We start from the raw sequence: 57,086 nt of genomic DNA, 5'->3' as shown, positions 1-57,086 counted from the left end.
CACCTTCAAGTCCGGCAACCCCAACAGCACCGGGATCCAGTACAACGGCCCGGCCTCGGGCAACGCCCGGGCCGCCCTGGACTTCGCCTTCGCCCAGGTCGGCAAGCCGTACCAGTACGGAGGCACGGGTCCGGGCGGCTGGGACTGCTCCGGCCTCGTCCAGGCGTCCTGGCGCAGCGGCGGCGTCAGCCTCCCCCGGACGACCTGGGAGCAGTGGAGCTGGGGCGCGAGCCGCAAGGTCTCACTGAGCGAGCTCCAGGCCGGAGACCTCATCTTCAGCGAGGGCCTGGGCCACGTGAGCCTCTACGCCGGCAACGGCCGGATCGTCCACGCCCCGCAGACCGGAGACGTCGTCAAGGTCGTCCCCCTGTCGGCCTACGGCCGCCGCCTGGTCGGGGCCGTCCGCCCCTGACCGCCGGGCGTTTGGAGCGGCCGGCCGCTCCGGGCCTGGCGTACGGCCCTGCCTCAGGTCCGCCGGACGCCTCTCGCCGCGGTTATCGGGAGAGGCGTCCGCGTTCAGCGGGGCGTCGACGTCCTGCGCGGCCGCCCGGGACGGCGGCGCGCCTGCCGCGCCGGCCACTTCATGGACGCCGGCCGTCAGACCGGCCACCAGTCCTGGCGCCGATGCCAGAGTGCGGCGACAGCCGTCGCGCACAGGCGCAGGTCGACGTCGTCCCGGTCCCGCTTGACTGCTTGGGACGCGCCGCGATGCGGACCATCAAGAAAGAAGCGTCACTTTAGGTACTCATGGTGTCCCGCAAGGTAACTATCCGGGTGTGATCAACAAAAAACAGCTCGTGAGCGCCCTGAGCGCCGCATCGCCGATCCTCTTGTCCTCCAGCGCCAGCTCCAGGGCCGAGGCCGCCACCACCGCCCCGCCCGCCGAGCCGTGGAGCGACCGCTGGCCGCTGCCCGGCGGGACCGCGTGGGTGTACTACGGCGACAGGAATCCCGGCCTGACGCGGCCGGTGCTCCTGGCCGACGGCTTCGGGGCCGGGCCCAGCGACATCGACGAGCTCTACGACGGTCTGGAACGGCGCGCCTTCCCGCTGATCAGCGAGCTGCGCCGCCGCGGCCGCGACGTCGTCATCATCGGCTACGACGACCGCGGCGCCTCCATCCTCGACAACGCACAGACTGCCACCGCGGCGATCCACCGCGCCGTCGCCGAGCGGCTCGGCAGCACCCGGCTGCTGGCCGGCGGGTTCAGCATGGGCGGCCTGGTCACCCGCTATGCCCTCGCCCAGATGGAGTTGCAGCGCATCGACCACCAGGTCGGCGTGTATTTCTCCTGGGACACCCCGCACCGCGGCGCCTACGTGCCGATCTCGCTCCAGGCGTTCGCGCACTACATCAAGGCCTACGACTCCCGCTTCTCCGACCAGTTCAACAGCCCGGCCGCCCGCCAGCTGCTGGTCTGGCACCTGCCCGACTGGAACGGCGTGCCCGGCGTCGACCCGCTGCGCACCCAGTTCCTCCAGAAATTGGAGTCCGTCGGCGGCTGGCCGCGTATTCCGCGTCTGCTCGCCGTCGCCGACGGGACCGGAACCGGAGCGGGCAACGGCATCGAAGCCGGTGAGAGCGCGCTGCTCGGCACCGGTGACCTCATCGACGGCACCGAACTACGCACCCAGCCCCTCGAACCCGACACCCTCGTCGCCAAGCTCCGCGTCCTGACCCCCAACGTCGCCGAGGTCCAGGCCCCGGGCGTCCCGCCCGTCGGCGGCGCCCCCGGCGGCACCCTGCCGGGCTTCAAGATCCTCGCCGACGCACTCAACGCCATCGCCGAAACCACCGGTCTCGGCCTGGGCGTCGACAACCCGATCCCCGGGCACTGCTTCGTCCCGTCGATCAGCGCCGTCTCCATCCGTGACATCACCCAAGCCGACCTGTACACCGACATCGACGCGCTGCCCCCGGACAACAGCGACCTCGACGACTTCTTGTGCAATAGCACCAACAACGGCCACACCGAGATCACCGAAGAGGCCGCCACCTGGCTCCTCGACCGCCTGCCCGACTGAAGGCACACCCACTGCCACCATGACGGTCCCGCACCCCTGCCCGGGTGCGGCTGAACACCGGGGAGAACGACTGGTAGGCGGCAACACCGACAGCGGTCCTCCTTCCGCCCCGTGCGGGAGGGAGGACCGCGCAACACAGCCGATTCGCTTCAGGGAACAGCCCTTCCGTGAAGCAACCCGGCGGCATGCCGTCATCCACCCCCAGCTCGGCGTCCCTGCCCGCCGGGCAGGATCACGCAAATCACTTCACGAAAGGTGGTCAGGCTTCCCAAGGGGGACGACAGCCTCCCCGTGTGGACAGAGCGCCACCTCGATCTGGCCGTGCGCGGGGCCCGCTCGGCGGAGCTCACCGCCAAGATCTCCCGGCATCTGGAGCGCTTCGGCGCCTGGATCACCGCGCACGCCCCGGCCGGCCCATCGCCGAAGCCCTTGCTCTCGGCCCGCTCCCCGACCTGCTCCTTCAGGAGAGGGCGGCTCGTTTCCGCCGTATTCCGGCCGTACCCCGTCGGCGTAGGCCAGCCGACTTCCCCGGAGGCCCTGGTCTCGGAATCGGAGACGGTCCTGGCTTTCGGGAACACGCACCACGCCCGGGAGGAAGCCCGGTTCGGTACTTCCGAGAACAAGGTCGAGCTGCCAGCCGGCGGCTGGGGCCACGGCCGGGAGAAGGGCGTCACTACGGTTCCGGGGGCGAGCGGCCCTCCTGGATCGTGGAGGACGTCCGGAGTGGCGAGATCACCAGGAACGTCACCGGCCCCGGCGGGCGCCTGGCGGCGATCACCGCGGGGACCGGCCCGGCGCGCCTGCAGCTCGCTCCGCCGCGGGATCGAAGATCGCAATAAGTGTGACTAATGTTACAGAAAAGACGATCTTCACATGATGCTCAGGAGAATGTGACGAGAGTCATATCGGAATAATGGAACCGCCTATCACGCAGGGATTACGGAACTCCGGGCAGTGCTTATTGATCTACATTTCCTTTGCATTGCTTTGCTGAAATTTGGGGATCGGAGTACCTTCTGGCGTCGCGGTGGCACGCCATGTCACCGCGACGGATGCCTGCCCGGAAGCCGGCATTCCGCTAAAGAATCCAACTGGCCGCCGCTCCCCTGAGGGGTCGGACCCCACTCGCGGCGGCCTGCCGAATCCGTGCAGCCAGGAGGCATGGAACCGGGGACCCAAGGGCCCTCAAGGTATGGCCAGGGGTGAATCGGCATATGTCATGCCGTAGGGCGACTTCCCCGCCCGAATCCGTCAGCTAACCCGGTAGGCATCAGTGGAAGTCCCAAGGAGAAATCCTGTCTACCACCCTGCGTAACCCTCGTCTGTCGCGCCTTGCCCGCCTTTCCCTCGGCGGTGTCGCACTCACCCTGACCGCCTCCTCCGGAGCGGTCGCGCTGGGCTCCGCGGCGGCACAGGCGGAGACGGACAACGTGCATGCCATCCAGGTCAAAAGCACCGCGAAGGCCGCCAAGGCCGGGACGGGCAAGACCGGGAAGGCCGGCACGAGCAAGGTCGCACGACAGAAGGCGAAGGCGGCCAAGGCCGTCTCGGCGGCCACGAGGCAGATCGGCGATCCGTACCGGTGGGGAGCCTCCGGTCCCGGCGCGTTCGACTGCTCCGGGCTCGTCCAGTACGCGTGGCGCAAGGCCGGCGTCTCCCTCCCCCGGATCACGCACAGCCAGTACCGCGCCGTCAGGAAGAAGGTCTCGTGGCGCAGCCTGCGCCCCGGTGACCTGCTGTTCTTCTACGGCAAGGGCCACGTGGGCATGTATGTCGGCAAGGGCAAGATGGTCCACTCGCCGAGCAGCGGCAAGACGGTCCGGACCGTGCGGTTGAAGGGGTACTACAAGTCCTCCTTCGCCGGAGCGGTCCGCCCCGGCGGCTGACGGAGAGAATCGGCCCCGCCCATCCCCGGTGGATGGACGGGGCCGCTCCATGTCCGTCGAGTAGCATCGACTCATATGTCCGCCCCGAGAGGGCGCCGCGCCGTGCTGACCGGGATGCTGGCGCTGATGGGCGCCGGCCTGACCGCCGGAGCGGGACCGCCCCCGCAGCGGACGCGCGACCCCTGGCCCGGCTCCGCCACCGTGGTCCGCGGCGAGCACTCCGTCGTGATCGGTCACCACGTCCCCCCGGCCGACCTCCGCGACCTGGCGTCGCGGGCCGACCGCGCCGGCCGCGCCGTCGGGCGGATCTGGGGGCCGGTCCGGCCGGTGATCCTCTTTCCCGCCACCGACGCCGAGGCGGCGGCGCTCGCCGGCGCCGGGAGCACCGGCGGCCTGGCCGCGATGGCCACCGCCGACCGGGTGATCGTCCTGCCGTCGGGCTACGCGGAGCTCAGCGAGGTCGGCCGGGACGTGGTGATCGCCCACGAGCTCACGCACGTGGCCACCGGCGCGACCCGGGGCGGCCGGGTGCCGGCGTGGCTGTCGGAGGGGTTCGCCGACTACGTGGGATACCGCGACGCCGGGATCGGGGTCCGCGAGGCCGCCGCGGAGCTGGCCGAGGAGGTGCGCGCGGGCACCCTGCCCGCGCGGCTGCCGGAGGCCGCCGACTTCGCCCCCGGCGCGCCGCGGCTGGCGCAGTCCTACGAGGAGGCCTGGCTCGCCTGCCGCTACATCGCGGAGCGCTTCGGCGAGAAGGCGCTGGTGAGGCTCTACGGTAGCGATGTCGGCAGCGCACTGGGCCTGTCGCGGGCGGAGCTCACCGCCGCCTGGCGTGACCACCTCCGGAGGGAACTGGCATGACGCGGACCACGACGGACACGCCCTCCGGCCGCCGGCGCGCCCCGGCCGCGCCGGCCGCGACGGGCCGCCCGTGTCGCGGAGCGGCGCCGACGGAGACGGGCCGCCCGGTGCGCAGAGAGGTACCGGCCGCGACGGGCCGCCCGGTCCACGTAGCGGCGCCGGCCGCGGAGGACGCGACGGGCCGCCCGGCCCCGCGGGGAGGGCTGCGATGACGACGGTCGTGACGGAGGCGCGCCCGGGGGTCCGGGCGGCCGGGTGGGCGCTGGCCGCCCTCGGCGTGGCCACGCTGGCGATCGTGGCGCTGACCACGCCCTGGCGGGCCCTGCCCGCCGCGGCCCCGCCCGTCGCCCCGGACCCGGCCCGGGACTTCACCCCCGAGCAGATCGCCCGCTCCGAGGCCTTCGACGCCGTGCTCGGCGCGCCCGTCTACCTGTCGCTGGGCCTGACCCTGGTGGTGGCCGGGCTCCTGGTGGCCACCCCGCTGGGCGCGCGGCTGCTGGGCCGGCTGCGGGGGCCGTGGTGGCTGCGGGTGCTGCTCGGCGTCCTCGCGCTGTCGGCGGCGACGCAGATCCTGCGCTGGCCGCTGGGCATGTGGTCGGAGACCTACCTGCGCGAGTTCGGCCTGTCCACCCAGCACTGGCCGGACTGGACGGCCGACCGGCTCAAGAACATCGGCATCCAGGCCGGGCTGAGCGCGATCATGGTGCTCGCGGTGGTGGCGCTGGCGCGCCGCTACCGGCGCTGGTGGATCCCCGCGGCCGTCGGCGCGTTCGTGCTGACCGTGGCCGCCTCCTTCACCTACCCGGTGCTGATCGAGCCGGTCTTCAACGACTTCACGCCGATGCCCGCCGGCCAGCTCCGCGACGACCTGCTCGCCATGGCCGACCGTGACGGCGTGCCCGTCGAGGACGTCCTCGTCGCCGACGCCTCCCGGCGGACCACCGCGCTCAACGCCTACGTCTCCGGGTTCGGCGCGACCCGCAGGATCGTGGTCTACGACACGCTGCTGCGGGCCCCCGCGGACGAGGTCGAGCTGGTGGTCGCGCACGAGCTGGGCCACGCCAAGGCCGGTGACGTGCTGTACGGCACGCTCGTCGGCGGCCTGGGCGCGGCCTGCGGGGCGTGCCTGCTCTACCTGGTGACGTCCTGGGAGCCGGTACGGCGGCGCACCGGGATCGCCTCGGTGGCCGACCCGAGGGCGGCCGGCCTGCTCGTGGGGCTGCTGAGCCTGGCCACGGTCCTGTCCGGGCCGGCGCAGAACCTGGTCAGCAGGCACATCGAGGCCCGCGCCGACGCGCACGCGCTGGACCTGACCAGGGACCCGGCGGTGTTCGTGTCCATGCAGAAGCGGCTGTCGGTCACCAACATCTCGGACCTGTCGCCGGACGGCGTCGAATACGTGCTCTACGTCTCACATCCCACCGCGCCGCAGCGCATCGCCATGGCGCGTTCCTGGGCCCTGCTGAACGGCATGCAGGAGCCGTGAACCGTGCGCTGATCGTCACCAACGACTTCCCGCCCAGAGCCGGCGGCATCCAGTCGTTCGTGCACGGCCTGGCCGCCTGCCTCCCGCCGGACTCGGTGACCGTCTACGCCCCGCGCTGGCCCGGCTGCGAGGCGTTCGACGCGCGCCAGCCGTATCCGGTCGTGCGGCACCCCACCTCGCTGATGCTGCCCACGCGCGGGGTCGCCCGCCGGGCCGCGGAGCTGGTCGCCGAGTTCAAGTGCGACACCGTGGTGTTCGGGGCGGCGGCCCCGCTGGGCCTGCTGGCGCCCAGGATGCGCGCCGCCGGAGTGGACCGCGTCGTCATGGTCACCCACGGCCACGAGGCCTCCTGGGCCCAGGTCCCGCTCGCCCGCCGCCTGCTGGCCAGGATCGGCGGCCACGCCGACGTGGTCACCTACCTGGGCGACTACACCCGGCAGCGGCTGGCCCGGGTGATCCCCGACGGCAGGCTGGTACGGCTCGCGCCCGGCGTCGACACCGGGGTGTTCCGGCCGGACGCCGGCGGGGGACAGGTGCGCGCGGCACTGGGGCTGGGGGAGCGGCCGGTCGTGGTCTGTCTGTCGCGGCTGGTGCCGCGCAAGGGACAGGACGTCCTGCTGCGGGCCTGGCCCCAGGTGCTGCGGGCGGTGCCGGACGGCGTGCTGCTGCTCGTCGGCGGCGGGCCGTACCGCAGGACCCTGGAGCGGCTGGCCCGGCCGATGGGCGGCTCGGTCAGGATCACCGGGCCGGTGTCGGCGGCGTCGCTGCCCGCCCACCTCGCCGCCGGCGACGTGTTCGCCATGCCGTGCCGTACCCGGCTGGGCGGCATCGACGTGGAAGGGCTCGGCATCGTCTACCTGGAGGCCTCCGCCAGCGGGCTGCCGGTGGTGGCCGGCTCGTCGGGCGGGGCCCCCGACGCGGTGCTGCGGGGGGAGACCGGCCTGGTCGTGGACGGGACCTCCCCGGCGGAGGTGGCCGAGGCCCTCATCGGCCTGCTCGAAGATCCGGTGCGGGCCCGGGCGATGGGGGAGCGCGGCCGCGAGTGGGTCGCGCGCGAGTGGGACTGGGACCTCGTCGCCGCCCGCTTCGCCCGGCTGCTCGGATCGCCGCCCTCCTAGACGGGCCGGTCCGGGGCGGCCGGGCGGAGGCCGCTCAGGCGTCCGCCGCGCACGCCGGAGCGGACCGGCGGCGCGGCGTCAGCCGTACGGAGAGCGTCAGCCGTACAGGGGAGCGTCAGCCGTACGGGGAGAGCGTCAGTTGTACAGGGAGTCGATGTGCTTGGCGAAGTCGCGCATCACGATGTTGCGCTTGACCTTGAGGGTCGGGGTGAGGTGGCCGCTCTCCTCGCTGATGTCGCTGTCGAGCACCGCGAACCTCTTGATCTGCTCGGCCTTGGAGACCGATCGGTTGGCCCGGTCGACCGCCGTCTGCACCTCGGCCAGGATCGCCGGGTCGGCGCTGAGGTCGGCGAGGCCGGCCCCGGCCCTGCCGTTGGCCGCCTTCCACTGCTCCAGGGCCTCGGGGTCGAGGGTGATGATCGCCGCGACGTACGGGCGGTCGTCGCCGACCACCATCGCCTGGCTGATCAGCGGGTGGGCCCGGATGAGGTCCTCCATCGGCGCGGGGGCGACGTTCTTGCCCGCGGCGGTGACGAGGATCTCCTTCTTGCGGCCCGTGATGCGCAGGTATCCGTCCTTGTCGAGCTCGCCGACGTCGCCGGTGTGGAACCAGCCGTCGGCGTCGATCACCTCGGCGGTGGCCTTCTCGTCCTCCCAGTAGCCGCCGAAGATGTGACGGCCCTTCACCAGCACCTCACCGTCGTCGCCGATGCCGATCGTGACGCCGGGGAACGGCTTGCCGACAGTGCCGATCTTGTTGGCGCCCGGCATGTTGACCGCCGAGGGGGCGGAGGTCTCGGTCAGGCCCCAGCCCTCGAAGACCTCGATGCCCACGCCGCGGAAGAAGTGGGCCAGCCGCTCGCCCAGGGCCGAGCCGCCGGACACCGCGGCCGACAGCCTGCCTCCGGTGGCCGCGCGGAGCTTGCCGTACACCAGCTTGTCGAACAGGGCGTGTTTGACCTTGAGGCCGAGGCCGGGCCCGCCCGCCGACTGCGCCCGGCTCCAGGCGATGGCGGTGGCGGCGGCGGCGTGGAAGATCTTGCCCTTGCCGTCGCCCGCGGCCTTCTGCTCGGCGCCGTTGTAGACCTTCTCGAACACCCGGGGCACGCCCAGCAGGAACGTCGGCCGGAAGCCCTGCAGGTCGGGGGCGACGTTCTTCATGTTGGGGGTGTGCGCGAGCACTGTGCCCGTCTCGACCAGCACGACCTGGATCATGCGGGCGAAGACGTGCGCGAGCGGCAGGAACAGCAGCGCCGCCCGGCCGTCCACGGTGAACAGCTGGTCCAGCGGGCCCGCCGCCACGTTCCTGGCGGTGAACAGCAGGTTGTCGTGGGACAGGGCGCAGCCCTTGGGCCGGCCGGTGGTGCCCGAGGTGTAGACGATGGTGGCCAGGTCGGCGACGCCGCGGCCGGTCCTGCGCCCGGTCAGCGTCTCGTCGGAGACCTCGGCGCCGTCGGCGCCCAGCCCGTCGAGCGCGCCGTCGTCGATGCGCCACAGGTGCTTGAAGCCGGGCAGCTCGGTCAGCGCCTCGCGGAGGGTCTCCTCGTGTGACTCCAGCTCCACGAAGGCGGCCTCCGCCCCGCTGTTGGCGACGATCCACCTGACCTGGTCGGCGGAGGAGGTCTCGTAGATCGGCACGCTGACCGCGCCGGCGGCCCAGATCGCGTAGTCGATCACGGTCCACTCGTAGCGGGTGCGTGACATCAGGGCGATCCGGTCACCGGGCTCGATCCCGGCCGCGATCAGCCCCTTAGCGACCGCGGCGACCTGGTCGCGGAACTCCCCGGCGGTGACGGCGACCCAGGCGTCGCCGACCTTGCGGCGCAGGCAGACGGTGCCCGGCTCCCGCTCGGCGCGCTGGAACACCGTGTCGGTCAGGTTGGCGGAGGCGGGGACATCCACCAGTACGGGGACGCTGTACTCGCGCACGGGTCACTCCTGAAGACGCACGGATCGATGGGCTGCCTGGAAGTTATCGCGATAAGTTACGCGCGGGTAGATCCGTTACCCAGGCGTTGCCGGGGGCGATTTCACGGTATCAGCCTCGTCTTGCGGCCCCCCCGAGCTGACCTTCCGCCACCGATGTCGCATCTGAGTTGTTACTTATGTCCGTATTTAACGGTTGGTTAGGATGTCCGGCATGCGGGTTCATGTCGTCAGCGATGTGCACGGGAAGGCCGACGCCCTGGCGCGTGCGGGGGAGGGCGCCGACGCGCTCGTCTGCCTGGGCGACCTGATCCTGTTCATCGACTACGACGACCACTCCCAGGGCATCTTCCCCGAGCTGTTCGGGCGGGAGAAGGCCACCCGGTTCATCGCGCTGCGCACGGCCAAGCGGTTCGACGAGGCGCGGGCGATGTCGGCGGAGCTGTGGGCGTCGCTGGACGGCGACCCCCGCGACCACATCGAGCGCTCCGTCCGCCGGCAGTACCGCGAGATCTTCGCCGCCATGCCGACCCCGGCCTATCTCACCCACGGCAACGTGGACCTGCCGCGCTACTGGCCCGAATACCTCAGGGATGGCCACCACGTGCTCGACGGGCAGACCGTGGAGATCGGCGGGCTCCGCTTCGGTTTCGTCGGGGGCGGGCTGCGCACGCCGTACCGGACGCCGAACGAGATCGACGACGAGGAGTTCGCGCGCAAGGTCGAGGCCGTGGGAGAGGTGGACGTGCTGTGCTGCCACATCCCGCCGGCCGTCCCCGAGCTGCTCTACGACGTGGTCGCCCGGCGCTTCGAGCGGGGCAGCGAGGCCACGCTGGAGGCGATCAAGCGGACCCAGCCGCGTTACGCCCTGTTCGGCCACGTGCACCAGCCCCTGGCCGCCCGCACGCGCATCGGCAGGACCGAGTGCCTCAACGTCGGCCACTTCCGCGGCAGGGGAGTCCCTTTCGTGCTGGAGTGGTGAGCCAGACGTTCGCCTGGGAACGATGAACGAGTACGGTAACCCCATGGCTGATCGCACCACTTCGAGCATCATGATCGGCGCCGGCCGATCGCCCATCATGACGGTGATCGCCGACTTCGCCTCATACCCGGAGTGGGCGGGTCAGGTGAAGTCCGCGCGGGTCCTGTCCACCGACGAGGACGGACGCCCGGCGACGGTCCGGTTCGTCCTGGACGCCGGCGTGATCAGCGACGAATACACCCTGGCCTACACCTGGCACGGCGAGGACTCCGTCGGCTGGAACATCGCCGAGGCGGGGAAGATGGTCTCCGGGCTCACCGGGAGTTACCGCCTGACCGACGGGGGCAGTGGCACCGAGGTGACGTACGAACTCGCCGTGGACCTCAAGGTCCCGATGATCGGCATGATCAAGCGGAAGGCGGAGAAGGTCATCATCGACACCGCCCTGAAGGGGCTGAAGAAGCGCGTCGAGGCCTCGTGAGGGAGCCGGGCGGACGCTCCCGCCGGGCCGGGGCCGCGCCGGCCGGCGGGGAGGGCGTGTGAGCAGGGTCCTGCTGTTCACCGGCAAGGGCGGCGTCGGCAAGACGACCGCCGCGGCCGCCACCGCCACGCTCGCGGCCCGGTCGGGGCACAAGACGCTGGTGGTCTCCACCGACACCGCGCACTCGCTCGCCGACGCGCTCGGCGCGAGCGCCGGCGACGGGCCCACCGAGGTCTCGCCCGGCCTCTACCTGCACCAGGTCGACACCCAGCAGGCGCTGGAGCGTCAGTGGGGCGAGCTGCGCGACTACACCCGGGGCCTGTTCGCCGAGCTGGGCCTGGACGAGGTCACCGCCGAGGAGATCACGGTCCTGCCGGGCGCCGACGAGGTCATCGCCCTGCTGGAGCTGCGCGAGCAGGCCCGCAGTGGCCGCTGGGACGTCATCGTCGTCGACTGCGCGCCCACCGCCGAGACGCTCCGGCTGCTCGCCCTGCCCGAGGCCCTCGACTGGCACGTCAACCGGCTGCTGCCGGTCGGCCGGCGGCTGCTGCGCACCCTCTCCCCGCTGATCCGCCGGGTGGCGCAGGTCAGCGTGCCCGAGGACCACGTGGTCGGCGCGGGGGAGCGCCTCCACCGGGGCCTGCTGGAGGTCCGCGAGCTGCTCACCGGTCCCGACGCCAGCGTCCGGCTGGTGCTCACCCCCGAGGCCGTCGTGCTGGCCGAGGCCCGCCGTACGCTCACCTCCCTCAGCCTGTACGGCTACCGCGTCGACGCGGTGATCGCCAACCGGGTCTTCCCGGCCGAGGGCGCCGACCCGTGGCGGCGGCGGTGGGTGGAGGCCCAGGCCAGGCACCTGGCCGACGTCGAGCAGTCCTTCGCCCCGCTGCCCATCCACACCGTGCCCTACCTGGACGCCGAGCCCGTCGGCGCCGCCGCCCTCGCCCAGGTCGCCGAGGCCATGTACGGCCAGGGCGACCCCTTCGCCCCGCCCACCGTGGACCCGCCGCTGCGGATCACCCCCGAGGGCGAGCTGATCCTGGCCCTGCCGCTCGCCGAGAAGGGCGAGGTGGACCTGGCCCGCAAGGGCGACGAGCTGATCGTCGACGCGGGCCCCTACCGCCGGGTCCTGGCCCTGCCCGCCGCCCTGGCCCGCAGGCCCGTGCGAGAGGCCGTGCTCCGTGACGGCCTTCTCCGGGTACGGTTCCAGACGGGAGGGCCTGATGACTGAGAAGACCGAAAAGACCGACAAGCCCGGCAGCGACAGAGACCCGTTGGGCAGCGCGGCCGAAGAGGCGTTCAAGCTCTTCGACACGCTCCAGCAGAGAGCGGCCAGGGAGCTGCGCAAAAACCTGATCAAGGGCACGATGACCGGGTTCGGCAGCGCTTTCTCCAGCGGCACCGGCCGTGGCGGCGGCCGGGACGTATGGGAGGAGGCGGTCTCCGAGCATGACGAATACATCTGCCGGGCCTGCCCCGTCTGCCGGGCCATGGCCGCCCAGCGCGAGTCCGGCGGAGCGGTCGCCGACCACCTGATGCAGGCCGGCAGCGAGCTGTTCGCCGCGTTCAAGTCGGCCGTCGACGGACTCAACAAGCCCACGCCCGGGCAGCGGGCGCGGGAGCGCGGCAGGGAAGAGACCCCCGTGGAGCACATCGACCTGGGGTGAGCCCAGGGGGAGACCTGGGGCGGACCCAGGGGAAAAGGGTGGACAATGGCGCTGACCATCGGCGTTGACATCGGCGGGACCAAGGTCGCGGCGGGCGTCGTGGACGAGGACGGCCGGATCGTCGAGCATCTTCTGCGGCCCACCCCGGCCACCAACCCCGAAAAGGTCGCCGAGACGATCGCCGAGGCCGTCCGGGAGCTGTCCAAGGGCAGGGAGATCGAGGCCGTGGGTCTCGGCGCCGCCGGGTTCGTCGACGAGACCCGGTCCATCGTGCACTTCGCGCCCAACCTGGCCTGGCGCGAGGAGCCGCTGCAGAAGAAGGTCTCCGACCTCGTCGGCCTGCCCGTCGTGGTGGAGAACGACGCCAACGCGATGGCCTGGGGCGAGGCCAAGTTCGGCGCCGGGCGCGGTGAGAGCCACCTGGTCTGCGTGACCATCGGCACCGGCATCGGCGGCGGGATGATCTTCGACGGCTCGCTCTACCGGGGCCGCTGGGGCATGGGCGCCGAGCTCGGTCACATGCAGGTGGTCCCCGAGGGGCGCCTGTGCGGGTGCGGCAACCTCGGCTGCTGGGAGCAGTACGCCAGCGGCAACGCCCTGGTCGCCGAGGCCAAGGCGATCGCCGAGGCCGACCCGGCGCGCGCCGCCAGACTGCTGGAGATCGCCGGCGGCACTCCCGGGCACATCGAGGGCCAGGAGGTCACCGAGGCGGCCAGGCAGGGAGACCCGGCCGCGCTGGCCGCCTTCTCCACGATGGCCGACTGGCTGGCCCAGGGCCTGAACGATCTCGCCGCCATCCTCGACCCCGGGTGCTTCATCCTGGGCGGCGGCGTCTCGCGCGCCGCCGACCTCTGGATCGACCAGGTCCGCGAGGCCTACGCCCGCAACCTGACCGGCCGGGGGCACCGGCCCGTGGCCGACATCCGCCTGGCCGAGCTGGGCGCGTCGGCGGGCCTGGTCGGCGCGGCGGACCTCGCCCGGAGCCGCTGAGGCGCTGCTCCGGGCGCCGGAGGACGTCGAGGTGGGGTCATGCGCGCACCGGAGCACCGGGAGGCGTGGCGGATCCCGCCGGAGGCGTTGAGGCGGTGCTTCCGCGCGCCGGAAGCGGTGGAGGTGCTGCTTCCGCGCGCCGGAGGCGGTGAGGCGGTGCTTCCGCGCGCTGAAGGTGTTGAGGTGCTGGCCCCTGCGCCGGAGGCGGTGGAGGTGCCGCCCTCTGCGCCGGAGGCGGTGAGGCGGTGCTCTCACGCGCCGGAGGCTGGAGTCGTGGTGGGGGCCCTGGTACGCCGGGGTCCGCGCGGTTACGCTCACGGCAGGTTCATCGCGTTTCATGGCGTTTTGTCGGGTGAGGCAGCCGTGGTGCTCAGAGTCGCCAGCTACAACGTGCGCTCCATGAAAGACGACGTCGCCGCGCTGGGGCGGGTGATCACCGCGCTCCACGCCGACGTGCTCTGCGTGCAGGAGGCTCCCCGGTTCCTGTGCTGGCGCCGCCGGCGCAGGCGGCTGGCAGCCTCCGGTGGGCTCACCGTGGCGGCGGGCCGCCGTCCGGGCGGGGTGGCCGTGCTGGTCGGCCCGGGCGTGCGGCTGCTGCACGGCGAGGGGCACCTGCTGAAGCCCTTCTTCGGCCTGGAGCGGCGGGCGATCGCGATCGCCGTGGTGGAGGCCGGAGGACAGCGGGTGGCCGTCGGCTCCGTCCACCTCGACCTCCACGAGGGCGCCCGGCTGCACCACGCGGGGGAGGCGCTGGCCCTGCTGCGGGCCGCCGCCGACCGGTTCGGCGCGCTGCCGCTGCTCGCCGGGGACATCAACGAGCACTCCGAGGGTCCGGCCTGGCGGCATCTGGCCGGGCACCTGACCGACTGCTACCCGGTCTCGCCGCGCGGTGACGGCTTCACCTTCCCCGCCCGGGGGCCCAGACACCGCATCGACGCGATCTTCGCGGTGGCCGGGCTCCCGGTCCTCTCCTGCGGCGGGGCCGAGGCCGACCCGGCCGATCTGGCGGCGGCCACCGACCATCTGCCGGTGGTCGCCGAACTGGGCGGCCCGCTCCCCCGGGACGGCGAGCACCCGGAGCGCGTCCACGGCCGGAGCAGCGCGCGCGAGGAGGCGGAGCGCCCGGAGCCTCCCGGCGATCGGTAGGCAGGTCGGCACGGGGGCGAGCGTCCTGGCGGCCGTCGCGTGGGCGGGGGCGCCTGGGGTGTCCCGGGTGGCCGGCGGGCACGAGGACGCGGGGCGCCTGGAGCGTCTGGAGTGTCCCGGTGGGGTGGGGTCTGCGACCGTGCCGGCGTCCGGCCGGGTGCTCCGCCGGGACGGCAACCTGGGGGAGCGGCATACGCCGGCCGATCGTGGCCCTTACCATTTGAACATGACCCGTCGCCTTCCGCGGCGTGCGCTGGCGCTGTGCGTGGGAGGCCTGCTCCTGCTGTCCTCGCGCCTGCCCGCCGCCCACGCCGAGCCTGTCAGCCCGCCCGCGGTGGAGGCGTGGCAGACGCCGACCAGCGCGCGGCTGAGCAGCGACGGGTCGCTGTCGGACGTGGCCGGGGCCTCGGCCACCAGCGTCTGGGCGGTGGGCCAGCAGAGCGTCTGGGACATCTGGCAGAGCCGCGGCGCGATCACCCACTGGGACGGCGCGAGTTGGACCGAGGTCGGCATCCGCAACGACCCCACCGGGGCGGCGCTGCTGCGCTCGGTCGCGGCAGCCTCCCCGACCGAGCTGTGGGCCGTCGGCGAGGGCCACGACAGCCTCCCCTACCTGGCCAGGGGCGACGGGACGGGCTTCGACCGGGTCACCGTCGACAGCATGCGCGTGGGCGACTGGCTGGGCGGGGTGGCGGCCGCCCCGGACCGGATGGTCGCGGTCGGCCGCCGCGACAGGCAGCCGCTCGTCGTCAGCGGCGGCGGCAGCGGCAAATGGAAGATCACCCAGCTCAAGGGGAAGGGCACGCTGTACGGCGTGGCCCTGGCCGGCAAGAGCGAGGGGTGGGCGGTGGGCGACACCGGCGGCAGGCCGCTGATCACGAGGCTGTCCGGCGGGCGCTGGAAGCCCTACCAGATCCCGGACATCCCCGGCGGCTACCTGCGCGACATCCACCTCGACGGGTCGAAGCGGGCGCTGGCCGTCGGCGGCGTCTACGACGACTCCGGCAGGGCCCGTCCGCTGATCCTGTCCTGGAACGGCAAGAAGTGGTCCCAGGTGACCCCGCCCGACGGCGACGTGCGCCTGTACGGCGTGACGGGCGACGGCAAGGGCCACTTCTGGATCTCCGGAGTGGACCTGGAGCAGCCCGGCGAGGCGTTCCTGCTCCGCTACGACGGCCACACGGTCAGGGCGCTGCGCGGCGCCGCCACCGTCGCCCAGCGGACGGTCAGGCTCCAGTCGGTGACCTACCTGCCGGGCACCGGCACGGTGCTGACCGTGGGCCACGTGGTCGACGCCAGCGGCCGCTACACCGACGTGATCGAGCGGCTCGGCACGTCGGGGCGGGCCAAGCCGTAGCGTCAGATGACCGCGCCGTCGTCCCAGCCGGAGTCGTTGGGCGGGCCGTCGCCCATCCGCACCACCAGCGCCACGAAGCCGCCGATGAACGCCGCGACCGCGGTGAACAGCATCCAGCCCTGCAGGTTCCAGTTCAGGGCGGCGCTGAGCAGCAGGTAGGCCGGGCCACCGAAAAGGGCCAGCCAAGCGATCTTGGTGGTGGTGTCCGTCTTGGGCAGCGGGGGCGGCGGCGGGGGCACGTAGTGACCCTCGTCGTCGGGGTCCGTCTGCTCGGGGCCGGCGTCGGAGAAGTCCTCCTCGACCGGCGGGGGCCTGTCCTCGTCCGACTGCTTGACCACCCGTCGGGGAGGCTCGGAGGGCAGGTTCTCGCTGTCGGGCCACGGCTGGTCGGCCGAGTCGCGTACAGCGGTGTCGTTGAAGGACGCGACGATCTGACGCCAGACCTCGTCCTCATCGCTTTGAGGTGTCACTTAGCTGGGCTCGTTACTCATCGGCCGGCCACTTCCTCCTGGAAACCGCGCATCCCCCACCCGTGATCAGTCTCTCTGCAAGGGTACCGAGGTGTTCGCGTGGACGAACTCCAGGCTCCCGGTAAAGATCTGATCCGCGTCATTGTCGAGCGTCGCGACGTGGTAGCTGTCGTTGAGCTCCACCACATTAAGATTCCCCCCGCTCAGCCTCTCACGCAGAATACGCACACTGGTCGGTTTCACCACATGGTCCTGCGGGCTGTGGAAGACCAGCACCGGCTGGGTGACCTTGCCCAGCTCCGCCTGGGTCAGCGCCCACAGCCGGGGAAGGGTGGCCGCGGCCCTGACCGGTGTGCGTGTGTAGCCTAGCTCGGTCGCCCCCTCCTTCTTGATGTCGCCCGCCACGCCCGGCACCGACGGGACCACCAGCCGCAGCAGCGGCGCCAGTCTGAGCAGCGGCACGTCGTTGGCGACCGACGGGTTGACGATCACCAGTCCCCTGATCCCCGCCCCGTGGACCTGGGCCAGCCGCAGCGCCATGCACCCGCCCAGCGACAGGCCCATCACGAAGACCTCGGAGCAGCGGCCCCGCAGGTCCGCCAGGGTCCTGTCCAGCTCGGCGTACCAGTCTTCCCAGCGGGTGCGGCTCATCTCCTGCCAGGTGGTGCCGTGGCCGGGCAGCCGGGGCAGCGCCACGGTCAGGCCCGCCGCGGCCAGGTGTTCGCCCCACGGGCGCAGCGACTGGGGCGATCCGGTGAATCCATGGCAGAGCAGGACCCCGATCTGACCACCTTTATGGTGGTACGGCTCCGCGCCGGGCATGACTGGCATCGCAGCTCCTTGTAAGGTTCGCCCGATCGTCGCACGAGTGGGGCGTATTTTGCGAGAGGTCGATTTGAGTGGTTTCGCGGTGTAGTTGGTCGGCGCCGGAGGTGCGAAGATAACTTCAGGTCCCGCCTGTCAACCGAAGGAGCCTCACGTGTTCTACTGGGTGGTGAAGGCCATCCTCTGGCCCTTCCTCCATCTCGTCTTCCGCCCGTGGGCGGAGGGCGTGAAGAACGTGCCCAAGGAGGGTCCGGTAATCCTGGCGGGCAACCACCTGTCATTCGCCGACCATTTCTTCGGGGCACTCTTCCTGCCGCGCAAGGTGATCTCTCTCGGCAAGTCCGACTACTTCACCGGCCGTGGCCTCAAGGGCGTCCTCAGCCGGGCCTTCTTCAGCGGCGTGGGCACCGTCCCGATCGACCGCTCGGGCGGCAAGGCCAGCGAGGCGGCGCTCCGCACCGGCAAGCGCATCCTCAGCGAGGGCCAGGTGCTCGCCATCTACCCCGAGGGCACCCGCTCCCACGACGGCCGCCTCTACAAGGGCAAGACCGGGGTGGCCCGGCTGGCGCTGGAGGCGCGGGTGCCGGTCGTCCCGTGGGCGATGGTCAACACCTTCGAGATGATGCCCCCCGGCCGTCCCGTGCCCAAGCTGGGCATCCGCCCGGGGGTGAGGTTCGGCAAGCCGCTCGACTTCTCCCGCTACTACGGGATGGAGGAGGACCGCCTCGTCCTGCGCGCCGTCACCGACGAGATCATGTACGCGCTGATGGAGCTGTCCGGCCAGGAATACGTCGACAAATACGCCGCGAGCGCCAAGGTCGAGGCCGCCCGCGCCGCCAAGGAGGCCGGCAGGCGCCGCTGACGGTTCCAGGGCCCGTCCGGTTGGCGGTCCCCGGTCCCGTCGGGCCTGACCGGACGGAGGTCTCCGGATCCGCTCCCGCCGTAGAACAGGCCGGCCGTCCCGGCAATGCCGGGGGAGAGGAACCCGATCGGCGGCGTGCCCACGATGCCGCCCAGGCCGTGCGCGCCGCCCCACCTCCAGGGTGTCGTCGTAGCCGAGGACGAGCCCGTAGGCGGGCCGCGGGACGGTCACCAGACTGATCGAGCCGGAGCTCACGAAGAGCGTGCCGAAGACGTTCTTCGAACGGACCATGCCGCCGTACGTAGAAGGAAGCAGGCGAGCCCCGGGGGCATCAGCGGCGCCGGGGCGGTGCTCACCGGCGCTCAGGTGGAATCGCCGGTATTCAATCCGGTGGGCGCCGTCGCACCTCGCTCAGGGCTGCTTCCGCTGTGCCGGTCAATGACCGGAAGCGCTCATGGCGAAACGCCGTATCAGATGATTTCGGCGCTAATAAAACAGTTAAAGCGGAGATGGGTAACAAATAGGTATTAGCTGGATTTAAGGCACTTCTGCCTGGTGGTCCGTAGACCGGCCCGGGAATGACCGGCCGGGACGGCTCCACTCGGCCGGTCGCCGCCGAACGAGGAGAATCCGGGAAGGCCGACGTGACATCGACGGAGTTCCGGCCCCTTACCGGCGCAGGCTCTGGCGGCGTCCCCCGTCAGATGGCCGGGCGGCCGTGGAGGCCGGGACGCGGCACCGGGACGGACCCGGGCGGAGGATGCCCGGTGAGGGGTCAGCGGGTCGACTCGCGGACGACCAGCTCCGGCTGGAACATGATCTGCTGGTGCGCGTGGGACTCCGGGTTGTCGCACTCGTCGAGCAGCAGCTCGGTGGCGACCCGGCCCAGCCGGTGGGTCGGCTGCCGGATCGAGCTGAGCGAGACCGCCGAGGCCGAGGCGAAGTCGATGTCGTCGTAGCCGATGAGCGCGACGTCCTCGGGCACCCGGACACCCGCCTGGAGCAGCCCGCGCAGCACGCCGAGGGCCAGCAGGTCGTTGGCGCAGAACACGGCGTCCGGCAGTCGCCCCTCGAAGATCATTTTCTCGGCCGCCGCCTGACCCGCCCTGGCGTTCATCGCGTCCGTCTCGATCTCCGCCAGCACCTCTCCCGGGTCGCGGCCCGCCGTCGCCAGCGCCCGCTCGGCCCCGGTCCGCCGGTCGAGGCACTGGCGGATCGTGAGCGGCCCGGTGACGTAGGTGATCCGCCCGGCCCCGCCGCTCAGCAGGTGGGAGACCGCCAGGGCACCGCCGGTGACGTCGTTGACCGTGACGGAGCACTGGTCGGCCCGCTCGGCGGGGTGGTCCACCAGCACCACGCTGATGCCGTGCTCCCTGAGCTGGTCGAGCCTGGTGGGGTTGGCCCCCGCCGGGGTGATGAGCACCCCCCGGACCCGCTGCTCGGCGAAGACCAGCAGGTTGCGCTCCTCCTTGAGCCGGTCGCCCGAGGAGTTGCCCAGGATCACCGCGTATCCGCGCTCGCTGGCCCCCTCCTCCACGCCCGCCGCCACGTCGGTGAAGAACGGGTTGCCGATGTCGATGACCGACAGGCCGATGGTGCGGCTGTGCCCGGCCCGCAGGCTGGAGGCCGAACCGTGACGGACGAACGCGAGCTCGCGGATGGCCCCCTCCACCCGCACGCGCGTGGATTCGGCGACCTTCTCGGGCCGGTTGAGCACGTTGGACACCGTGCCGGGGGAGACGCCGGCACGTGCCGCGACATCCTTGATGCTCACCGAACCCATGAGCATCGATTAAAACGTAACAAACCCCGGTGCGCCAATCATGGCGTCAGCGCTCCGGACGGCTCGGCCACGGGTTCCGTCCGGGGGTCCGCGCCGGTGACGGGCGACAGGCCGGCCAGCAGGTCCCGCGCGGCCTTGAGGTGCTCGGCCACCTGGGCGGATTCGCCGCCCTCGTGGGCGTTGAAGTGCCACACGCGGATGTCCTTGGGGCCCGCGTGGTGGTTGTAGGCGGCGAAGACGGTGGAGGCGGGGGTGACGTCGTCGCGCAGGCCCACCGAGAAGAGGGCGGGGGTGGTGTTGCGGGCGGCGAAGTTCATGCCGTCGAAGTGGTCGAGAGTGGCGAAGACCTGGTCGAGGCGGTGCCGGTGGTTCTTGAGGAAGCGGCCGATCTCGGCGTAGGGCTCCTCGTCGGTGATCTCGGCGGCGCGTCGGATGTGGGACATGAACGGCACGTCGATGAAGGCGAACAGCAGGTCCGGGACCAGGGTGCTGACGGCCATCGCCAGGGCGCCGCCCTGGCTGCCGCCCGAGACCACGACGCGGGAGGGGTCCACCAGCGGGTGGGCGCGGGCGGCCTCGACGGCGCGGACGCCGTCGGCGTACAGGCGGCGGTAGTAGTAGTCGTCGGGGTCGAGCACGCCCTGGGTGAGCTTGCCGTGGACCTGGCCCCAGGTGCCGCCGACCGGGTCGGCGGTCTCGCCCGCGCGCCAGCCGCCGCCCTGCCCCCGGGAGTCCATCACGAGGACCGCCCACCCGGCCACCGGCCAGGTCAGCCAGTCGTGCGGCACGCCCCGGCCGCCGTTGTAGCCGATGTACTGCACCACGCACGGCAGCGGCCCCTCGGTCGCGGCGGGGACCAGCAGCCAGCCCCGGATCTCGTGCCCGCCGAAGCCCGCGTAGCGGACGTCGAAGCAGCGCACCAGCGCCAGGTCCGTCTCCACCTCGGCGAAGACGGGGGCCAGGTCATGCAGCCGCGTCTCAGCCAGGGTCCGCTCCCAGAAGGCGTCGAACCCGGCGGGTTCCCGGCGCTCGGGGCGGTAGTTCCTGAGCTGTTCGAGGGGCATGTCGACGAACAAGAAATCTCCCGACGGTGAGTCGTTCCTCGGAGAGGCCGAGATGGGTCGATGGCGTCCGGGCGGCCCGGGCGGGCGGTGCGCGACACCATTGGTAATTGTGTCCATTTCTGGGGTGATAAGCCAGGGTCGTCCGACGGGTGCCCCGCCGTGGCCGGCGGGGCCGTCGCGGGGGTTCCGGGCGGGCGCGTCCGGGCGACGACAGTGGGGCGCGTCCCACGTAGCTTCGCCAGCGGTTTTATTAAAACGTTTTTAAGTGAGGTCCTCGTGAAGCGCGTCTGCTTCCTGCTCAAGGTGCGGCCGGACCGTCTGGACGAATACCGCGAGCGCCACGCCGCAGTGTGGCCGGAGATGCTCGACGCCCTGGGGGCCACCGGCTGGCACAACTACCCGCTCTTCGTGCGGGACGACGGGCTCCTCGTCGGCTACCTGGAGACCGACGATTTCGAGGCCGCCCTGGCCGGGATGGCCGAGACCGGGGTCAACGCGCGCCGGCAGGCGCAGATGGCGCCGTCCTTCGAGGACCTGGGGGACCGCCCCGACGAGGGCATGGTGCCGCTCGCCGAGGTGTTCCATCTCGACTGACCGGCCCCCGCGCCGCCTTCGCGGATCCACCGCCGGAAGGCCCGGCGGCCCTGCCACGGGTGGGCGGCTCCCGCCCTCCGGCCGCGGATCCGCCGTCGCGGGCGCGACCGGAGACTGGAGCGGCCTCGCACCGGACAGGCGGCCCCGTGTCCGGGTGCGGCTCTGCCGCCGGAGGCCGGGCCGGGCTTTCAGGCGGTGGGCGACCCTGCCAGGTGGACGCGGATCTGGCGGATGTGCTCGGGGGTGGTGCGGCAGCAGCCGCCGACGAAGGCGGAACCCGCGGCGTGCCATTCGGCCGCCGCCGCGCCGAACTCGACCGGATCGGCCAGCCCCAGCCAGCGGCGGTCCACAGCGTCCCACGTCTCGCCGGAGTTGGGGTAGACCATCACCGGCTTGCCCTCGATCCGGCCGATGAGGCTGGGGATGTGGCGCGGGGCCGTGCAGTTGACGCCGACGGCGATCACCTGCCGGTCGCCGGTGAACAGCGCGGCGGCCTCCTTGAGCGGGGTGCCGTCGCTGATGTGCTCGCCGTCGCGGCAGGAGAAGCTCACCCAGGCCCGGGTCCCGGGCGTCTCGGCCAGCAGCCGGGCCAGCGCTCTGGCCTCGGCGTAGGACGGGATGGTCTCGCAGGCCAGCAGGTCGGCCCCGCTGCCGGCCAGGATGTGCCAGCGGTCGCGGTGCCAGTCGGCGAGGCCGTCCTCGTCGAGGTCGTAGTCGCCGGTGTATTCGGCGCCGTTGGCCAGGTAGGCCCCGTAGGGCCCGACGCTGGCGGCCACCGTGCCGGTGCCGTGGGAGTCCCTGGCCTCGGCGGCCAGCCGTACCGACAGCAGGATCAGCTCCTCGGCCTCGGCCGCGCTCAGCCCCCGGCGCATGAACGCCGGGATGCTCGCCTGGTAACTCGCGGTGGTCGCCACCTCGGCTCCGGCGGCGAAGTAGTCGAGATGCGCCTGCCTGATCACCGAGGGGTTCTCCATCAGGAGCTTGGCCGACCAGAGCTCGTCCCGCAGGTCGGCGCCGAGCGCCTCAAGATGTGTGGCCAGTCCGCCGTCCAGAATTACCATTTCGCTACTTTATGTCACTCCTGTCGGCGTTCCGGCTCGCCGGCGATCTCCACGGGCTCCCGCACCACCGGCCCCCGTGCCCCCGCGCCGCCCCCCTGCCCCGCGCCTCCGTGCCGCCACCGTGGCCCCGGCCGCCGCCCCGGCCGGAGGGCCGGCCGGGGCGGGAACCCGGGCCGGGGCTCAGCCGATCCGGCGCAGCGCCTCGGCCAGGCCGGACAGGCCCACCGGGCCGAGCTCCAGGGCCGAGGTGTGCCAGCGGCGCAGGTCGAAGTCCGCGCCCAGGCGCTGCCTGGCCTCCTCGCGGGCGGCCAGCCAGGCGCGCTCGCCCAGCTTGTAGGAGGGCGCCTGGCCCGGCCAGCCGAAGTAGCGGACCACCTCGGCGTGGACCCGGTGCGGCTCGCACCGGCCCTGGTCGCGCAGCACCTCGCAGGCCCGCTCGAAGGTCCACTTCGAGCCGTCGGGGAGCGGCAGGTCCAGGTGGACGCCGATGTCGATGACCACGCGGGCGGCCCGCAGCGCCGACGCGCCGAGCATGCCCAGCCGGGTGCCCGGCTCGGTGAACCAGCCCAGTTCGTCGGCCAGCCGCTCGGCGTAGAGCGCCCAGCCCTCGCCATGCCCGCTCACCCAGGAGTTCTTGCCGAAGCGCGACAGGCTGTCCCCGGCCACGCGGGTGGCCCCGAGCTGGAGGTGGTGGCCGGGCACGCCCTCGTGGAAGACCGTGGTCAGCTCGCTCCAGGTCTCGAACCGGCCCCGGTCACCGCCCACCGGCCACCAGGTGCGGCCCGGTCGCGACAGATCCTCGCTGGGCGAGGTGTAGTAGGCCGCGCCCGAGGTCGAGCCCAGGGCGAGGGTGACGTCCACCCGGCGCAGCGGCTCGGCGATGTCGAAGTGGGTGCCGTGCAACTGCTCGACCGCCTGGTCGTGCCGCTCCTGCAGCCAGCCCCGGTAGGCGTCCAGGCCGTCGACGTACTGCGTCTCGTTGAGGACCGTGGTCGCCTCCTCCACCGAGGCGCCCGGCCGCACCCGCTGCGCCTCGGCCGACAGCTCGGCCTCGATGCGCGACAGCTCGGCCCAGCCCCACTCGTAGGCCTCCACCAGGTCGATGTCGGCGCCCAGGTTGAGCCGGGCGCCCACCGCGTAGCGCTCGGCGCCCACCGGGTCGTCCTCCGCCGCGCGGGGGGCGTATTCCTCCCGCAGGTAGCGGGTGGCCTCGGCGTAGGCGGCGTGCGCGGCCGCCGCGCCCCGCTCCAGCTCCTCCCGGACCGGGCCGTCGCCGTAGCTCGTCACGAACGCCCGGTGCGTGCCGTCGCTCGCGAAGAGCTCGGTCTGCACGGCCAGCTCCAGCGCCTGGCGGCGGGCCGCCGACATGCCCTGGGCGAGGCCGGCCGCCAGGCTCGCCCGCCAGCCCTCCAGCATCTCGGGGATGGCCGCGAGCCGGGCCGCCACGTTACGCCACTCGTCGTCGCTGCCGTGCGGCAGCAGGTCCACGCTGTCGCGCAGGTCGGTGATCAGTCCGAACGGGGCCTGCACCGCGCGGAACGGCTCGCCGATCTCGTACCAGGCGAGCTCGGCCTCGAGGCGCTCCCGCAGGTGCGCCGCGGCCCGCACATCCGCCTCGCCCTGCGGGCGCAGGGGGGTGAGCCTGCCCAGCGTCTCGCTGATCAGGGCGGCCCGGGCGGCGATGCCGTCCGGGCCGTAGTCGGTGGCCGGGGCGAATTCGACGTCGATGCCGCTCGCCCCGGCGCCGACCGGGTCGAGCGCCGCCGAACGGGTGACATATTCATCGCAAAGGGCGAAGATCGGGCTGGTCATCCCGGCACTTTAGCCGACCTGACCTGGGGAGTCACTGGATGATCGACACGATTTGACGACTTCGGTCACGGTTCATCTCTTCCAGAACGGGCGGCGCCCCCCGGAGCGGCTCAGCGCCTCCAGCCCGTCGACGGCCCGGTGCCACAGCGCGTCCACGTCCGTGCCGGACTGCAGGTCCCTGGCCAGGGCTTCGAGCTCCGCGTGACCGCCCAGGTAGACGGCCAGCGCCGCCAGCCTGCTGCCCAGGTCCTGGAGGTAGCGCAGCCGGTCGGCGGCGCCGAGGGACTCGGCGGCGCGCAGCCGCCGCAGCTCCTCGCCGAGCTCGGCCCGGGGCAGCTCCCTGGCCGCGGCGGGTGCCGCCACCGGCGCGGGACGGGGCGGCGCCATCCTGGCGCGCGGGGCGGAACCGCCGGCCGCCACGCCCCGCGGCGCACCGCCCATCCCGCCGGCCGCGAACTTCGGCGCCGCGCCGGGGGCCGCGAGTGCGGACGGTCCGGCGGGCGCGCCGGGCTGGGGCGGGGCCATCGCGGTCATCATCATCGGCGCCGCCGCCACGGCCGGGCTCTGCCAGCCGCTGGGCAGCTCCACCGGCTGGATGACGCGGTGCCCCGGCCCGCCCTCGGCGACCACCTTGCTGTCGACCGCGACGAACGCGGTGAAGCGGCAGAGCACGCCGTATTCGAGCGAGATCTCGACGATCTCCCCTTCCAGCGAGTGGTCGCCGGCGGCGTAACGGTCCTCCAGGGCGCGCAGCCGGGCCCGCGCCCAGATCGCGCGGGTCGCGGGGCTGTCCGTGCGGACCCCGGCGACCCGCCGCTCCCACGGCTGGACGGCTCCGTCCACGCCGTGCACGGTCAGCGCCCCGTCGCGCGGGCGCCGGTAGCGGCCCAGGACGGTGAGCGGCACGCCCGGGTAGATCGAGCCGAGGTGGCTGACCGTGCCGGGGACCAGCTCGAGCCCGTCGGCCTTGAGGGACAGATCGGTGACCAGCGGGGCGCCGATCCTGCGGTGGATGTGCTCCATCGCCTCGTCCAGGCGGTCCTCCGACTCCACCAGCTCGCACCGGCCCGAGCCCAGCCCGGCCAGTCTGCCGAGGAATCCGGCGTTGACCGCCCGGTCGATGCCGACCGTGTGCACCCGCACCCCGGCCAGCCGGGCGCCGACCCGCTCCAGGATCTGGTCCTCGTTGCCGACCTGCCCGTCGGTGACGAGCACCAGGACCCGGTCCCCGCCTGCGCCGGCGAGCAGTGCGACGGCCTGCTCCAGCGGGGCCAGCATCTCGGTGCCGCCGCGCGCCTCCAGCCGGGCCAGGTGCTCCACCGCCCGGTAGCGGTTGCGGTCGGAGGCCTCCGACAGCCCCTCGCCGAGCCCCTCGGGCCGCTCCACCACGGTGTCGAAGGAGAGCACCGCGAACCGGTCGCCGCGGGTGAGCGTGTCGACGATCCGCGCGGCGGCGCGCCGGGCGGCGACCATCTTCCAGCCGGTCATGCTGCCCGAGCGGTCCAGCACCAGCACGACGTCCTTGGCGGTGGCCGTGGCGGGTGCCGGATCGGGGACGACGGTCAGCGAGAACGTGCCGTCACCGTCGGCGTCGCCCTCGCCGTCGTCGGGGACCAGCGCCAGTGAGGTGGAGGCGTCGAAGGACAGGCGCAGGATGAAGTCGCGGTCCAGCCGCTCGCCCGGCTGGAGGCGGACGGTGCTCCCCTCCTCCTGGACCACGTGCAGGCTGGAGCGGAGCTCGCGCAGCTCCAGCCCGGCCGGGTCGACGGAGACCGCGAGCGAGAGCCGTACCGGGTTGGGGAAGCCAGGCAGCAGCACCGGAGGCGTGATCCGGGAGGCGTCCGGGACCGCGTCGGTGTCGGGGGCCCAGCCGTCGCCGGCCTGGCCGCCGTCGAGCGGGGTGCCGGGGATGTAACGGGGCGCGACGACCAGCGGGAAGCGGAAGGTGGCCGCGCCGTCCTCGTAGGGGAGCGGCTGGTTGAGGGTGAGGTGTACGGTGACCCGCTCGCCCGGCACGATGTTGCCGACCCTGATGGTGAAGACGTCGGGCCGGTCCTCCTCGGCGATCGCGGCCCGCCTGCCCTCGGCGACCGCCTGGTCGTAGTCGGCCCTGGCCTGGCCTCGCTCCTTGAGGGTCCCCTCGATGACCCGCCCGTCTGCCTCCATCCTGAAGGCGGTCACGGCGGCCCGGTCGGGCAGCGGGAAGACGTAGGTCGCCTCCAGCGCCACGTCGTGCGGGTTGCGGAAGCCCTGGACCACCTCCACCCCGGCGATCAGGCCGGACACGGCGGCGGTGACGTCCACGCTCTCCAGCGGCAGGTTGCCGCGCTCGGTGACGAGCGTTCCGAGCCCGGCGTCCGGGACCGGCTCGCACTCCTCCGGCGGCAGCGTCGCGATCGAGGTAATCATGGCAGCTTCTTCCCTTCGGGAGGGGCGAGGTCGTGTTCACGCAGGATCGACAGGAGCGCCTCGGACGCGGTGCCGATCTCGGCGAGGTCGTCGGGTGAGGGGGCGCGGCCGCCGCCGTCGAGCAGCAGCGTCACTCCGGCCGCCAGCCGTACGCCGTGGACGATCGCGGCGGTCGGGGCGGATAGGGCGGATGGGGCGGTCGGAGTGGACGGAGTGGACAGAGCGGATGCCGCGGGCGGCCGGGCGCCGGTGGCCGTCGCCCGGGCCGGCGGCGCGGCCGGACGGGAGGGTGCCGAGGCCGGGGCCGCCGGGACCGCCGGGGGAGGCGCGGCCGGGACGGTCGGGGGAGGCGCGGCCGCGGCGGCCGGCGCCGGCGGCCCGGCCCAGAAGCGCGGCCGCGCGGTCCTGGGGACGGCCGGCTCGGCGGGGGGCTCGGGGAGGCGGGCGATCGACTCCAGGACCTGATCGGTGGCCCCGGTGAGCTCGGCCTGGATCTCGGCGATGGTCCGGCCTTCGGCCTGGCGCCGCTTGACGGCGATGAGCTGGAGCAGGTGACGCCGGCCGTACATGGCGACGCGGCCGCGGCGGGCCGACGGCGGGTCGAGCAGGCCGATCGTGGAATACCACCGGATGAGGCGCTCGTTGGGCACGTCTCTGACCCGCCCGTTGAGCTGGGCGGTGGGGGTCAGCGCCGCGGAGGCCCGCTCAGCCAGTTCACCGATGGTCCATTCCATGTCTCGATAGTGACACTGTCACTATGACAGTGTCAACATAAGGAGCGCGGGGCAGGGTAGGGACGTTTCGTACCAAAAGGGAAACTGATATCGAAACAGGGGGAGGACATCCCATGTCCGCGATCACCAGCCCGCTCAATCCCGATGACAAGAAGGTCGTCGCCGCCGCGCTCCAGGGCGCGCTCGTCGACCTGCTCGACCTGTCGCTCCTGACCAAGCAGGCTCACTGGAACGTGATCGGCCACAACTTCCGCTCGCTGCACCTGCAGCTGGACGAGATCGTCGCGGCGGCCAGGGAGCACGCGGACACCGTCGCCGAGCGCGCGGTGGCCCTCGGATGCAACCCCGACGGCCGCTCCTCCACGCTCGCCAACACGACCGAGGTGCAGCAGCTGGAGCCGGGCTACATCAACGACGGCAAGGTCGTCGCCGCGATGACGGACATCCTCGGATCCATCGTCCGCCGGATGCGCGAGCGCGTCGAGGCCACCGACGAGCCCGACCCGGTGACCCAGGACATCCTCATCGAGATCACCCAGGACCTGGAGAAGCACCACTGGATGATCGAGGCCCAGCGCTAGCCGGCCCGTCACGCCGGTGACCGGTCCCGGCGGGGCCGGTCACCGGCGGCGACGCCCGGTCACGGCCGCCGCCCCGCCGCGGGCGGGCGAGGAGCCGGAGATCTGAGGCCGCTCCCTCAGAGGAGGTGGCGGGCCAGGTCGGCGATGGGGTGGGGGCAGGAGAGCAGGCCGCGCAGGGTGTCCAGGTGGGTGGGGCCCGGGGCGTCCGGCCCGGCCAGTCCCGCCTCGCGGACGGCCCGTTCCCAGCTCCGGTCGTCGTCCGCGGCGCGTTCGAGCCGCCGCAGCACGCTCACCCCGTCGATCTCCCGCACCAGCGGTGACAGCAGGTGCGGCCAGTGGATGGTCAGCGCCGCGAGCTTGGCCACCTCACCGTCGGAGGCGGGCGCCGCGCCGGCCAGCGTGCGCCGGTAGACGAGGAAGGAGTAGAAGCGGAAGACGTTCACATAGCGCTTGATCTCGCGCGGGTTGAAGAACGTCACGACCGGCAGCACGGACTCGATCGCCCGGTAGGCGTTCTCGTCGCTGTAGAGGTCGTCGAAGACCCGGTCGGCCGCCTCGCGCGTCGCCGAGGCCAGCCCGCCGATGGCGTCCAGCGTCTCCACGCCCAGGATCTCCTGAGCCCGCCGCGCCGCCTCGTCCAGATCCGCGGCCGTCGGCCGCAGCCCCCAGATCGCATCCTCCAGCCGGCTCACCAGCGCCGGGTCCGCCGGCTCCACCGGACGTGTCCTGGGCAGGGCGAGCGGCACGTCGAGCGGCTTGCGCGACTCCGGCACCCTCCCGCGGAGCCCCGCCCCGGGCGCGGTCCCGGGCGCCTGTGCCTCCGGCGCCTCCCGGCAGGGCCGCGACCCCGGCGTGGTCCCCCGTGCCGGCGCCTCCGGCCCGCCGCCGTAGGGCCGTGGTCCGCTCTCGCCCGGCCCCGTCCCGGCCCCGCCCGGCGGCCGGCCGTGCCGCTGCGCCGCCTCCCCGGCGGCCTCGCCGCGAGCGTCCGCGCCGTCGCCCGTCCCGCCGGGACCGCCGGGAGCGTCCGTCCCGGGGCCCCCGCCGGTGCCGGAGATCCCGGGCATGCCCAGCAGCGCCCGCACGAAGCCGGGCAGCCGGTCGGCGTCGTCCAGCAGCGGCACGCTCAGCGGCAGCTGCACGATCTTCTCCAGGAACCGCCAGCCCAGCCCGGAGCGCCCGTCGTCCGGCATCGTCTCCACCAGCTCCGGATAGGCGGCCTCCACGTGTGCGGCCACCACCTCCGGCTCCATGGCCAGCACGAACACGCAGTTCGGGAACTCGCCGGCGAGGAACAGGTTGATCGCCTCGATGACCTGCGCCACCGTCCCCGGCGAGCACCGGTCCAGGTCGTCGACGAACACCACCAGCGGCCGCTCCTCGGTGGCGATCAGATCGAGCACCTGCCGCATGTCGGTCTGGACCAGGTGGAGGAAGCCCGTCCTGGAGCGGTAGCCGGGGTTGATCACGGCCTCGGCGACGGCTCCCTCCGCCGTGCCGGGGGAGAGCAGGTCGGGCTGGCGGACCAGCCCCTGGAAGGCGGTGTCGGCCGACTCCCGCAGGAACCTCGCCAGCCGTACGGCGCCGGCTCCCACCACGGCCAGCGGGCCGGCCGTGCCGACGGCGGCGGCGGCGTCCCGCAGCAGGGCGGCGACGGCGGGCAGCAGGGTCGCGCCCGCCAGGAAGGCGCCGGTGAGGACCAGGGTGGCGCCCAGGGCGAGGGCCGGCAGGATCAGCCGGGTCGCCGCCAGGTGGTAGGCGCGCCGGCGGACCGCCTCCCGGTCGATCCTGGCCAGGTTGAGCTCCAGCCAGAACCGCTCCCGTTCCGCGCGCGGCAGCCGCCGGGTGACCTGGCTGATGATCTCGTGGGCGAGCCCGGCCCATACCTGCTCGCCGTTCTGGTACATCCACGGGTTGAACCAGACCGTCGGCCGCCAGTCCGCCCGGCGCACCGGCAGGGTGCCCGGCTCGGCCCGTCCGGCGCTCTCCCGGGGCCGCCGCCGGGCCCGGGCCAGCACCTCGGAGTTGGTCAGGGCCCGCTCCCCGCGGGAGCCGGGCAGGTGGATCTCGGCAGGGCGGTCTCCGGCGGCCCCGGGGTCCAGCAGGTCCTGGATCATCCGCATCAGGGAGGTCTTTCCGGTGCCCCACGGCCCCTTGACGCCGATCGTGAGCGGGGGCCGCGTCTCGGGGTGGCGGACGAACGCGGCGATGGCCTCGGCGTAGACCAGGTGCCCGAGCTGGTCCTGGGTGGTCCACCGGTCGGCGGTGAGCCTGGCCCGCGGCTGCACGGGGCGCCGCCCGGCCCGCAGCCGGCGCAGCACCGCGCAGGTCCGGGCGCGCTCGGCCGCCGACAGCCGCGAGTAGGCGAAGTCCCGCACGGCCGGATGGACGAACGTGGTCGTCTCGCCGAGCAGCCCCCAGTTCCTGAGCTCGGTGGCGTCGCCGAGGAGATCGTCGATCGACTCGCCCTCCTCCAGGAGGGAGGCCTTGCGCAGCAGCTCCCTGGCCGGCTCGCTCAGCTGGAGCTCGTAGACCCGCCGGACGATCTCGGTGCCCGAGGCCGGGGGCGTGGGATCGCCGAGCCGGGCCAGCACGCGCGCGAAGGCGGCGGGCGGGCGGGCGGACAGGTCCCGGGCCTGGGTCACCGCGACGTCCGTGACGTCGCCGTAGGCGATCAGAATGGGGGTGCGGGCGGCGGAGACGCTCTCGTAGCGGCGCAGCGCGTAGGCGTGCAGGTCGCCGATGGTGATCATCCCGTCGCCGTCCAGGTCGGCGGCCCGGGTGGTCAGGCCGTCGGCGAGGACGCCGGTCAGGCTCTGCGCGGGCCCGTGGAGCCTCTCGTCGAGCCTCAGGGTCAGGGTGAGCGCCGCCGCGGCCACCCGGGGCTCGCCCGCCACGGCGAGCTGCCGGACCGGTGCGGCGGAGCCCTCCAGGGCGCTCCAGCCGAAGTCCACGATCAGCAGTACGGCGGCCGCCGACGACTCGCCGACCTGCCGGCCGAACGCGCCGATCATCGACCCGAGCTGCCCGGAGGTCCAGCCGTTGTCGCCGGGGAGGCGGACGACCAGCAGGTCGCGCTCCTGCGCCGACCGCAGGAACTCCCACACCCGCTCGCCGTCGGCGTGCGCCCCCCGGCCGCGCTCGGAGTCGACGGCGAAGCCCTCGGCGCGCAGCGCGCCGGCCAGGCGCACGTCCGGCGGGGCGGTGCGGGCCGGGCCGGGCGGGGCGTCCGGAGAGGGGTCGAGGAAGACCAGGGCCCTGCGGGCACCCACCCGGGGCGCGGTCTCGAAGGTCGGATGCGCGGAGGCCAGTCCCTCGCTCAACGGTGCTCCCGTCCTGACGGCGATGTGTGCCCCACTCTGGACGGCCGGGCGCCGCCGCATGCGGATCTTGGCGATAGGGCGACCGGTTTTGGGGAACGCTTGCCCCCGGGTTTCCGGAAAGTTTGGGCCGGGGCGGTCACCCCGTTCATGTGAATTCGATCGACTGGGCGCGTACCGTAAGGCAACGAGGAGGCGTCATGCTCCGCCGTACGCTGGTCCGCACCGGAGGTCTGGCCGCCGGGTCGGCCCTGGCCGGATCGCTCTGGCAGCGGGCCGCGCGCGCCACCCCGCTGCGCTCCCGTGGCCCCTACGGCCCGCCCGGCCCGCCCGACGCCAACGGGGTCGCGCTGCCGGCCGGGTTCACCAGCAGGGTCGTGGCCCGCACCGGCCACCGGGTCGGCGGGGTGCTCTGGCACCCGGCGCCCGACGGCGGCGCGTGCTTCCCCGACGACGACGGCTGGATCTACGTGTCCAATTCCGAGATCCCGCTGCTCGGCGGCGCCACGGCGATCAGGTTCGGGCCCGGTGGGGCCGTCCGCGGCGCCTACCGGATCCTGTCGGGCACCAACCTCAACTGCGCCGGCGGCCGCACCCCGTGGAACACCTGGCTGTCGTGCGAGGAGATCCTGCGCGGGCGGGTCTTCGAGTGCGACCCGTACGGCTCGCGCCCCGCGATGCCGCGCCTGGCCATGGGCAGGTTCAAGCACGAGGCGACCGCCTGCGACCCGGACCGGCAGGTCGTCTACCTGACCGAGGACGAGCCGGACGGCTGCTTCTACCGGTTCCGGCCGGCCCACTGGGGTGACCTGACCTCGGGCCTGCTGGAGGTGCTGTGCGCCCCCTCCGGCACCGGGGCGGTGACCTGGCGGCGGGTGCCCAACCCGGCCGCGCCGCTGGAGGCGACCCGCCACCAGGTCGACGCGGCCAGGCACTTCGCCGGGGGAGAGGGCTGCCACTACGCCGACGGCGTCTGCTTCTTCACCACCAAGGGCGACAACCGGGTGTGGGGCTACGACGCGGAGAACGAGCGCCTGGAGATCGTCTACGACGCCGACGCCCCGCTGAACGGCGTGGACAACATCACCGGCACCCCCGGCGGTGACCTCTACGTCGCCGAGGACGGCGGCGACATGGAGATCAACCTGATCACCCCCGGCCGGGTGGTCGTCCCGTTCCTCCGGGTCGACGGCCAGCCCAGGTCGGAGATCACCGGCCCCGCCTTCTCCCCGGACGGCAGCCGCCTCTACTTCTCCTCCCAGCGCGGGGCCCGCGGTGACGCCGCCGGGACCGGCGGCGTCACCTACGAGGTCAGCGGTCCGTTCCGCCGCTGAGCCGCGCGGCGTCCCGGACCACCTCCGTCAGCTCCTCGCGCAGCGCGGCCCGGTGCGGGACCGCTCCTCGTACGGCCGGGCGGAGGCGCGGTCGAAGATCACCCGTCCGGCCGGCCGCGCTCGCCGAGCGGTTCGGCACCGGCAGCGTGGACCTGATCCTCCTGGTCACCGCCAGGAGCGGCGACGTCGACCCCCGCGGTCGCCGCCGCCGGGCAGGCCCTGACGCGGGAGCTGGCCGCCTCCGGCGGGGTGGCCGAGGCGGCCTCCTACTGGACGCGGGGCCGGCCGGCGACCCTGCGCAGCGAGGACGGCCGCCGCGCGCTGGTCATGGCCCGCGTCTCCGGCGACGCCGACACCGTCCGCGCGCGGATCCTGCCGGAGCTGGCGCCCAGGCTCACCCGGGGCAACGAGGCGATCTCGGTCAGGTCCGGCGGCGGCGAGGAGGTGCTCCGGCAGACCGTCCCGCAGGCCAGGCAGGACTTCGTCCGGGCCGAGACGGTGATCTTCCCGCTCGCCTTCGCGCTGCTCTGGCTGTTCCTGCGCCGCGCGGTCGCCGCCCTGCTGCCGATCCTGGTGGGCGTGTTCGCCATGGTGACCACGCTCGCCCCGCTGCGCGGGGTGCTGCTGTTCGCCGACATCTCCACCTTCGCGCTGAACTTCACCCTCGCCATGGGGGTCGGTCTCGGCATCGACTACTCGCTGTTCGTGATCTCCCGGCTCCGGGAGGAGGCGGGACGGGGCCACGATCTCCACGAGGCCGTCGCGCGCAGCGTGGCGCGGGCCGGCCGTACGGTGATCTTCAGTGGCGTCGCCGCCTCCGTCGCGGTGCTGCTGGCGCTGCCGTTCGACTTCCTGCGCTCCTTCGCCTACGCCGTCGTCTACGGCGGCGTGGCGACGCTGTCGGCGGTGCCCTCGGCCGAGCTGGTGGAGGAGGACCCGGTCCGCCTCGTCGAGCAGGTCAGGGCGGTGCGGGCGCCGTTCGGAGCGTCGGCATGGCCGTGGCCATCCTCGTGGACGACACGGTCATCCGGGCGATCCTCGTGCCGGCGTTCGTGAGGCTGGCCGGCCCCGCCGACCGGTGGGCGCCGGCCCCGCTGCGCCGCCTCCACGCCCGCCTGGGCCTGTCCGACTGATCCGGGACGCCGGACGCGGACCGTCACCGGGCCGGTGCGGGCGGATTCCCGTCGAGGGCATGGCGCTGGAGGACGTCCTCCCCGGCCGGTCACCTCGCGGCCCGGCGCGGCCACGGGAACACCGGGCTCCTGCGGTGTGGCGGGTCAGAGGTCTCTGGCCCAGATCTCCTCGACGAACCCGTCGCCCGCCTCCTCGCCGACCGGCTCGAAGCCCGCCGCCCGGTAGATCCGCCGGGCACCGGTCAGCACGTCCCTGGTCCACAGCGTGATCCGCCGGTAGCCCGCCGCCCTGGCGAAGCGCAGGCACTCCTCGACGAGCCGCCCGCCGATCCCCATCCCCCTGGCGGACGGCTCGACCAGGAGCATCCGGAGCTGGGCCGTCTCGTCGTCCTTGTGCACGCAGAAGACGCATCCGGCCCGCTCGCCGTCCACTTCGGCGATCCACCCCGCGTCACGCCCGGGGTCGTGGGCGTCGACGTAGTCGGCCACGATCCTGGCCACCAGCGCCTCGAAGTCCTCGCCCCAGCCGTACTCCTGGCTGTAGAGCACGCCGTGGCGGTGCACCACCCAGCCGAGGTCTCCCGGGCGCGGCGGGCGGATGACGTAGGGGCGGGCCTTCGGGGCCCGGGTGAGGATCTCCTGGATCGCCGCCATGCTCGCCACCAGCCGCTGCCGGTCCTCCTCTCCCACCTCCTCCAGCAGGCCGCGCACCTGCGCCGCCGAGCGCTCGTCGAGGGTGGCGAAGGTGGCCCTGCCCGCCTCGGTCAGCCTGGCGACCTGCCGCCGGCCGTCGGCGGCCGACCGCTCGCGCACGATCAGCCCGTCGGTCTCGAACCGGCCGAGCATCCTGCTGAGGTATCCGGCGTCGAGCCCGAGCAGCCGCCGCAGCTCGCCGGTCTCCATGTGGTCGCGCTGGGCGAGCTCGAACAGCACCCTCACCTCGGTGAGGGAGTAGGGGGTGTCCAGGACGCCCTGGTGGAGCACGCCGATGACCCCGGTGTAGAAGCGGTTGAAGGCGCGGACCTCCGCGACATGGTTCTGCATGTCTGACAGAATCAACTATTCCATTGACTAAGTCAATGAAATATCGTTCCGGGTCCTGTCCCGGCGGCCTGCGGCCGACGTGGGCGCCGGGCGGTCGTGCGGGGGTGAACCCGGAGGTGGACCCGGGCAGGAAGGGATGATTGATCTGCGGGCGGCACAAGTCGCCCTTTACGACGGGAGCATGATGGCTGAGGTTGCGTATGTCGGTGGATACACCCCGGATACTGGAGGGTCGGGGGTGGGGATCACGCTGATGGAGCTGGGGAGTCTCGTACGGCTCGGCGCCACGGTGGCCTCGGGCCCATCCTTCCTCGCCGTCCACCCCCGCCTCCCCGTCCTGTACGCGGTGGGGGAGAGCGACAGGGGCACGGTCAGCGTCTTCGGCCGGGCCGGCGACGGCGCCCTGACCCCGCTGGCCCAGCGGCCGAGCGAGGGGTCGGCGCCCTGCCACCTGGCCGTCGACCCGTCGGGCGCGCTGCTCGCGGTGGCCAACTACGGCGACGGCACGGTGAGCGTGCACGGGATCGACGGGTCCGGCCTCCTCACCGAGGTGTCGATCTTCCCTTACCGGGCCGGCGCCCATGCCCACCAGGCCGTCTTCGGCCCCGACGGCGTGCTGTACGTGACCGACCTGGGCGCCGACGAGGTCCGCCGCTATGTGGTCGACGGCCAGGTGAGACCGCACCCCGACGGCCCGGTACGGCTCGCGCCCGGGATGGGCCCCCGGCACATGGCCCGCTCCGGGGAGCACTGGTACGTCGCCGGGGAGCTGGACGGCACGGTCCGCGTCTACGACGACGGCTGGCGCGAGATCCGAGCCGTCCCCGCCAGCACCGCCGGGGGCCCCAACCACCCCTCACACCTGGAGGTGTCCGGCGGGTACGTCTACGTCGGCAACCGGGGGCCCGACACGATCTCGGTGCTCTCCGCGCCCGGCCTGGAACCGGTCGGGGAGGTCGCCTGCGGCGGCGTCTGGCCACGGCACTTCGCCATCGCCGACGGCCGGATGTATGTGGCCAACCAGCGCTCCGACGGCATCGCCGTACTGGCGCTGGAGGAGGGGATCCCGCGGTTCGACGGAGAGGTGTTCGCGGTGGGCACCCCCTCCTGCGTGCTGCCGCTGACCTGACGGCGACGGCCGCGGACCCCCGGCCCCGGGTGGGCCGGTGGCGGATCGGGGCGTGAGGTGCTCCTCACGCGCGGACGCGTGACGTGCTCCTCGCGCGCGGACGCGTGAGGAGCATGGAGAAGACTGGGATGACAGCCGGTGCTCCACACCACCGGCCGTTCCAGCACCGATGGCGAGAATGCGACATGTGAGGACTCCTCCAATTTGGTCTAGACCATTGGCCACATCAGCAGGCAGAATGCGTTGCGTCGGCGACGGAAATCCCGCACCGGCCGCGTCACCCCATTTAGTCTGGCCGTCTTGCCTCGGAACCACCACCGGAGGATGCCATGCGTATTGGAGTGCTAACCGGGGGCGGCGACTGCCCCGGCCTGAACGCCGTTATCCGCGCAGTCGTACGCAAAGGGACCAGCGTCTACGGGCATGAATTCATCGGATTCCGCGATGGCTGGCGTGGTCCGCTCGAAGGCGACGCCATGCCGCTGGACATCCAGGCCGTCCGGGGCATTCTGCCGCGTGGCGGCACGATTCTCGGCTCGTCGCGGACCAACCCCATCAAGATCGATGGCGGCGTCGAGAAGATCAAGGACAACCTGGCGGAGACCGGCGTCGACGCGCTGATCGCGATCGGTGGCGAAGACACCCTCGGCGTCGCCAAGCAGCTCTTCGACAGGGGGGTCAAGGTCGTCGGCGTGCCGAAGACGATCGACAACGACCTCAGCGCCACCGACTACACCTTCGGCTTCGACACCGCCGTCAACATCGCCACCGAGGCGATCGACCGGCTCCACACCACCGCCGAGTCCCACCACCGCGCACTGATCTGTGAGGTCATGGGGCGCCACGCGGGCTGGATCGCCCTGCACGCCGGCATGGCCGGGGGCGCCAACGTCATCCTCATCCCGGAGAAGCCCTTCGACATCGACCGGGTCTGCGCCTATGTCGAGTCCCGTTTCAAGACCCGTTACGCGCCGATCGTCGTGGTGGCCGAGGGCGCGCACCCGATCGAGGGCCAGATGACGCTGCAGGCCGGTGAGCTCGACTCGTTCGGCCACGTCCGGCTGGGCGGCATCGGAGAGATGCTCGCCAAGGAGATCGAGAAGCGGACCGGCAAGGAGGCCCGCACCACCGTGCTCGGCCACATCCAGCGCGGCGGCACGCCGACGGCCTTCGACCGGGTGCTGGCCACCCGGTTCGGCCTGCAGGCCATCGACGCCGTGCACGACGGCCACTTCGGCGTCATGGTCGCGCTGCAGGGCACCGACATCGTCAGGGTCGCCCTCGCCGAGGCCACCAAGGAGCTGAAGACCGTGCCGGTCGGCCGCTACGAGGAGGCCGAGGTCTTCTTCGGCTGACGGGTCCCTGACGGGACGTGAGGGAAGGGGCCGCCCCCTGGGGCGGTCCCTTCCCGCTTTCCGCGGCCCTTCTGCTCTCCGTGGGCCCGGCCGCCGGTACGGGCGGCGTGCGGTCTCCCATGTCCTCGTGCGTGAGAATTGTGATTTCGTGGCCGGAAATTGATGAACAGCCGCAGCTGACGATCGCTTCACGGGGCAGGCGGGGGCGTTGTGCGGAGAGCCGGGGCGGACCATGGCGATGGTCCCGGCCCATCCGCCGGTATTTACGTGATCGGCTCGGCGCGTCACTTACGCACCCGTGACCCTGACCGGTTCCCGCCGTCCCGCCTCCTACGGCCTCCGCCACGGCAAATGTAGCTCCGTGTGATTAACGGCTCGCCCTGAGTGGTTGTTCGGGGTCGGAGAGTAATCACACTGAACCGAGCCTTTTGCCTCCCTGGGATGACCTCCCAGTTCTCCTCAACTAGCGTCGAATTCAGGTTCCGCGCCGTGTCGGCGTCTTCCGTGATACCGGTCCGGCGTTTCACTGCCCGGGTATCGCCCGGACGCGTTCAACGCGACATGGAGTGATCTCTATGACCAAGGCCAGAAACGCTCTCGCCGCCGGTGTGATGGTGGCCTCTGCCCTCGTTGCCCCTGCGACGCTGCCGGCCCAGTCGGCCGGCGCCAGCACCTCGGGCACGACCACGGCCACGACAGTCACCACTTCTCTGCTGACCCCGGTGGCGCGTCCGCCGCGGAGGCGCAACAACAACAACAATAACAACAATAACAACGGCGGCGGGAACAACAACAACAATAACAACAACAACGGCGGCAGGGGTAACAACAACAATAACAACAACAATAACAACGGAGGTAGGGGCAACAACAACAATAACAACAACAACAACGGCGGCGGCGGGAACAACAACAACAATAACAACAACAATGGAGGCAGGGGCAACAACAACAATAACAACAACAATAACAATGGGGGTAGGGGCAACAACAACAACAATAACAACAACAATAACGGCGGAGGCGGGAACAACAACAACAATAACAACAACAACCTGCGGGGCGGGAACAACAACAATAATAACAACAACAACTAGGTCCGCCCGGACAGGTGAAGGACTCTCCCCGCCGGCCTTGCGGAACGGTTCGGACAGGAGAGAGATGGGCAAGACCGAGAACGTCCGCGGTGAGGCCGTCAGGACGTGCTCGGTAAGGAAGGCGGAATCCGCCTCAGAAGGCGAAGACCGCCTGCGTGGTCGCTCCGCCGTATTTCGGAACGACCGCCATGGCGGGGGCCATGCAGAAAGAGAAGTCGCCCGTCATGGCCATTGACGGAGAGAAGGTCGGCCCGTAGGGGCATCGGAATCGGAGCCGGGTGGCATGGCGTGATCGCCGGGGTCGGCGGCGCCGCATGTCGGCGCCCTCCCACGGACCCGGCCGGCCGTCAGGTGGATGCGGAGCCGTCGCGCACACCGGATCCTGTGGACACCTGGCCTTTCCTCCCCCGTTGACGGACGATCGTCCGTCAACGGGGGTTCATCATGCGCCGCGCATCCGGCCCGTCCACCGGGCCCCGTCCCGCGTCATGCCGGGCGTTCTCCGGATCCGTGCCGGGCCGGGCCGCCACTCCGGGATGAGTCCCCGTGCCGGGCCGGGCCGCCGCGCCGGTGCGAGTCCCCGTGCCGCGTCGAGCCCCGGTGTCACTCCGGTGCCGCTCCGGACGGTCGTGAGGCGGACTAAAGTGACTAGGTCGAGGCGTTGTCTTGAGGCGGTTACGCGCCACACTGGGCGGTAGGCCGGTATTTCCCCCGAACTTCACTGTTCCACCGGAGGTTGCAGCATGACCATGTCCGCCTTGGGAGAGCCCTGCGTTCTGCTCAAACTGGGCGAGGTCGTCCTCAAAGGAAACAACCGCGAGCTCTTCGAGCAGCGGCTGCAGGCCAACATCAAGGCGGCCCTGAAGGACTTCGACTTCAAGGTGGACGTGCGCCAGCGCCACGGCGTCATCGCGCTCTTCCTACCGGACGGCACCGCGCCCGAGGTCGCCGACGCGGTCGCCGCGCGGGTCGCCTACGTCCCCGGCCTGGTCTGGATCCACCGCGCCTGGCGGGTGGAGAAGGATCCGGGCGCGGTCACCAAGGCGGCGATCGAGCTGCTGGCCGACCGGGAGGACGTCAGGCGCGGCGTCTCCTTCGCGGTCCGCTCGCGCCGCCGCGACAAGCGCTTCCCGATGACCTCGATGGAGATGGACCGCTCGATCGGCGGCGAGCTCAACGACATCTACGGACTGCCGGTCGATCTGAAGAACCCCGAGCTGGTCGTCTCCATCGAGGTCGACCGGGACGAGGTCTTCGTCTTCACCGGCGGCACACCCGGTCAGGGCGGCCTGCCGGTCGGCACCAGCGGCCGCGGCCTGGTCCTGATGTCCGGCGGCATCGACTCGCCGGTGGCCGCCTACCGGATGATGCGCCGTGGCCTGCGCGTGGACTTCCTGCACTTCTCCGGCATCCCGTTCACGACGTCGGAGTCCATCTACAAGGCGTATGCCCTGGTACGCGCCCTGGACAAGTTCCAGGGCAGGTCCCGGCTCTGGGTCGTCCCATTCGGCAAGGCCCAGCAGTCCATCAAGTCCTCCGGCCAGGACCGGCTCGCGGTCATCTCCCAGCGCCGCCTGATGCTCAAGACCGCCGAGGAGGTCGCCCGCCGCCTCCGGGCCGGCGCGCTGATCACCGGTGACTCCCTGGGCCAGGTCTCCTCCCAGACCCTGCAGAACATCACCGCCCAGGACGACGCGGTCGACATGCCGATCCTGCGGCCGCTCATCGGCCTGGACAAGACCGAGATCATGGCCGAGGCCCGCCGTATCGGCACCCTGGAGATCTCCGAGCTGCCCGACGAGGACTGCTGCACGCTCCTGGCGCCCCGCCGAGCCGAGACCGCCGCCAAGATCGCGGACCTGCGGCAGATCGAGAAGCGGCTCGACGCCGAGGAGCTGGCCGTCCAGCTCGCCGGATCCCTCCAGGAGTACAAGCTGGAGGGCTGAGCCCGTCCCGGCGGCACGGATCCCCGCCGGATGTGGCTCCGGTCATCCGTGGGCGCGGCCGGCGGCTTGTGGCGCCGGCCGCGCCGGGAGACACGGGCGCTCGTGGCGTGGCTTGAACGCGGGGTCGGACATGGGCGACGGTCAGGCGGACGCCAGGGCGTCGCCGGCCGCGGTCCTGCCCACCAGCGGCGGGAACTCGCGGATCACCCGGGCGAGCTCGTCCAGGTCGCCGTCGACCAGGGCCTGGGGGCCGTCGCAGAGGGCCTGCTCGGGGTGGGGGTGGACGTCGATGATCACACCGTCGGCGCCGACCGCGATGGCGGCGCGGGTGAGCGGCAGGACCAGGTCGCGCCGGCCGCCGGAGTGGGACGGGTCGACGATGACCGGCAGGTGCGACAGGCGCTGGGCAACCGGGACGGCGGAGACGTCCAGGGTGTTGCGGGTGGCGGTCTCGAAGGTGCGGATGCCGCGCTCGCACAGCACGATGTCGAGATTGCCGCGCTGGGCGATGTATTCGGCGGCCATCAGCCACTCCTCGATGGTGGCGTTCATGCCGCGCTTGAGCATGACCGGCTTGCCGACGCCGCCGACCGCCTGCAGCAGCGCGAAGTTCTGCGCGTTGCGGGTGCCGATCTGCAGCATGTCGGCGTAGGAGGCGACCAGCTCGACGTCGTGGGCGTCCACGACCTCGGTCACGATGGGCAGGCCGGTCTGCTCGCGCACGTCGGCGAGGATGCGCAGACCCGCCTCGCCCAGCCCCTGGAAGGCGTAGGGGGAGGTGCGGGGCTTGTAGGCGCCGCCGCGCAGCAGGGTGGCCCCGGCGGCCTTGGCCATCTCGGCCGCCTCCAGGGTCTGTTGGGGGGTCTCCACCGCGCACGGGCCGGCGATCAGGGTGACGGTGCCGGGGCCGATCGGCACGCCGCCGACCCGGACCGTGGACCGCTCAGGGTGGTTGTCGCGGCTGACCAGCTTGTAGGGGGCGGTCACCCGCATCACGTCGGCCACCCCGCGCATGCCGCGCAGGTCGAGCGCGCTGAACTGGGCGACGTCGCCCACCAGCCCGATGATCGTACGGCTCACGCCACGGCTGACGAACGCCTCGCCGCCCGCCGCGCCGATGGTCTCCACGATCGCCTCGATGTCCGCGGGGGCGGCATCGGGGCCCATGACGATGACCATGTCTCTCCTTCGATGAAAAGGTCCGCGAACGCAGAAGGCCCCGGGTCCGTAACGGACCCGGGGCCTTCGTTCGCCTGGCTGTCAGCGCAGCATCTGGTGGCGAACGGTCCGACCCACGGGTCCGTCGCCATACCAAAACCAGAACGCAGTACGCATCGCCGGCAATAGTAGCGCACCGCCGGGACCCGCCGGTGCGCCGGCCGGGGAGCGGCCGCCGGCGTCCGGACCGCGACAGGCGCCCCGCGCCGACACGGCGGAGGGCGTTATCCGGTGGCCGCTGCGGTGGCGGCGGACCGGCGATGGCAGGATTGCCCCCGTGCCGCCGGGGAACAGGACCACCCCGTGCCGGTGGGGACAACGGCGAGGGGAGTGATGGTGGAGCAGTCCGAAACTCCACGGGAGGAGACTCGCCTGCCTCCAGGCCAGTACGTCCCCCGGGGACGTCCGGTGATCCATTACGGCCGGGTGCCCACGTTCCGCCCGGCGACGTGGGAGCTGCGGGTCATGGGGGCGACCGCCTCGGGCGAGCAGCACCGCTTCACCTGGCCGCAGTTCTCCGAACTGCCGCGCACCACGGTCCTGGCCGACTTCCACTGCGTCACCAAGTTCTCGATCATGGGGAACGAGTGGCGGGGGGTGTCGGCGGCGACGCTGATGGAGATGGCGCCGCCCGCCCCCGAGGTGAGGCACGTGATGATCTGGGCCGAGTACGGCTACAGCGCCAACATGCGGATGAGCGACTTCACCGGCGGCCACACGCTGTTCGCCCTGGAGCTCGACGACAAGCCCATCTCCCCGGAACGAGGGTTCCCGGTCCGGGTGGTCGTCCCGCACCTGTACGCATGGAAGAGCGTCAAATGGGTGCGCGCGGTGGAATACCTGCTGGAGGACAGGCGCGGTTTCTGGGAGGAGCGCGGCTACCACAACATCGCCGACCCCTGGCGCGAGCAGCGCTACTCCTATCAGGAGGAACCGGGCGAAGGCCCGCCGTGATCGGCGTTCACCCCTGATTGACCGGAGCGGTTGACTACGGTTTCCCGCATGTGGTCGACCAGTGCCTGGGTGCTGCTCTGCACCGCCAGCACTTTTCTCGGGTTCGTCCTGTCCCGCCGGCGGCCGGCCGCCCCCCGCAGTCCGGCGGGCCTGCCGGACGAGGCCACCTTCGCCACCCTGCACATCGCCGCGCTGGCGGCCCCGTCGCTGCGGGCCGGCCTGACGCGCGACTCCGCGCGCAAGGCGATCCGCCACCTGCGCGCGCTGCTGGGCACCAGCGCCATCGCGGTGACGGACATCGACGGCGTGCTCGCCTGGGACGGCGCGGCGGACTGCCACCGTGACCACGCGCCCGAGCACGCCCGCACCGTGTTCTCGTCGGGACGCCCGTACGTGGTGGCGGGGGGCGTGCTCGCCTGCGACACGCCGGGCTGCGTGATCCGGGGCGCGGCGGTGGTGCCGCTCACCGTGGACGGCCGGGTGATCGGCGCGCTGGCCGCCTACGACGCCGAGGTGAGCGCGGCGCTGGTCCGGACCGTCACGGAGGTCGCCCGCTGGGTCTCCGGCCAGCTGGAGCTGGCCGAGCTCGACTCCTCCCGCAGGCGTGCGATGGAGGCGGAGACGCGGGCGCTGCGCGCGCAGATCTCCCCGCACTTCGTCTACAACTCCCTGACCACGATCGCCTCCTTCGTCCGCACCGACCCCGAGCGGGCCCGCGAGCTGCTGATGGACTTCGCCGACTTCACCAGGCACGCGCTGCGCCGGGGCGGGGACTTCACCACCCTGGCCGACGAGCTGCGCTGCGTGGACCGCTACCTGCTGCTGGAGCGGGCCAGGTTCGGCGAGCGGCTCCGCTTCACCGTCCGGGTGGCGCCGGAGGCGCTGCCGGTGCCGGTGCCGTTCCTGTGCCTGCAGCCGCTGGTCGAGAACGCCATCAAACACGGCATAGCCGCCACCGGCGGCGCCGGTGAGGTCCAGGTGGTCGTCAGGGACGCCGGCCCCGAGGTCCACATCGCCGTCGAGGACGACGGGCTCGGCATGGACCCGGCGCGGGCCCGGCGGCTGCTGGCCGACGACCGGGGCCAGGGGCGGGACGAGGGCGGCATCGGCATGGCCAACGTGGATGTGCGGCTGCGCCGGATCTACGGGGAGGGCTACGGGCTCGTCGTGGAGACCGAGCTGGGCGCGGGTACCAGAATACGGCTGCGCGTGCCCAAGGTCCCCCCTGAGTTATAGCTATTAGTAGTCATAGTTTTACTTAAAGTTGACATTTCTATTGCGGCGGGCGCGGTTCCGGGGCAGCGTGGATCCATGTTGCGAGTCCTGGCCGTTGACGACGAGGTCCCCGCGCTGGAGGAGCTTGCCCACCTCCTCCGCCACGATCCCCGCATCGAGCACGTCTCCACCGCCCCCGGAGGGATAACCGCGCTTCAGGACATGGTCCAGATGATCGGCGCCGGCGAACGGCTCGACGGGGTGTTCCTCGACATCCGGATGCCGGGCCTGGGTGGCCTCGACCTGGCCCGGCTCATCGGGGCCTTCCCCAACCCGCCCCGGCTGGTGTTCGTCACCGCCCACGAGGACTGCGCGATCCAGGCGTTCGACCTGGAGGCGGTCGACTACCTGCTCAAGCCGGTCCGGGCCGACCGGCTGGCGGAGGCCGTACGGCGCCTGGAGTCCATGACGCCGGCGGCGGGCGAGCCGGTCCCGGAGGACGTCATCCCGGTCGAGCTGAGCGGGCGGACCCGCTTCGTGGCCCAGCAGGCGGTCCGCTTCGCCGAGGCGCGGGGAGACTACGTGCGGCTGCACACCGTCGACGGCAACTACCTGGTGCGCATGTCGCTGGCCGCGCTGGAGCGGCGCTGGGCCGGATCGGGGTTCATCCGCGTGCACCGCAGCACGCTGGTCTCGGTGCGGCACGTGAGCGAGATGCGCTTCGACGGCGGCCGCGTGACCCTGCAGGTCGGTTCCGAGACGCTGCCGGTCAGCCGCCGCCACACCCGCCAGGTCCGCGAGCAGCTCGTCCGCGACCGCCAGCTCCAGGACCGCTCGCTGGCCTCCGGCACGCTCAGATGAGCCGCCGGGCGCCGCCCGCGGGCCCGTCGGACCCGCGTCGCGGAGAGCGCGTCGCCGCGGGAATCGACCGCTCGTCGCACCGGTCCCGCCGCTCGTCGCGCCGACACTCTCCGCACATCGACGACTACACACCGTTAGACGCGCTGGCCGGAAAGGAGCGGTCGCCCGCCTGGGCGCCCCTCTAGTGTTCCCTTCATCGGAGAGCCGGACCCGCCGCACCAGGGGGGGACAGAGCCGGGAGGCTCGGACAGGTCCTGGTGCGCGGAGTCCCGGGCGGTCGCGGAAACGGCCGGCCGTCCGGTCGCCGGGCCCCGGATCGGGGGGAGGGCCCGGCGCTCTCCGGTGTGACGGGACGTCCGCGCCAGCCCGCGGGCCGGACCGTGATCTGGCCCGCGGGGGCGGCCGGATCACGAGACCGGGCGTCCCGTCTCACCCCGCCGGCGGGCAGGGGACTCGCCGGCGGGCGGCGTCAGCGGGCGGACCCCGCGGCGTCGTGGACCAGGACGCCGCCCACCGCGGTGGCGGGCACCGTGACGTCGCGGACGCGCTCGGCGGGCACCGCGAGCAGGTCGTCGGAGAGCCCGGCGAAGGCGGCCGGCAGGCCGCCGCGGGCTCAGGCGTCGCGGAGCTTCTTCAGCAGCGCGATGTCCTCGCGGTGCTTGTCGACGGGGCCCGGGGTCTCGATGCAGAGCGGCACCCCGGCGGCCACCGGGTGACGCATCAGCTCGCCGAAGGGCTCGATGCCGATGTGGCCCGCGCCGATGTTCTCGTGGCGGTCCTTCTTGGAGTCGCACACGTCCTTGGAGTCGTTGGCGTGGATCAGCTTCAGCCGCCCCGGGGCGATCGCGTGCAGGGCGTCGAGGGTCTCCCCGACGCCCTCCAGGGTCGACAGGTCGTGGCCGGCGGCGAAGGCGTGGCAGGTGTCCAGGCAGATGCCCGCCTTCGGGTGCCAGTCGAGGGCGGCCAGATAGGGCTCCAGGTCCTGGACGGTCGCGCAGAGCATCGCGCCCTGCCCGGCCATCGGCTCCAGCAGCAGGTCGGGGCCGTCGTCGGGGATCTCCTCCAGCAGCGGGAGCAGGTGCTCGCGGAGCTGGCGCAGGGCCGCCTCCCGGGACTGGCTCACCGCCGAGCCGGTGTGGACCACCATGCCCGCGGCGCCGATCGCGTAGGAGCGCTGCAGGCCGTGCCGTACGGTCGCCACCGACTTCTCCAGCGTGTCGGCGCTGGGGGAGCCCATGTTGATGAGATAGGGGGCGTGCACGAAGGACAGCACGCCCGACTCGCGCAGCCGGGTGTCCTGGACCGGGTTGCCCGCGGCGAGCGCCCAGCCGCGGGGGTTGCTGACGAACACCTGGATCATCTCGGCGCCGATGTCCGAGGCGTACTGCAGGCCGCCCTTGGCCAGGCCGCCGGTGACGGAGACCTGGCCGCCGATGAGGGAGAGAGAAGTCATGATGGGCTCAGTTTAGGCGCTGGGGCCGACGGTTTCCGGCCGTCGCGGGCCTCCGGTTCGGGGGCGGGCCGCCCCGGTTTGGAGCATGACACGAAAACCCGGGGCAAACCTTTGGCCCCCTTCGGACCTCCCGCTGCTGGACCGTGCCGGGGACCGGTGTGTGTACTGCTGTCATGCCGAACGTGAACCCCACGCCGCCGGCGGGGACGGCCGGCTTCAACGCGCTGAGCGTCGCCGAGGCCGAGGCCGGACTGCTGACGTGCTGCGCCTCCCGGGCCTTCGCCCGCCAGGTGGCCGCGCGGCGCCCCTACCGCGACCTCGCCGAGCTGGCCGAGACGGCTGTCGCCGCCGTGCGCGCCCTGGCCTGGCCCGACGTCCAGGAGGCGCTGGAGGCGCACCCGCGCATCGGGGAGCGCGCCGGCGGGGCCGGCCGGGAGGCGTCCTGGTCCCGGCGGGAGCAGTCCGGCGTGGCGGCGGCCGGCCAGGCGGTGCTCGACGGGCTGGCCGAGGGCAACCGGGCCTACGAGGAGCGGTTCGGCCACGTCTACCTGGTCTGCGCCACCGGCCTGACGGCCGAGGAGATGCTGAGCCGGCTGCGCGGGCGGCTGGGTAACGACGACGACGCGGAGCACGGGGTCGTCCGCGCCGAACTCGCCGAGATCACCCGCCTGCGCGTGGCGAAGCTGCTGGGAGAGATCGCATGACGGCGGAGGAGGCCGCATGAGAGAGGAGGAACGCGCATGAGCCTGTCCACACATGTGCTGGACGCCGCGCTGGGCAGGCCCGCGGCCGGCGTCGCCGTACGGCTGGAGCGGGCGGGGGCGGTGCTGGCCGAGGGCGTCACCGACGCCGACGGCCGGATCGGCGGCTGGACGCCCGGGCCGGGCGCCCACCGGCTGGTCTTCGACACCGGCGGCTACTTCGCCGCCCGGCAGGTGGAGACCTTCTACCCGCAGGTCTCGATCGACTTCACGGTCCGGGACCCGGACGAGCACCATCACGTGCCCCTGCTGCTGAGCCCGTTCGCCTACTCGACGTATCGAGGGAGCTAGACATGGCCGTCATCCTCGGGCCCAACCGCTACGGCAAGGCCGAGACCCGCCTGGTCCGCGTCGTCAGGGACGGCGGCGTCCACCACATCAAGGACATCAACGTCAGCTCCGCGCTCTCGGGCGACATGCGGGAGACGCACCTGCGGGGCGACAACGCCGCGGTGCTGCCGACGGACACGCAGAAGAACACCGTCTACGCCTTCGCCAGGAAGCACGGCGTGGACCAGATCGAGGACTTCGCGCTGCTGCTGGCCCGCCACTACGTGAGCTCCCAGCCGGCCGTCCACCACGCCCGAGTGGAGATCGAGGAGTACTTCTGGGACCGCATCCCCACCCAGGGGCCCGCCGACGAGCGGCACTCCTTCGTCCGCTCGGGCAGGGAGGTGCGCACCTGTGTCGTCCACCACGACCGCGACGGGACCTCGACCGTGGTCTCCGGGCTCAAGAACCTGATGGTGCTGAACTCCACCGGCTCGGAGTTCCACGGCTTCGCCGTCGACGACTACACCACCCTCCAGCCCGCCTTCGACCGCGTCCTGGCCACCGAGGTCTCGGCCGCGTGGCGGCATGTCTCCGACGGGTCCCCGTTCGGCAAGTCGTACAGTGAGGTGCGGCGATGCCTGCTGGAGGCGTTCGCCGAGACCCACAGCCTGTCGCTGCAGCAGACGCTCTACGCGATGGGCGAGCGGGTGCTGCAGACCCGTGGCGAGATCTGCGAGGTGCGCCTGGCGATGCCGAACAAGCACCACTTCCCGGTGGATCTGACACCGTTCGGGCTCGACAACCCGGACGAGGTGTTCTACGCCGCCGACCGCCCCTACGGGCTGATCGAGGGCGCCGTGCTCCACGACGACGCCCCCGCCGCCCACTGCGCCTGGGACTGACCATGGATTTCCTGCGACCGGAGACATGGGCGGAGGCGCTGGCGGCCAAGGCCGAGACGCCCGAGGCCGCGCCCATCCAGGGCGGCACCGACATGATGGTGGAGCTCAACTTCGACCTCCGCCGGCCCGCCGCGCTGCTCGACCTGAACCGGGTCACCGAGCTGACCTCATGGAGCGCCGAGGAGGACGGGCGGCTGCGGGTCGGCGCGGGCGTGCCGTACGCGCGGCTGATCACCGAGCTCGGCGACCGCCTGCCGGGCCTGGCGCAGGCGGCGCGGACGGTCGGCTCGCCGCAGATCCGCAACCGCGGCACCGTGGGAGGCAACCTCGGCGCGGCCTCGCCCGCCGGGGACAGTCACCCGCCGCTGCTGGCCGGGGACGCGGTCATCGAGGTCGAGTCCGCCGCCCGCGGCGTGCGGATGATCCCCGCCGCCGGGTTCTACCTCGGGGTCAAGCGGAGCGCCCTGGCGGCCGACGAGCTGATCCGGGCGTTCTGGATGAGCCCCGCGAGCGGCCCCCAGTACTTCTCCAAGGTCGGCACCCGCAACGCCATGGTGATCGCGGTCTGCTCGTTCGCGGTCGCGCTCCACCCCGGCGAGCGGCGGGTGGGCACCGGCATCGGCTCGGCCGCCCCGACCCCCCGCCGGGCGGCGGCGGCCGAGGAGTTCCTCGCCGCCGAACTCGACTGGGACGCCCCGCTCGACCCCGCGGTGCTGCGGCGCTTCGGCGAGCTGGCCTCGGCGGCGGCCTCGCCGATCGACGACGTGCGCGGCACCGCCGGCTACCGCAGGCACGCCATCGGCGTGATGGCGCGCCGCACCCTGACCTGGGCATGGAACGACTTCCGCGCCGGACAGCTTGGAAGGAGGGCGGGCTGATGCGCGTCAGCTTCACCGTCAACGGTCGCGAGGAGACGGCCGACGACGTCTGGGAGGGCGAGAGCCTGCTGTACGTCCTGCGCGAGCGGGTGGGCCTGCCGGGCGCCAAGAACGCCTGCGAGCAGGGCGAGTGCGGCTCGTGCACCGTCTACCTCGACGGCGCCCCCGTCTGCGCCTGCCTGGTGGCGGCGGGCCAGGCCGAGGGGCGGCGGATCCGCACGGTCGAGGGACTGGCCGAGGGCGACCGGCTCGACCCGCTGCAGGAGGCCTTCGTCGAGTGCGGCGCCGTCCAGTGCGGCTTCTGCACCCCCGGCCTCATCGTCCAGGCCCACGACCTGATCGAGCGGGTCCCGCACCCCTCCGACGCCGAGATCCGCGAGGCGCTGGCGGGCAACCTGTGCCGGTGCACCGGCTACGAGAAGATCCTTGAGGCCGTACGGCTCGCCGCCGCCCGGAAGTCGGCCGCTGAGTGAGCGGGCGGGACGGCGGCCGGGCGGGCACGCGGGCCGGGCGGCCGGAGGAGGCCACATGGGCGCGACCCTGATCGAGAACGTGCACATCGCCCCGGTCGTGGGCCCGGAGATCCCCTCCGGCCACATCCACATCGAGGGTGACCGGATCGCGGCGCTCGGCCCCGGCCCCGCCCCGGCCGTCCCCGGCGCCGCCAGGGTCGACGGCGCCGGCTGCCTGGCCACCCCCGGCCTGGTCAACACCCACCACCACCTCTACCAGTGGGCCTCCCAGGGCCTGGCCCAGGAGGCCACCCTCTTCGAATGGCTGGTGGCCCTCTACCCGGTGTGGGCCGCGATGGACGCCGAGATCGTCAGGGGCGCGGCGGGCGCGGGCCTGGGCCATCTGGCGCTGTCGGGCTGCACCACCTCCAGCGACCACCACTACATCTTCCCCAAGGGCCGCGGCGACCTGTTCGCCGCGGAGATCGAGGCGGCCCGGGAGGTGGGCATCCGCTTCCACCCCGCCCGGGGGTCGATGGACCGGGGCGCCTCCCGGGGCGGCCTGCCGCCGGACGTGGTGGTCGAGGAGCTCGACGAGATCCTCACCGCGACGGCCGAGGCCGTCGACGCCTACCACGACCCGTCCTTCTCCTCGAAGCTGCGCGTCGCCGTCGCCCCGTGCTCGCCGTTCTCGGTCACCGCCGACCTGATGACCGAGGCGGCCTCGCTGGCCAGGGCCAAGGGGGTGCGCCTGCACACCCACCTGGCCGAGACCCTCGACGAGGAGGAGCACTGCCTGGCCCAGTTCGGCATGCGCCCGGTCGACTACATGGACAAGCTCGGCTGGCTCGGCCCGGACGTGTGGTTCGCCCACGCGATCCACCTGAGCGACTCCGACATCGGCAGGTTCGCCCGGACCGGCACCGGCTCGGCGCACTGCCCGAGCTCCAACGGCCGTCTCGGCGCCGGGATCGCCCGGGTGTCGCAGATGCTCCAGCGCGGCGCGAACGTCGGTCTCGGGGTGGACGGCAGCGCCTCCTCCGAGCTGACCTCGCTGTCGGGGGAGATGCGCCAGGCGCTGCTGTTGCAGCGGGCCAGATACGGGCCGGCCGCGCTCACCGCCCGGCAGGCCCTGGAGATCGCCACCCTCGGCGGCGCGCGGAACCTGGGCCGCCAGGAGGAGATCGGCTCCCTGGAGGCCGGCAAACTCGCCGACATCGCCCTGTGGCGGACCGGCGGGGGCTTCGCCTCGGCCGTCGCCGACCCGCTCTGCGCCCTGGTCTTCGGCAGCGGGCAACCACCGCTGGCCCGCCTCCTGGTGGGCGGCGAGACGGTCGTGGAGGACGACGAGCTGCGCACGGTCGCCCAGGACGAGCTCGGCCGCGCCGGCGGCGCGGCCCACCGCCGCCTGATGCGCCTGGCCGGCGAGCGGGGCGTGGCCGTCCGCGGGGAGGCCGGCCGGTGAGCGGGCCCGCCGGGGCCGTGGGCGGGTGCTGGTCCGCCGCCGGGCAGGTGTGATGATGGTCGTCCATCTCACCGGGTTCCGGAACGCGCTCACCCCGGCCCGCGCCGGTCGCGCGCGTGTCCGCCCATCCTCCACCAGGGAGCAGGGTTGTCTGAGTCGTCAGGGCATGTCGTCATCGCCCCGGACAAGTTCAAGGGGTCGCTGACCGGAGCCGAGGTCGCCGCCCGCGTGGCGGCGGGCCTGGGCCCGGACGTCGCCACGGTCGCGCTGCCGGTGGCCGACGGCGGCGACGGCACCGTGGACGCGGTCGTGGCCTGCGGGTTCAGCCGCGTCGAGGTCGAGGTCACCGGCCCCGCCGGGCAGCCGGTCCGGGCCGCCTACGCCTGGCGCGAGCCCGCCGGGGACGCCGGCCCGGACTCCTCGCCCACCCCGGCGGGCGCCGAGGTGGCGACGGCCGTGATCGAGCTCGCCGAGGCGTCCGGCCTGCGCCGCCTGACCGGCGGCCTCCAGGCGCTGACCGCCACCAGCTACGGCACCGGCGAGCTGATCGCCCATGCCGTACGGCGCGGCGCCGGGCGGATCGTGCTCGGGCTCGGCGGCAGCGCCTCCACCGACGGCGGCGCCGGCATGATGCAGGCGCTGGGCGTCCGCTTCCTGGACGCCGACGGGCGGGAACTGCCGTACGGCGGCGCCGCCCTGCGCGACCTGGAGAAAATCGATAAATCCGGACTTATCGAGATTGATGATGTCGAGTTCGTCGTCGCCAGCGACGTGGACAACCCGCTGCTGGGCCCGTACGGCGCCGCCGCCGTGTACGGCCCGCAGAAGGGCGCCGACCCCGAGGAGGTGAAGGTGCTCGAAAGGGCCCTCGCCAGACTCGCCGCCGTCGCCGCGCACACCCACGGCCTGGCCGGCGCCATCGAGCACGACGGGATCGTCCGCCCGATGGGCGTGGCCGCCCAGCCGGGCGCGGGCGCCGCCGGAGGAGTCGGCTTCGCCGCCCTGGCCTTCCTGTCGGCCGACGTCCGTCCCGGCATCGAATACCTGCTCGACCTGCTCGGCTTCCACGCCCTGCTCGACGGCGCCCGCCTCGTCGTCACCGGAGAGGGCTCGCTGGACGGGCAGACCCTGCGCGGCAAGGCCCCCGCCGGGGTCGCGGCCGCCGCGGTCAAGGCGGGGGTCCCCGTGGTCGCGGTCTGCGGGCGCCGCGACCTCGGCGACGAGGAGCTGGAGGCGGCGGGCATCACGGCCGCCTACGCGCTCACCGACATCGAGCCCGACCCGGCCGTGTGCATGTCCGAGGCGGGTCCGCTGCTGGAGCGGGTCGCGCGCGAGATCGCGCGGAGACATCTTTGACGGGCCGCCGCCCGGCCGGACCGCCCGCGTCGGCGGCCCGGCCGGGCACCGGGGCGTCCGGCCGCCGGACAGGGAGGTCGAAAGGCGATGAACGCGCGGACTGAACACGTGACGGACCTGGTCATCCGGTCCCGCCGGGCCGTACTGCCCGGGGGCGAGGGCCCGGCAGCGGTGGCCGTACGGCAGGGCAGGATCGCCGGCCTGCACCCCTACGACGCCGTCCTGGACGCCGCCGTCCAGGTCGACCTCGGCGAGGTCGCGCTGCTGCCCGGGCTCGTGGACACCCACGTGCACGTCAACGAGCCCGGGCGGACGCACTGGGAGGGGTTCGCCTCGGCCACCCGGGCAGCCGCGGCGGGGGGCGTCACCACCATCGTGGACATGCCGCTCAACTCGCTGCCGCCGACCGTGAACGTGGCCGCGCTGGCCGCCAAGAAGCGGGCCGCGGCCGGCAAGTGCCTGGTCGACGTGGGCTTCTGGGGCGGCGCGATCCCGGGCAACCTCAGGGACCTCAGGGCCCTGCACGAGGCCGGGGCGCACGGCTTCAAATGCTTCCTGTCGCCGTCCGGGGTGGAGGAGTTCCCGCCGCTGGCGGCCGGGGAACTGCGGGCGGCCATGGTGGAGATCGCCTCCTTCGACGGCCTGCTGATCGTCCACGCCGAGGACCCGGCGCTGCTCGGCGGCCCGGCGGGCCCCGGCTACGGGGAGTTCCTCGCCTCCCGGCCGGGGGAGTCCGAGCGCCGTGCCGTCGAGCTGGTCGTCGCGCTGGCCGCCGAGACCGGCGTGCGGGCGCACGTCCTGCACGTGTCGTCCGCGCTGTGCCTGCAGCCCCTGGCCCGTGCCCGGCGGGAGGGCGTCAGGATCACCGCCGAGACCTGCCCGCACTACCTGACGCTGACGGCCGAGGAGGTGCCGCGGGGGGCGACCGAGTTCAAGTGCTGCCCGCCGATCCGGTCGGCGGCCAACCGGGAGGAGCTCTGGCGGGGGCTCGCCGACGGGGTGCTGAGCTGCGTCGTCTCCGACCACTCGCCGTCCACCCCGGATCTGAAGGTGCCCGACTTCGCCGCGGCCTGGGGCGGGATCTCCTCTCTCCAGCTCGGCCTGCCGGCCGTCTGGACCGAGGCGTCACGGCGCGGGTACGGCCTGGGCCAGGTGGTCCGGTGGATGGCGGCCAACCCCGCGGAGCTGGCCGGGCTGGCCGGCAAGGGAGCCATCGCCGTGGGCCGGGACGCCGACCTGGTCGCCTTCGACGCCGACGCCGCCCACACCGTGGACGCGGCCGCCCTGCACCACCGCAACCCGGTCACGCCCTACCACGGCAGGACGCTGCGCGGCGTGGTCCGCGCCACCTGGCTGCGCGGGCGGGCCGTGGGCGACACCCCCCGAGGGGTCTTCCTGCGGCCCACCCCGGCGCCGGAGCGCCGCCCGGAGCCGGGGCGGGCGGCCGGAGCACCCCTCCCGGAGCAGGCCGGAGCACCCCTCCCGGAGCAGGAGCGCGCCGCCGGGGACCGGAGCGCGCCATAAGTGGAAAGGTTCCTGCCGTGAATGATTTCACCGCACTGCCCGATCTGGCCCTGCGCACCTTCGGCGGCGCGGTCGTCGCGGCCAGCGACGAGTCCTTCGCCGAACGGGAGAGCCTGATCCGCCCCGGCCGCCCCGGCTTCCAGCCCCACACCTTCGGCCCCAAAGGCCAGCTCTACGACGGCTGGGAGACCCGCCGCCGGCGCGAGCCCGGCCACGACTGGGCCATCATCCGGCTCGGCCTGCCCGGTCTCGTCCACGGCATCGTGATCGACACCGCCTGGTTCACCGGCAACTACCCGCCGCACGCCTCCGTCGAGGCCACCGCGGTCGAGGGCCACCCCACGGTCGCCGAGCTGCAGGCCGCCCCCTGGACGCAGCTCGTCCCCGCAAGCGCCCTGCGCGGCGACGCCGAACACCCCTTCCCCGTGACCGACCGGCACCGCCACACCCACCTGCGGCTGAATATCTTCCCCGACGGCGGCGTCGCCCGGCTGCGCGCCCACGGCGAGGCCCGCCCCGACCTGACCCTGTACGAGGGCCTCGGCCTGGACCTGGCCGCGCTGGCCAACGGCGCCCTGGTCACCGACTGCTCCAACGGCTTCTACTCCGCCCCCAACAACGTCATCGCCCCCGGCCTGGCCCGCCACCAGGCCGAGGGCTGGGAGACCGCCCGCCGCCGCGACGGCGGCAACGACTGGCTGCTGATCCGCCTGGCCGGCCCCGGCGTCATCAAACTCGCCGAGATCGACACGACCAACCTGCTGTTCAACGCCCCCGCCGAGGTCTCCCTGCGCGGCACCGCCGACGGCACCACCTGGACCGAACTGCTGCCCCGCACCCGCCTGCAGCCGGACACCCCGCACCGCTTCCGCATTCACGACGCCCCGGCCCTCACCCACGTCCGGGTGGACATCTACCCCGACGGCGGCCTCGCCCGCGTCCGCCTGCACGGCACCCTCGCCGGAGGCGGAGAAGGCTGATCCGCCGACGCGGGCCGGCCACCACGGGGCGGAGGCGATCATCATGGAGGGAAAGGTCGGCCACCACCGGGTGGGAGGGCCGGCCGCGGATGCGCGAGGGCCCGGTCTCCGCCGGAGACCGGGCCCTCGCGCGCCTGGCTACGCCTGGTTCAGTGCCAGAGTGTCACCTCGGTGCCGGGCGGTGCCTGCTGTCCTCCCGGTGGGATCTGGGCCAGGACCACGCCCCGGCCCGGTCCTTTTTTTATTTTCACGCTCATCCCGGCGACGCGCAGCTCTTCCCGAGCCGCCTTGACGTCCTTGAACAGCACGTTGGGGATGATGATGACCTTGTCGTCGGTGGCGTTCTGGTCGTTGTTCTCCCACGGCCAGTGCCATTCGCCGTTGTTGCACTGCGACAGGGTCAGCTTGACGAGGGCGCCCTTGTCGATCTCCGCCTTGGGCTGGGGGTCCTGGGCGATGACCGTGCAGGGCTGGGCGGCGTCGGTCTGCTCGACGAACTGGGGGTTGAAGCCCGCGCCGCGCAGGAAGGCGTCGGCCTGGTCACGGGGCATGCCCTTGACGTCGGGCATGAGCAGGCCCGCGCTCAGTATCAGGTCGACCTTGCTGCTCTCCTTGACCAGGTTGCCCACGGCGGGGCTGGTCCGCATCACCTGGCCGCGCGGCACGGTCTCGCTGGCCTGCTTCCTGACCTTGTTGGCGACCAGCCCGGCCTCGGCCAGCTTCGCCCGGGCCTCGGGCTCGCTGATGCCCACGACGTTGGGCACGGCGACCCGTTTGGGCCCCGCCGACTCGACGAGGACCAGCTTGGCCTTCTCCTCGGTCTCGGTGCCCGCCACCGGATCGGTCCGCAGCACGCTGCCCTTGGGCACCTTCTCGTCGTTCTCGGCCTTGCCGATCTCGACGACGAAGCCGAGCCGCCGGGCCTCGCTCTCGGCGATCTTGATGTTCTTGCCGGCCAGCGTGGGCACCGTGAGGGTGGTGGTCTGGGAGAACAGCCAGCCGGTCACCCCGACCGCGATCACCATCACCACGGCCAGCGCGACCAGGAACCAGTTGGGCCGCGCGCCCTTGCGCGCCCGGGGGGCGGGCGCGGCGGGCTCGGCGACGGGGCTGGTGAACAGCTCCACCCGCGGCTGGATCAGGGTCTGGTTGGCCGGCGCGGGCGCCGCGCCTGGGCCCTGCGGGGGAGCGGCGGGGGCCGACGGCACCGGGCCGCTGTCCCTGGGCAGCATCCGGTGCGCGTCCACCGCGGCGACCAGCAGGGCGGTGGCGTCCGCCGGGCGGGTCGCCGGGTCGCGGGCCGTCGCCTGGGCCACCAGCGTGTCCAGCAGCGGCGGGGTGCCGGGCAGGAGCGCCGAGGGCACGGGCACGGTGTCGTGCACGTGCCGGTAGGCCACCGACATCGGGGTGTCGCCCTCGTACGGCTGGTGGCCGATGAGGAGCTCGAACAGCATGATCCCGGCCGAGTAGACGTCGCTGCGGGCGTCGGCGGCACCGGAGGTCACCTGTTCGGGCGACATGTAGCCGATGGTGCCGATCATGACGCCCGTCCGCGTCTGGTTGGTCGCCTCGATGGCGCGGGCCAGGCCGAAGTCCACCACCTTGACCCGGCCGTCGTCGCTGAGCAGTACGTTCTCCGGTTTGACGTCCCGGTGGACCAGCCCGGCCTGGTGCGCGGCGCCCAGCGCGGCGAGCACCGGGATCATGACCTCGAGGGCCTCGCGGGCGGGCAGCCTGCCCCGGGCGCGGAGCACGTCGCGCAGGGTCCGCCCCGGCACGTACTCCATCGACAGGTAGACGTTGTCCCCGTCGGTGCCCTGGTCGAAGACATGCACCACGTTGGGGTGCGAAAGGCTGGCCACCGACTTGGCCTCGCCGATGAACCGCCGCACGAACGCGGGGTCCTCGGCGAGGGAGCGGTGCATCACCTTCACGGCGACCGTGCGGTCGAGCCGGATGTCCAGAGCCAGGTAGACGGTCGCCATGCCGCCCCGGGCGATCCGGGACTCAACGCGGTAACGCCCGTCGAGGAGTTTCCCGACCAGGGGGTCCGTAAGCGTCGTGTCCACCCGGCTGAGTTTACGGGCGATTTGGCGCCGACAGGGTCCCGGTGTTCCAAACCGATGCCGAGAAGTTGACTGTTTCCTACGGATTCATAGGGGAGGACGCCTCGGCGTAGCGCCGCCGGGGGATCCGCCCCGCCAGCCGGGCCTGACGGCCCGCGACGACCGCCGAGCGCATGGCCTGCGCCATCAGGTCGGGCCGCTGCGCCCGGGTCACCGCCGTGGCCAGCAGCACCGCGTCGCAGCCTAACTCCATCGCC

General features: G+C 72.7%; 49 protein-coding genes and 1 riboswitch (2 of these 50 cut by a window edge). Of the genes, 34 read left to right on the top strand and 15 right to left on the bottom strand.

Annotated features, from left to right (window positions below; translation table 11 throughout):
- The 6 genes from ACZ6R6_RS34035 to ACZ6R6_RS34010 form a co-directional block, all read left to right on the top strand.
- On the top strand, window positions 1-412 hold the end of the coding sequence (locus ACZ6R6_RS34035; protein WP_470100357.1) for a C40 family peptidase. The gene continues 545 nt to the left of window position 1, outside the view; 412 of the gene's 957 nt are visible here — the last part of the coding sequence; the start codon falls outside the window, past its left edge; it ends in the stop codon at window positions 410-412.
- Window positions 413-776: 364 nt separating this feature from the next.
- Window positions 777-2,024, top strand: coding sequence for an esterase/lipase family protein (locus tag ACZ6R6_RS34030; RefSeq protein WP_470100355.1), 1,248 nt, complete (start codon window positions 777-779; stop codon window positions 2,022-2,024).
- Window positions 2,025-3,150: 1,126 nt separating this feature from the next.
- Window positions 3,151-3,309, top strand: a riboswitch (cyclic di-AMP (ydaO/yuaA leader).
- Window positions 3,310-3,454: 145 nt separating this feature from the next.
- Window positions 3,455-3,910 carry a C40 family peptidase gene (locus tag ACZ6R6_RS34025; RefSeq protein ID WP_470100353.1) on the top strand — a complete coding sequence of 152 codons (456 nt, stop codon included), beginning with the start codon at window positions 3,455-3,457 and terminating at the stop codon, window positions 3,908-3,910.
- A gap of 75 nt (window positions 3,911-3,985) precedes the next feature.
- Window positions 3,986-4,771 carry a hypothetical protein gene (locus ACZ6R6_RS34020; protein WP_470100351.1) on the top strand — a complete coding sequence of 262 codons (786 nt, stop codon included), beginning with the start codon at window positions 3,986-3,988 and terminating at the stop codon, window positions 4,769-4,771.
- Between the two features lie 208 nt (window positions 4,772-4,979).
- Complete coding sequence (locus ACZ6R6_RS34015; RefSeq protein ID WP_470100349.1) at window positions 4,980-6,257, top strand: M48 family metallopeptidase; 1,278 nt, start codon at window positions 4,980-4,982, stop codon at window positions 6,255-6,257.
- The gene (locus ACZ6R6_RS34010; protein ID WP_470100347.1) at window positions 6,254-7,375 is read left to right on the top strand and encodes a glycosyltransferase family 4 protein; all 1,122 of its coding nucleotides are present in this window, start codon (window positions 6,254-6,256) and stop codon (window positions 7,373-7,375) included. Before ACZ6R6_RS34015 ends, ACZ6R6_RS34010 begins: the two co-directional genes overlap by 4 nt.
- A gap of 135 nt (window positions 7,376-7,510) precedes the next feature.
- Here ACZ6R6_RS34010 and ACZ6R6_RS34005 read toward each other — a convergent pair whose 3' ends face one another.
- Window positions 7,511-9,304 carry an AMP-dependent synthetase/ligase gene (locus tag ACZ6R6_RS34005; protein ID WP_470100345.1) on the bottom strand — a complete coding sequence of 598 codons (1,794 nt, stop codon included), beginning with the start codon at window positions 9,302-9,304 and terminating at the stop codon, window positions 7,511-7,513.
- Window positions 9,305-9,515: 211 nt separating this feature from the next.
- Here ACZ6R6_RS34005 and ACZ6R6_RS34000 point away from each other — a divergent pair, with 211 nt between their 5' ends.
- The 7 genes from ACZ6R6_RS34000 to ACZ6R6_RS33970 all read left to right on the top strand — a co-directional run bounded on the left by ACZ6R6_RS34000 (window position 9,516) and on the right by ACZ6R6_RS33970 (window position 15,921).
- Window positions 9,516-10,283: a metallophosphoesterase family protein gene (locus ACZ6R6_RS34000; RefSeq protein ID WP_470100343.1), complete on the top strand. Its 768-nt coding sequence runs from the start codon at window positions 9,516-9,518 to the stop codon at window positions 10,281-10,283.
- 43 nt (window positions 10,284-10,326) lie between these two features.
- Window positions 10,327-10,764 carry an SRPBCC family protein gene (locus ACZ6R6_RS33995; RefSeq protein WP_306857615.1) on the top strand — a complete coding sequence of 146 codons (438 nt, stop codon included), beginning with the start codon at window positions 10,327-10,329 and terminating at the stop codon, window positions 10,762-10,764.
- A gap of 58 nt (window positions 10,765-10,822) precedes the next feature.
- On the top strand, window positions 10,823-11,992 hold the full coding sequence (locus ACZ6R6_RS33990; protein WP_470100341.1) for an ArsA family ATPase: 1,170 nt from the start codon (window positions 10,823-10,825) through the stop codon (window positions 11,990-11,992).
- Window positions 11,985-12,428, top strand: coding sequence for a hypothetical protein (locus ACZ6R6_RS33985; protein ID WP_470100339.1), 444 nt, complete (start codon window positions 11,985-11,987; stop codon window positions 12,426-12,428). The genes ACZ6R6_RS33990 and ACZ6R6_RS33985 overlap by 8 nt, the downstream gene beginning before the upstream one ends.
- Window positions 12,429-12,473: 45 nt before the next feature.
- Window positions 12,474-13,418, top strand: a complete 945-nt coding sequence (locus ACZ6R6_RS33980; protein WP_470100337.1) for an ROK family glucokinase — start codon at window positions 12,474-12,476, stop codon at window positions 13,416-13,418.
- A 363-nt stretch (window positions 13,419-13,781) separates the two neighbouring features.
- A complete protein-coding gene (locus ACZ6R6_RS33975) occupies window positions 13,782-14,564 on the top strand; it encodes an endonuclease/exonuclease/phosphatase family protein (protein WP_470100335.1) in 783 nt (260 codons plus the stop codon).
- A gap of 226 nt (window positions 14,565-14,790) precedes the next feature.
- Window positions 14,791-15,921 carry a hypothetical protein gene (locus ACZ6R6_RS33970; RefSeq protein WP_470100333.1) on the top strand — a complete coding sequence of 377 codons (1,131 nt, stop codon included), beginning with the start codon at window positions 14,791-14,793 and terminating at the stop codon, window positions 15,919-15,921.
- A 2-nt stretch (window positions 15,922-15,923) separates the two neighbouring features.
- On the opposite strand, the gene ACZ6R6_RS33965 is transcribed toward ACZ6R6_RS33970, so the two are convergent.
- Window positions 15,924-16,391 (bottom strand): hypothetical protein, encoded by a 468-nt coding sequence (locus ACZ6R6_RS33965; RefSeq protein ID WP_470100331.1) that lies wholly within the window; start codon window positions 16,389-16,391, stop codon window positions 15,924-15,926.
- Window positions 16,392-16,457: 66 nt separating this feature from the next.
- Window positions 16,458-17,222, bottom strand: coding sequence for an alpha/beta hydrolase (locus ACZ6R6_RS33960; protein WP_470100329.1), 765 nt, complete (start codon window positions 17,220-17,222; stop codon window positions 16,458-16,460).
- Between the two features lie 148 nt (window positions 17,223-17,370).
- On the opposite strand from ACZ6R6_RS33960, the gene ACZ6R6_RS33955 reads away from it, so the two are divergent.
- A complete protein-coding gene (locus ACZ6R6_RS33955; protein ID WP_306857627.1) occupies window positions 17,371-18,078 on the top strand; it encodes a lysophospholipid acyltransferase family protein in 708 nt (235 codons plus the stop codon).
- Between the two features lie 775 nt (window positions 18,079-18,853).
- Here the strand turns inward: ACZ6R6_RS33955 and ACZ6R6_RS33950 are convergent.
- Window positions 18,854-19,861, bottom strand: a complete 1,008-nt coding sequence (locus tag ACZ6R6_RS33950) for a LacI family DNA-binding transcriptional regulator (RefSeq protein WP_470100384.1) — start codon at window positions 19,859-19,861, stop codon at window positions 18,854-18,856.
- 38 nt (window positions 19,862-19,899) lie between these two features.
- Complete coding sequence (locus ACZ6R6_RS33945) at window positions 19,900-20,937, bottom strand: acetylxylan esterase (RefSeq protein ID WP_470100327.1); 1,038 nt, start codon at window positions 20,935-20,937, stop codon at window positions 19,900-19,902.
- A gap of 264 nt (window positions 20,938-21,201) precedes the next feature.
- Between ACZ6R6_RS33945 and ACZ6R6_RS33940 the strand changes: the two genes are divergently transcribed.
- Window positions 21,202-21,519 carry an L-rhamnose mutarotase gene (locus ACZ6R6_RS33940; protein ID WP_470100325.1) on the top strand — a complete coding sequence of 106 codons (318 nt, stop codon included), beginning with the start codon at window positions 21,202-21,204 and terminating at the stop codon, window positions 21,517-21,519.
- 188 nt (window positions 21,520-21,707) lie between these two features.
- Here the strand turns inward: ACZ6R6_RS33940 and mmuM are convergent, their stop codons facing one another.
- From mmuM to ACZ6R6_RS33920, 4 genes are all read right to left on the bottom strand, one after another.
- On the bottom strand, window positions 21,708-22,580 hold the full coding sequence (gene mmuM, locus ACZ6R6_RS33935) for a homocysteine S-methyltransferase (RefSeq protein ID WP_470100323.1): 873 nt from the start codon (window positions 22,578-22,580) through the stop codon (window positions 21,708-21,710).
- A 180-nt stretch (window positions 22,581-22,760) separates the two neighbouring features.
- Entirely contained in the window at window positions 22,761-24,392 is a 1,632-nt protein-coding gene (locus ACZ6R6_RS33930) for a DUF885 domain-containing protein (RefSeq protein WP_470100321.1), read from the bottom strand.
- 72 nt (window positions 24,393-24,464) lie between these two features.
- Window positions 24,465-26,801, bottom strand: a complete 2,337-nt coding sequence (locus ACZ6R6_RS33925) for a VIT domain-containing protein (protein ID WP_470100319.1) — start codon at window positions 26,799-26,801, stop codon at window positions 24,465-24,467.
- Window positions 26,798-27,535, bottom strand: coding sequence for a MerR family transcriptional regulator (locus ACZ6R6_RS33920; RefSeq protein ID WP_470100317.1), 738 nt, complete (start codon window positions 27,533-27,535; stop codon window positions 26,798-26,800). Before ACZ6R6_RS33920 ends, ACZ6R6_RS33925 begins: the two co-directional genes overlap by 4 nt.
- 113 nt (window positions 27,536-27,648) lie before the next feature.
- On the opposite strand from ACZ6R6_RS33920, the gene ACZ6R6_RS33915 reads away from it, so the two are divergent.
- Complete coding sequence (locus ACZ6R6_RS33915) at window positions 27,649-28,116, top strand: Dps family protein (protein WP_451933024.1); 468 nt, start codon at window positions 27,649-27,651, stop codon at window positions 28,114-28,116.
- A 116-nt stretch (window positions 28,117-28,232) separates the two neighbouring features.
- Here the strand turns inward: ACZ6R6_RS33915 and ACZ6R6_RS33910 are convergent, their stop codons facing one another.
- Entirely contained in the window at window positions 28,233-31,436 is a 3,204-nt protein-coding gene (locus tag ACZ6R6_RS33910; RefSeq protein WP_470100314.1) for a KAP family P-loop NTPase fold protein, read from the bottom strand.
- Window positions 31,437-31,633: 197 nt separating this feature from the next.
- On the opposite strand from ACZ6R6_RS33910, the gene ACZ6R6_RS33905 reads away from it, so the two are divergent.
- Both ACZ6R6_RS33905 and ACZ6R6_RS33900 read left to right on the top strand, forming a co-directional pair.
- On the top strand, window positions 31,634-32,767 hold the full coding sequence (locus ACZ6R6_RS33905; protein ID WP_470100313.1) for an alkaline phosphatase PhoX: 1,134 nt from the start codon (window positions 31,634-31,636) through the stop codon (window positions 32,765-32,767).
- 249 nt (window positions 32,768-33,016) lie between these two features.
- Window positions 33,017-33,823, top strand: a complete 807-nt coding sequence (locus ACZ6R6_RS33900) for an MMPL family transporter (RefSeq protein ID WP_470100311.1) — start codon at window positions 33,017-33,019, stop codon at window positions 33,821-33,823.
- A 221-nt stretch (window positions 33,824-34,044) separates the two neighbouring features.
- Here the strand turns inward: ACZ6R6_RS33900 and ACZ6R6_RS33895 are convergent, their stop codons facing one another.
- Window positions 34,045-34,944, bottom strand: coding sequence for a bifunctional helix-turn-helix transcriptional regulator/GNAT family N-acetyltransferase (locus ACZ6R6_RS33895; protein ID WP_470100309.1), 900 nt, complete (start codon window positions 34,942-34,944; stop codon window positions 34,045-34,047).
- 181 nt (window positions 34,945-35,125) lie between these two features.
- Here ACZ6R6_RS33895 and ACZ6R6_RS33890 point away from each other — a divergent pair, with 181 nt between their 5' ends.
- The 4 genes from ACZ6R6_RS33890 to thiI all read left to right on the top strand — a co-directional run bounded on the left by ACZ6R6_RS33890 (window position 35,126) and on the right by thiI (window position 40,471).
- A complete protein-coding gene (locus tag ACZ6R6_RS33890) occupies window positions 35,126-36,073 on the top strand; it encodes a lactonase family protein (RefSeq protein WP_470100307.1) in 948 nt (315 codons plus the stop codon).
- A gap of 329 nt (window positions 36,074-36,402) precedes the next feature.
- Window positions 36,403-37,428, top strand: coding sequence for a 6-phosphofructokinase (locus ACZ6R6_RS33885; protein ID WP_470100305.1), 1,026 nt, complete (start codon window positions 36,403-36,405; stop codon window positions 37,426-37,428).
- Window positions 37,429-38,003: 575 nt separating this feature from the next.
- Window positions 38,004-38,525: a hypothetical protein gene (locus ACZ6R6_RS33880; protein ID WP_470100303.1), complete on the top strand. Its 522-nt coding sequence runs from the start codon at window positions 38,004-38,006 to the stop codon at window positions 38,523-38,525.
- A 743-nt stretch (window positions 38,526-39,268) separates the two neighbouring features.
- Window positions 39,269-40,471, top strand: a complete 1,203-nt coding sequence (thiI, locus tag ACZ6R6_RS33875) for a tRNA uracil 4-sulfurtransferase ThiI (RefSeq protein ID WP_470100301.1) — start codon at window positions 39,269-39,271, stop codon at window positions 40,469-40,471.
- A gap of 141 nt (window positions 40,472-40,612) precedes the next feature.
- Here thiI and aroF read toward each other — a convergent pair whose 3' ends face one another.
- A complete protein-coding gene (aroF, locus tag ACZ6R6_RS33870) occupies window positions 40,613-41,650 on the bottom strand; it encodes a 3-deoxy-7-phosphoheptulonate synthase (protein WP_470100299.1) in 1,038 nt (345 codons plus the stop codon).
- A 372-nt stretch (window positions 41,651-42,022) separates the two neighbouring features.
- On the opposite strand from aroF, the gene ACZ6R6_RS33865 reads away from it, so the two are divergent.
- The 3 genes from ACZ6R6_RS33865 to ACZ6R6_RS33855 all read left to right on the top strand — a co-directional run bounded on the left by ACZ6R6_RS33865 (window position 42,023) and on the right by ACZ6R6_RS33855 (window position 44,719).
- Window positions 42,023-42,643, top strand: coding sequence for a molybdopterin-dependent oxidoreductase (locus ACZ6R6_RS33865; protein WP_470100297.1), 621 nt, complete (start codon window positions 42,023-42,025; stop codon window positions 42,641-42,643).
- Window positions 42,644-42,691: 48 nt separating this feature from the next.
- Complete coding sequence (locus tag ACZ6R6_RS33860) at window positions 42,692-43,879, top strand: histidine kinase (RefSeq protein ID WP_470100295.1); 1,188 nt, start codon at window positions 42,692-42,694, stop codon at window positions 43,877-43,879.
- A 75-nt stretch (window positions 43,880-43,954) separates the two neighbouring features.
- A complete protein-coding gene (locus ACZ6R6_RS33855) occupies window positions 43,955-44,719 on the top strand; it encodes a LytR/AlgR family response regulator transcription factor (protein ID WP_470100293.1) in 765 nt (254 codons plus the stop codon).
- Between the two features lie 613 nt (window positions 44,720-45,332).
- Here ACZ6R6_RS33855 and ACZ6R6_RS33850 read toward each other — a convergent pair.
- Window positions 45,333-46,172, bottom strand: coding sequence for a deoxyribonuclease IV (locus ACZ6R6_RS33850; protein WP_470100291.1), 840 nt, complete (start codon window positions 46,170-46,172; stop codon window positions 45,333-45,335).
- Window positions 46,173-46,345: 173 nt separating this feature from the next.
- On the opposite strand from ACZ6R6_RS33850, the gene uraD reads away from it, so the two are divergent.
- From uraD to alc, 9 genes are all read left to right on the top strand, one after another.
- Window positions 46,346-46,876, top strand: a complete 531-nt coding sequence (uraD, locus tag ACZ6R6_RS33845; RefSeq protein WP_470100289.1) for a 2-oxo-4-hydroxy-4-carboxy-5-ureidoimidazoline decarboxylase — start codon at window positions 46,346-46,348, stop codon at window positions 46,874-46,876.
- Between the two features lie 36 nt (window positions 46,877-46,912).
- Window positions 46,913-47,224: a hydroxyisourate hydrolase gene (gene uraH, locus ACZ6R6_RS33840; protein WP_470100288.1), complete on the top strand. Its 312-nt coding sequence runs from the start codon at window positions 46,913-46,915 to the stop codon at window positions 47,222-47,224.
- 2 nt (window positions 47,225-47,226) lie between these two features.
- A complete protein-coding gene (pucL, locus tag ACZ6R6_RS33835; RefSeq protein ID WP_470100286.1) occupies window positions 47,227-48,108 on the top strand; it encodes a factor-independent urate hydroxylase in 882 nt (293 codons plus the stop codon).
- Window positions 48,109-48,110: 2 nt separating this feature from the next.
- Window positions 48,111-48,986, top strand: a complete 876-nt coding sequence (locus ACZ6R6_RS33830; RefSeq protein ID WP_470100284.1) for an FAD binding domain-containing protein — start codon at window positions 48,111-48,113, stop codon at window positions 48,984-48,986.
- Entirely contained in the window at window positions 48,986-49,459 is a 474-nt protein-coding gene (locus ACZ6R6_RS33825; RefSeq protein WP_470100282.1) for a (2Fe-2S)-binding protein, read from the top strand. The genes ACZ6R6_RS33830 and ACZ6R6_RS33825 overlap by 1 nt, the downstream gene beginning before the upstream one ends.
- A 55-nt stretch (window positions 49,460-49,514) precedes the next feature.
- The gene (locus tag ACZ6R6_RS33820; protein ID WP_470100280.1) at window positions 49,515-50,903 is read left to right on the top strand and encodes an 8-oxoguanine deaminase; all 1,389 of its coding nucleotides are present in this window, start codon (window positions 49,515-49,517) and stop codon (window positions 50,901-50,903) included.
- A gap of 147 nt (window positions 50,904-51,050) precedes the next feature.
- A complete protein-coding gene (locus tag ACZ6R6_RS33815) occupies window positions 51,051-52,259 on the top strand; it encodes a glycerate kinase (RefSeq protein ID WP_470100278.1) in 1,209 nt (402 codons plus the stop codon).
- An 87-nt stretch (window positions 52,260-52,346) separates the two neighbouring features.
- Entirely contained in the window at window positions 52,347-53,783 is a 1,437-nt protein-coding gene (gene allB / locus ACZ6R6_RS33810) for an allantoinase AllB (RefSeq protein ID WP_470100276.1), read from the top strand.
- A 17-nt stretch (window positions 53,784-53,800) separates the two neighbouring features.
- The gene (gene alc, locus ACZ6R6_RS33805) at window positions 53,801-54,763 is read left to right on the top strand and encodes an allantoicase (protein ID WP_470100274.1); all 963 of its coding nucleotides are present in this window, start codon (window positions 53,801-53,803) and stop codon (window positions 54,761-54,763) included.
- A 149-nt stretch (window positions 54,764-54,912) separates the two neighbouring features.
- Here alc and pknB read toward each other — a convergent pair whose 3' ends face one another.
- A complete protein-coding gene (gene pknB, locus ACZ6R6_RS33800; RefSeq protein ID WP_470100272.1) occupies window positions 54,913-56,832 on the bottom strand; it encodes a Stk1 family PASTA domain-containing Ser/Thr kinase in 1,920 nt (639 codons plus the stop codon).
- Window positions 56,833-56,908: 76 nt separating this feature from the next.
- Window positions 56,909-57,086, bottom strand: partial view of a thiazole synthase gene (locus ACZ6R6_RS33795; protein ID WP_470100270.1) — the 3' portion only. Its footprint extends 581 nt past the window's final position; only the last 178 of its 759 coding nucleotides appear in the window; the start codon falls outside the window, past its right edge; its stop codon occupies window positions 56,909-56,911.

Source organism: Streptosporangium sp. NPDC048886 (assembly GCF_055586905.1).
Note: the sequence above shows the minus strand (reverse complement) of the source record. Positions and strands in the feature narration are given on the sequence as shown.

Excerpts from the sequence above, each read along its gene's own strand:
- ACZ6R6_RS34020 (WP_470100351.1), top strand. The coding sequence starts at position 3,986 with ATGTCCGCCCCGAGAGGGCGCCGCGCCGTGCTGACCGGGATGCTGGCG.
- ACZ6R6_RS34015 (WP_470100349.1), top strand. The coding sequence starts at position 4,980 with ATGACGACGGTCGTGACGGAGGCGCGCCCGGGGGTCCGGGCGGCCGGG.
- ACZ6R6_RS34000 (WP_470100343.1), top strand. The coding sequence starts at position 9,516 with ATGCGGGTTCATGTCGTCAGCGATGTGCACGGGAAGGCCGACGCCCTG.
- ACZ6R6_RS33995 (WP_306857615.1), top strand. The coding sequence starts at position 10,327 with ATGGCTGATCGCACCACTTCGAGCATCATGATCGGCGCCGGCCGATCG.
- ACZ6R6_RS33985 (WP_470100339.1), top strand. The coding sequence starts at position 11,985 with ATGACTGAGAAGACCGAAAAGACCGACAAGCCCGGCAGCGACAGAGAC.
- ACZ6R6_RS33980 (WP_470100337.1), top strand. The coding sequence starts at position 12,474 with ATGGCGCTGACCATCGGCGTTGACATCGGCGGGACCAAGGTCGCGGCG.
- ACZ6R6_RS33970 (WP_470100333.1), top strand. The coding sequence starts at position 14,791 with ATGACCCGTCGCCTTCCGCGGCGTGCGCTGGCGCTGTGCGTGGGAGGC.
- ACZ6R6_RS33960 (WP_470100329.1), bottom strand. The coding sequence starts at position 17,222 with ATGCCAGTCATGCCCGGCGCGGAGCCGTACCACCATAAAGGTGGTCAG.
- ACZ6R6_RS33950 (WP_470100384.1), bottom strand. The coding sequence starts at position 19,861 with ATGGGTTCGGTGAGCATCAAGGATGTCGCGGCACGTGCCGGCGTCTCC.
- mmuM (WP_470100323.1), bottom strand. The coding sequence starts at position 22,580 with ATGGTAATTCTGGACGGCGGACTGGCCACACATCTTGAGGCGCTCGGC.
- ACZ6R6_RS33930 (WP_470100321.1), bottom strand. The coding sequence starts at position 24,392 with ATGACCAGCCCGATCTTCGCCCTTTGCGATGAATATGTCACCCGTTCG.
- ACZ6R6_RS33925 (WP_470100319.1), bottom strand. The coding sequence starts at position 26,801 with ATGATTACCTCGATCGCGACGCTGCCGCCGGAGGAGTGCGAGCCGGTC.
- ACZ6R6_RS33920 (WP_470100317.1), bottom strand. The coding sequence starts at position 27,535 with ATGGAATGGACCATCGGTGAACTGGCTGAGCGGGCCTCCGCGGCGCTG.
- ACZ6R6_RS33915 (WP_451933024.1), top strand. The coding sequence starts at position 27,649 with ATGTCCGCGATCACCAGCCCGCTCAATCCCGATGACAAGAAGGTCGTC.
- ACZ6R6_RS33905 (WP_470100313.1), top strand. The coding sequence starts at position 31,634 with ATGCTCCGCCGTACGCTGGTCCGCACCGGAGGTCTGGCCGCCGGGTCG.
- ACZ6R6_RS33895 (WP_470100309.1), bottom strand. The coding sequence starts at position 34,944 with ATGCAGAACCATGTCGCGGAGGTCCGCGCCTTCAACCGCTTCTACACC.
- ACZ6R6_RS33890 (WP_470100307.1), top strand. The coding sequence starts at position 35,126 with ATGATGGCTGAGGTTGCGTATGTCGGTGGATACACCCCGGATACTGGA.
- ACZ6R6_RS33885 (WP_470100305.1), top strand. The coding sequence starts at position 36,403 with ATGCGTATTGGAGTGCTAACCGGGGGCGGCGACTGCCCCGGCCTGAAC.
- ACZ6R6_RS33880 (WP_470100303.1), top strand. The coding sequence starts at position 38,004 with ATGACCAAGGCCAGAAACGCTCTCGCCGCCGGTGTGATGGTGGCCTCT.
- thiI (WP_470100301.1), top strand. The coding sequence starts at position 39,269 with ATGACCATGTCCGCCTTGGGAGAGCCCTGCGTTCTGCTCAAACTGGGC.
- aroF (WP_470100299.1), bottom strand. The coding sequence starts at position 41,650 with ATGGTCATCGTCATGGGCCCCGATGCCGCCCCCGCGGACATCGAGGCG.
- ACZ6R6_RS33865 (WP_470100297.1), top strand. The coding sequence starts at position 42,023 with ATGGTGGAGCAGTCCGAAACTCCACGGGAGGAGACTCGCCTGCCTCCA.
- ACZ6R6_RS33860 (WP_470100295.1), top strand. The coding sequence starts at position 42,692 with ATGTGGTCGACCAGTGCCTGGGTGCTGCTCTGCACCGCCAGCACTTTT.
- ACZ6R6_RS33855 (WP_470100293.1), top strand. The coding sequence starts at position 43,955 with ATGTTGCGAGTCCTGGCCGTTGACGACGAGGTCCCCGCGCTGGAGGAG.
- ACZ6R6_RS33850 (WP_470100291.1), bottom strand. The coding sequence starts at position 46,172 with ATGACTTCTCTCTCCCTCATCGGCGGCCAGGTCTCCGTCACCGGCGGC.
- uraD (WP_470100289.1), top strand. The coding sequence starts at position 46,346 with ATGCCGAACGTGAACCCCACGCCGCCGGCGGGGACGGCCGGCTTCAAC.
- uraH (WP_470100288.1), top strand. The coding sequence starts at position 46,913 with ATGAGCCTGTCCACACATGTGCTGGACGCCGCGCTGGGCAGGCCCGCG.
- pucL (WP_470100286.1), top strand. The coding sequence starts at position 47,227 with ATGGCCGTCATCCTCGGGCCCAACCGCTACGGCAAGGCCGAGACCCGC.
- ACZ6R6_RS33830 (WP_470100284.1), top strand. The coding sequence starts at position 48,111 with ATGGATTTCCTGCGACCGGAGACATGGGCGGAGGCGCTGGCGGCCAAG.
- ACZ6R6_RS33825 (WP_470100282.1), top strand. The coding sequence starts at position 48,986 with ATGCGCGTCAGCTTCACCGTCAACGGTCGCGAGGAGACGGCCGACGAC.
- ACZ6R6_RS33820 (WP_470100280.1), top strand. The coding sequence starts at position 49,515 with ATGGGCGCGACCCTGATCGAGAACGTGCACATCGCCCCGGTCGTGGGC.
- allB (WP_470100276.1), top strand. The coding sequence starts at position 52,347 with ATGAACGCGCGGACTGAACACGTGACGGACCTGGTCATCCGGTCCCGC.